This is a genomic window from Gilliamella sp. B3892, assembly GCF_026536305.1.
Taxonomy (GTDB): domain Bacteria; phylum Pseudomonadota; class Gammaproteobacteria; order Enterobacterales; family Orbaceae; genus Gilliamella.
This window is the reverse complement of the sequence record NZ_JAFNOK010000003.1, coordinates 1-57671: the sequence shown is the minus strand read 5'-3', so window position 1 is coordinate 57671 and position 57671 is coordinate 1. Positions and strand designations below refer to the sequence as shown.

49 protein-coding genes are annotated in these 57671 nt (G+C 35.9%); 25 read left to right on the top strand and 24 right to left on the bottom strand.

What is annotated here, in order from left to right:
• Positions 1-361: 361 nt before the first annotated feature.
• The 3 genes from J3U74_RS12525 to glmU form a co-directional block, all read right to left on the bottom strand.
• On the bottom strand, positions 362-607 hold the full coding sequence (locus tag J3U74_RS12525) for an AbiH family protein (protein WP_220219061.1): 246 nt from the start codon (positions 605-607) through the stop codon (positions 362-364).
• A 114-nt stretch (positions 608-721) separates the two neighbouring features.
• Positions 722-2554, bottom strand: coding sequence for a glutamine--fructose-6-phosphate transaminase (isomerizing) (glmS, locus tag J3U74_RS04495; RefSeq protein ID WP_267328583.1), 1833 nt, complete (start codon positions 2552-2554; stop codon positions 722-724).
• 3 nt (positions 2555-2557) lie between these two features.
• Complete coding sequence (gene glmU, locus J3U74_RS04490) at positions 2558-3943, bottom strand: bifunctional UDP-N-acetylglucosamine diphosphorylase/glucosamine-1-phosphate N-acetyltransferase GlmU (protein ID WP_267328582.1); 1386 nt, start codon at positions 3941-3943, stop codon at positions 2558-2560.
• Between the two features lie 138 nt (positions 3944-4081).
• On the opposite strand from glmU, the gene hemG reads away from it, so the two are divergent.
• The gene (gene hemG / locus J3U74_RS04485) at positions 4082-4633 is read left to right on the top strand and encodes a menaquinone-dependent protoporphyrinogen IX dehydrogenase (RefSeq protein ID WP_267328581.1); all 552 of its coding nucleotides are present in this window, start codon (positions 4082-4084) and stop codon (positions 4631-4633) included.
• 149 nt (positions 4634-4782) lie between these two features.
• Entirely contained in the window at positions 4783-6609 is a 1827-nt protein-coding gene (gene typA / locus J3U74_RS04480; protein ID WP_220219065.1) for a translational GTPase TypA, read from the top strand.
• 42 nt (positions 6610-6651) lie between these two features.
• On the opposite strand, the gene J3U74_RS04475 is transcribed toward typA, so the two are convergent.
• On the bottom strand, positions 6652-7059 hold the full coding sequence (locus tag J3U74_RS04475) for an RnfABCDGE type electron transport complex subunit B (protein WP_267328580.1): 408 nt from the start codon (positions 7057-7059) through the stop codon (positions 6652-6654).
• Positions 7060-7073: 14 nt separating this feature from the next.
• Positions 7074-8774 carry a formate--tetrahydrofolate ligase gene (locus J3U74_RS04470; protein WP_220219067.1) on the bottom strand — a complete coding sequence of 567 codons (1701 nt, stop codon included), beginning with the start codon at positions 8772-8774 and terminating at the stop codon, positions 7074-7076.
• Positions 8775-8925: 151 nt separating this feature from the next.
• Here J3U74_RS04470 and sohB point away from each other — a divergent pair, with 151 nt between their 5' ends.
• Together sohB and J3U74_RS04460 are read left to right on the top strand one after the other, a co-directional pair.
• The gene (gene sohB / locus J3U74_RS04465; RefSeq protein ID WP_267328579.1) at positions 8926-10029 is read left to right on the top strand and encodes a protease SohB; all 1104 of its coding nucleotides are present in this window, start codon (positions 8926-8928) and stop codon (positions 10027-10029) included.
• 45 nt (positions 10030-10074) lie between these two features.
• Positions 10075-10482 carry a hypothetical protein gene (locus J3U74_RS04460; protein ID WP_267328578.1) on the top strand — a complete coding sequence of 136 codons (408 nt, stop codon included), beginning with the start codon at positions 10075-10077 and terminating at the stop codon, positions 10480-10482.
• A gap of 40 nt (positions 10483-10522) precedes the next feature.
• On the opposite strand, the gene J3U74_RS04455 is transcribed toward J3U74_RS04460, so the two are convergent.
• From J3U74_RS04455 to J3U74_RS04385, 15 genes are read right to left on the bottom strand one after another with little or no spacing between them, the layout of a single operon-like run.
• Positions 10523-11749 (bottom strand): beta-ketoacyl-ACP synthase, encoded by a 1227-nt coding sequence (locus J3U74_RS04455; protein WP_267328577.1) that lies wholly within the window; start codon positions 11747-11749, stop codon positions 10523-10525.
• Positions 11746-12477 carry a 3-ketoacyl-ACP reductase FabG2 gene (locus J3U74_RS04450; RefSeq protein ID WP_267328576.1) on the bottom strand — a complete coding sequence of 244 codons (732 nt, stop codon included), beginning with the start codon at positions 12475-12477 and terminating at the stop codon, positions 11746-11748. The genes J3U74_RS04455 and J3U74_RS04450 overlap by 4 nt, the downstream gene beginning before the upstream one ends.
• A complete protein-coding gene (locus J3U74_RS04445; protein ID WP_267328575.1) occupies positions 12477-12953 on the bottom strand; it encodes a 3-hydroxy-fatty acyl-ACP dehydratase in 477 nt (158 codons plus the stop codon). Before J3U74_RS04445 ends, J3U74_RS04450 begins: the two co-directional genes overlap by 1 nt.
• Positions 12953-14137: a beta-ketoacyl-[acyl-carrier-protein] synthase family protein gene (locus J3U74_RS04440; protein WP_267328574.1), complete on the bottom strand. Its 1185-nt coding sequence runs from the start codon at positions 14135-14137 to the stop codon at positions 12953-12955. Before J3U74_RS04440 ends, J3U74_RS04445 begins: the two co-directional genes overlap by 1 nt.
• Complete coding sequence (locus tag J3U74_RS04435) at positions 14138-14710, bottom strand: DUF3261 domain-containing protein (RefSeq protein WP_267328573.1); 573 nt, start codon at positions 14708-14710, stop codon at positions 14138-14140. It abuts the gene before it with no gap.
• A 10-nt stretch (positions 14711-14720) separates the two neighbouring features.
• Positions 14721-16985, bottom strand: a complete 2265-nt coding sequence (locus tag J3U74_RS04430; protein WP_267328572.1) for an MMPL family transporter — start codon at positions 16983-16985, stop codon at positions 14721-14723.
• A 43-nt stretch (positions 16986-17028) separates the two neighbouring features.
• Positions 17029-17634, bottom strand: coding sequence for a LolA family protein (locus J3U74_RS04425; RefSeq protein WP_267328571.1), 606 nt, complete (start codon positions 17632-17634; stop codon positions 17029-17031).
• Complete coding sequence (locus J3U74_RS04420; protein WP_220219077.1) at positions 17631-18050, bottom strand: acyl-CoA thioesterase; 420 nt, start codon at positions 18048-18050, stop codon at positions 17631-17633. Before J3U74_RS04420 ends, J3U74_RS04425 begins: the two co-directional genes overlap by 4 nt.
• Positions 18043-19791: a glycosyltransferase family 2 protein gene (locus tag J3U74_RS04415; RefSeq protein WP_267328570.1), complete on the bottom strand. Its 1749-nt coding sequence runs from the start codon at positions 19789-19791 to the stop codon at positions 18043-18045. The genes J3U74_RS04420 and J3U74_RS04415 overlap by 8 nt, the downstream gene beginning before the upstream one ends.
• Complete coding sequence (locus J3U74_RS04410) at positions 19782-21518, bottom strand: hypothetical protein (protein WP_267328569.1); 1737 nt, start codon at positions 21516-21518, stop codon at positions 19782-19784. The genes J3U74_RS04415 and J3U74_RS04410 overlap by 10 nt, the downstream gene beginning before the upstream one ends.
• Positions 21488-22051 carry a hypothetical protein gene (locus J3U74_RS04405; protein ID WP_267328568.1) on the bottom strand — a complete coding sequence of 188 codons (564 nt, stop codon included), beginning with the start codon at positions 22049-22051 and terminating at the stop codon, positions 21488-21490. The genes J3U74_RS04410 and J3U74_RS04405 overlap by 31 nt, the downstream gene beginning before the upstream one ends.
• Positions 22052-22057: 6 nt before the next feature.
• Positions 22058-22306, bottom strand: coding sequence for an acyl carrier protein (locus J3U74_RS04400; protein WP_220219081.1), 249 nt, complete (start codon positions 22304-22306; stop codon positions 22058-22060).
• 16 nt (positions 22307-22322) lie between these two features.
• Positions 22323-22577, bottom strand: coding sequence for a phosphopantetheine-binding protein (locus J3U74_RS04395; RefSeq protein WP_220219082.1), 255 nt, complete (start codon positions 22575-22577; stop codon positions 22323-22325).
• 11 nt (positions 22578-22588) lie between these two features.
• Positions 22589-23386, bottom strand: coding sequence for a lysophospholipid acyltransferase family protein (locus tag J3U74_RS04390; RefSeq protein ID WP_267328567.1), 798 nt, complete (start codon positions 23384-23386; stop codon positions 22589-22591).
• Positions 23365-23979 (bottom strand): beta-ketoacyl synthase chain length factor, encoded by a 615-nt coding sequence (locus J3U74_RS04385; RefSeq protein ID WP_267328566.1) that lies wholly within the window; start codon positions 23977-23979, stop codon positions 23365-23367. The genes J3U74_RS04390 and J3U74_RS04385 overlap by 22 nt, the downstream gene beginning before the upstream one ends.
• Before the next feature lie 229 nt (positions 23980-24208).
• On the opposite strand from J3U74_RS04385, the gene J3U74_RS04380 reads away from it, so the two are divergent.
• The 4 genes from J3U74_RS04380 (at position 24209) to J3U74_RS04365 (ending at position 29379) form a co-directional block, all read left to right on the top strand.
• Positions 24209-25294: a methyltransferase gene (locus J3U74_RS04380; protein ID WP_267328565.1), complete on the top strand. Its 1086-nt coding sequence runs from the start codon at positions 24209-24211 to the stop codon at positions 25292-25294.
• Between the two features lie 30 nt (positions 25295-25324).
• Positions 25325-25723: a hypothetical protein gene (locus J3U74_RS04375; RefSeq protein WP_220219085.1), complete on the top strand. Its 399-nt coding sequence runs from the start codon at positions 25325-25327 to the stop codon at positions 25721-25723.
• A 328-nt stretch (positions 25724-26051) separates the two neighbouring features.
• Positions 26052-27752 carry an aspartate-alanine antiporter gene (gene aspT, locus J3U74_RS04370; RefSeq protein WP_267328564.1) on the top strand — a complete coding sequence of 567 codons (1701 nt, stop codon included), beginning with the start codon at positions 26052-26054 and terminating at the stop codon, positions 27750-27752.
• Between the two features lie 28 nt (positions 27753-27780).
• On the top strand, positions 27781-29379 hold the full coding sequence (locus J3U74_RS04365) for a bifunctional aspartate transaminase/aspartate 4-decarboxylase (protein ID WP_220219087.1): 1599 nt from the start codon (positions 27781-27783) through the stop codon (positions 29377-29379).
• Positions 29380-29556: 177 nt separating this feature from the next.
• Here J3U74_RS04365 and J3U74_RS04360 read toward each other — a convergent pair whose 3' ends face one another.
• The 4 genes from J3U74_RS04360 to J3U74_RS04345 form a co-directional block, all read right to left on the bottom strand.
• A complete protein-coding gene (locus J3U74_RS04360) occupies positions 29557-30249 on the bottom strand; it encodes an L-ribulose-5-phosphate 4-epimerase (RefSeq protein ID WP_267328563.1) in 693 nt (230 codons plus the stop codon).
• Between the two features lie 84 nt (positions 30250-30333).
• Positions 30334-31731, bottom strand: a complete 1398-nt coding sequence (locus tag J3U74_RS04355; RefSeq protein WP_267328685.1) for a sugar porter family MFS transporter — start codon at positions 31729-31731, stop codon at positions 30334-30336.
• A gap of 101 nt (positions 31732-31832) precedes the next feature.
• Positions 31833-33341 carry an L-arabinose isomerase gene (araA, locus tag J3U74_RS04350; RefSeq protein WP_267328562.1) on the bottom strand — a complete coding sequence of 503 codons (1509 nt, stop codon included), beginning with the start codon at positions 33339-33341 and terminating at the stop codon, positions 31833-31835.
• Between the two features lie 41 nt (positions 33342-33382).
• Positions 33383-35044 (bottom strand): ribulokinase, encoded by a 1662-nt coding sequence (locus tag J3U74_RS04345; RefSeq protein ID WP_267328561.1) that lies wholly within the window; start codon positions 35042-35044, stop codon positions 33383-33385.
• A 206-nt stretch (positions 35045-35250) separates the two neighbouring features.
• Between J3U74_RS04345 and araC the strand changes: the two genes are divergently transcribed.
• The 17 genes from araC to J3U74_RS04260 form a co-directional block, all read left to right on the top strand.
• Positions 35251-36174, top strand: a complete 924-nt coding sequence (gene araC / locus J3U74_RS04340; RefSeq protein ID WP_220219091.1) for an arabinose operon transcriptional regulator AraC — start codon at positions 35251-35253, stop codon at positions 36172-36174.
• A 754-nt stretch (positions 36175-36928) separates the two neighbouring features.
• Entirely contained in the window at positions 36929-37429 is a 501-nt protein-coding gene (gene tssB, locus J3U74_RS04335) for a type VI secretion system contractile sheath small subunit (RefSeq protein ID WP_220219092.1), read from the top strand.
• 72 nt (positions 37430-37501) lie between these two features.
• Positions 37502-39031 (top strand): type VI secretion system contractile sheath large subunit, encoded by a 1530-nt coding sequence (gene tssC, locus J3U74_RS04330; protein WP_220219093.1) that lies wholly within the window; start codon positions 37502-37504, stop codon positions 39029-39031.
• Positions 39032-39079: 48 nt separating this feature from the next.
• Positions 39080-40432 (top strand): type VI secretion system baseplate subunit TssK, encoded by a 1353-nt coding sequence (tssK, locus tag J3U74_RS04325; protein WP_267328560.1) that lies wholly within the window; start codon positions 39080-39082, stop codon positions 40430-40432.
• Positions 40433-40441: 9 nt separating this feature from the next.
• Entirely contained in the window at positions 40442-41107 is a 666-nt protein-coding gene (gene tssL / locus J3U74_RS04320) for a type VI secretion system protein TssL, short form (RefSeq protein ID WP_220219095.1), read from the top strand.
• Between the two features lie 158 nt (positions 41108-41265).
• Complete coding sequence (locus J3U74_RS04315) at positions 41266-42879, top strand: OmpA family protein (RefSeq protein ID WP_267328559.1); 1614 nt, start codon at positions 41266-41268, stop codon at positions 42877-42879.
• Positions 42880-42914: 35 nt separating this feature from the next.
• Positions 42915-43403 (top strand): Hcp family type VI secretion system effector, encoded by a 489-nt coding sequence (locus J3U74_RS04310; RefSeq protein ID WP_220219097.1) that lies wholly within the window; start codon positions 42915-42917, stop codon positions 43401-43403.
• Positions 43404-43483: 80 nt separating this feature from the next.
• Positions 43484-46315, top strand: a complete 2832-nt coding sequence (gene tssH, locus J3U74_RS04305) for a type VI secretion system ATPase TssH (RefSeq protein ID WP_267328558.1) — start codon at positions 43484-43486, stop codon at positions 46313-46315.
• Between the two features lie 420 nt (positions 46316-46735).
• Positions 46736-47002: a PAAR domain-containing protein gene (locus J3U74_RS04300; protein WP_220219099.1), complete on the top strand. Its 267-nt coding sequence runs from the start codon at positions 46736-46738 to the stop codon at positions 47000-47002.
• 4 nt (positions 47003-47006) lie between these two features.
• The gene (locus J3U74_RS04295; protein ID WP_267335419.1) at positions 47007-48128 is read left to right on the top strand and encodes a hypothetical protein; all 1122 of its coding nucleotides are present in this window, start codon (positions 47007-47009) and stop codon (positions 48126-48128) included.
• 21 nt (positions 48129-48149) lie between these two features.
• On the top strand, positions 48150-51488 hold the full coding sequence (locus J3U74_RS04290) for an ImcF-related family protein (protein ID WP_267328556.1): 3339 nt from the start codon (positions 48150-48152) through the stop codon (positions 51486-51488).
• Positions 51489-51521: 33 nt separating this feature from the next.
• Entirely contained in the window at positions 51522-53132 is a 1611-nt protein-coding gene (gene tssA / locus J3U74_RS04285; protein ID WP_267328555.1) for a type VI secretion system protein TssA, read from the top strand.
• 82 nt (positions 53133-53214) lie between these two features.
• Positions 53215-54978 carry a type VI secretion system baseplate subunit TssF gene (gene tssF / locus J3U74_RS04280; RefSeq protein ID WP_267328554.1) on the top strand — a complete coding sequence of 588 codons (1764 nt, stop codon included), beginning with the start codon at positions 53215-53217 and terminating at the stop codon, positions 54976-54978.
• Positions 54942-55988: a type VI secretion system baseplate subunit TssG gene (tssG, locus tag J3U74_RS04275; protein ID WP_267328553.1), complete on the top strand. Its 1047-nt coding sequence runs from the start codon at positions 54942-54944 to the stop codon at positions 55986-55988. Before tssF ends, tssG begins: the two co-directional genes overlap by 37 nt.
• 13 nt (positions 55989-56001) lie before the next feature.
• Entirely contained in the window at positions 56002-56517 is a 516-nt protein-coding gene (gene tssJ / locus J3U74_RS04270; RefSeq protein WP_220219105.1) for a type VI secretion system lipoprotein TssJ, read from the top strand.
• The gene (gene tssE / locus J3U74_RS04265) at positions 56518-56943 is read left to right on the top strand and encodes a type VI secretion system baseplate subunit TssE (RefSeq protein WP_220219106.1); all 426 of its coding nucleotides are present in this window, start codon (positions 56518-56520) and stop codon (positions 56941-56943) included. It begins immediately after the preceding gene.
• A gap of 121 nt (positions 56944-57064) precedes the next feature.
• Positions 57065-57671: contractile injection system protein, VgrG/Pvc8 family (locus J3U74_RS04260; protein ID WP_267337946.1), on the top strand; the 607-nt coding region annotated here is incomplete at its 3' end.

Genomic DNA, 57671 nt, shown 5'->3' with positions numbered 1-57671 from the left:
GAATTTTTGTACCTAGTTAATAATTTAACCTATAAAGGTTCGCAATATTTTTTATTAACAACTACATCTCTAAACTTCTGTTTATCAGTAAAACTCCGACTAATATTAGTACATAAATCCCTAAAATTATCTGTGCCATTATTTGATTTATAGAAAAATGGTTTAATACTTACATAATATTCATGTTCAAATATTGTTTCTAATAAAACACCGTCTGAGGTGGCACAAGAATGACCCCAAATATAAACTTGATACATATCTTGCTTTAGAAAAGTTAATAAATCTTTATCATTAGAATTCAATAAATAATGCAGTGATTTTGAATATTTCAAATATCGATTATCATTTTTATTTTCTAATTCTAATATGAATTATCTAATTCATCGCCATATCCAAATACAATCGGATTATCTAGATTGCCCAGTTTGCCATGTATTTGGAGATGTTTTGCTTTAATCTCAGGTGATAGGTATTGCTCAATGGTATTAGTGTAATTGAAATTTAAAAATAAAGTTTCAGTAACCTGATAAGATAATGGTAGTTTTGTGTTCGTAGCTAAACCTTTTAAACTTGGTTTTTGATTTAAAAATTCTAATTTGTTATTCAATTCTAGCTTTAGAATAGTTTTTCATCTTTATCTAATTGATTTAATGTGAGAACGTTGGTTTTGATGATGATATCAAAACCATACACTAAGTCCTCACATTTTATATAGCGAAATTTACTCCACTGTCACCGATTTTGCTAAATTTCTTGGCTGATCGACATCGGTACCTTTAATTAAAGCGACGTGATATGCCAGTAATTGGGTTGGTACGGTGTAGTAGATCGGTGCAGTAAGTTCTTCAATATGGGGTAGGTTGATAATGTGCATGGTGTCGTCGCTGACAAAACCGGCGTCTTGCTCTGCAAAAACGTAAAGTTGACCGCCACGTGCTCGCACCTCTTCAATGTTGGATTTTAATTTTTCCAGCATTTCATTGGTCGGTGCCATAACAATGACCGGCATATTGGCATCAATCAACGCTAAAGGACCATGTTTAAGTTCGCCAGCAGCATAAGCTTCGGCATGGATATAAGAGATCTCTTTAAGTTTTAAAGCTGCTTCCATGGCAATTGGGTACTCATCCCCACGACCTAAAAATAGTGCATGATTTTTATCAACAAACTTTTCAGCAAGTTTTTTAATTTCTGGCTCCGCCATTAATACTTGTTCGATGCGATTAGGTAAGGTTTGTAAGGCATGGACAATCGCTTGTTCAGTGATTTGTGCCATGTTATTTAAACGTCCCAATTTAGCCACCAATAACAGTAAGACTGTTAATTGAGTGGTAAAAGCTTTGGTTGATGCTACACCAATTTCAACCCCAGCTTTAGTGAGCAAAACTAAATCGGCTTCACGTACTAGCGTAGAGGCCGCGACGTTACAAATCGCTAAAGTGCATAGATAGTTATTTTCTTTGGCAAGTCTTAGTGCTGCTAGTGTATCGGCTGTTTCGCCCGACTGAGAGAGGGTGATAAATAAACTGTTTTTGCGCCGAGCCGGTTTGCGATAGCGAAATTCTGAGGCAATTTCGACATCACACGGAATACCGGCCAAAGCTTCAAACCAATAACGAGCAACCATTCCGGCGTTATAAGCAGTGCCACAGGCAACAATTTGCACATGCTCAATTTGATTAAGGATTGCTTGCGCTTCTTCGCCTAGCTCTGATAAATCCACTTCGCCATGTGCCATGCGTCCTTCCAAAGTATTTTTTATGGCATTGGGTTGTTCGTAGATCTCTTTTTGCATGTAATGGTTATAACCCGCTTTACTCCCCGCATCGTATTTTGCTTCTGACTCAATACAAGGGCGGGTAACTTCATTATGATTTTTATCTAAAATTGTGACCGTGCGGTGAGTAATAAGGGCAATATCGCCTTCTTCTAAATAGATAAATTGACGAGTAACCGGTAAAAGCGCAAGTTGATCAGAGGCGATAAAATTTTCACCCACTCCACAACCAATCACCAATGGACTACCTGAGCGAGCAGCCACAAGGATATCTGGATTGCGGGTATCCATAATTACCGTACCATAGGCGCCTCTTAGTTGCGGTATGGCTTTTTGTACGGCTTCTAATAACGGGCAATCTTCAGTGGTAATAATGTGATGAATTAGGTGAGCAATCACTTCGGTGTCTGTTTCAGAACGAAACTGATAGCCTTTAGCAATTAACTGTTCACGTAGTGGCTCAAAGTTTTCAATAATGCCATTATGTACAACAGCGATAAAATCAGATACATGTGGATGGGCATTGTGTTCGGCCGGTTCTCCGTGGGTTGCCCAACGCGTGTGGGCAATACCGGTTGCACCTTTAATAGGATGCTGTTCGACGGCATCTTTTAGTGCTTGCACTTTACCAACACGTCGAATGCGTTGTAACTCGCCTGCCGGGGAAATAATTGCAAGTCCTGCTGAATCATAACCACGATACTCAAGTCGTTTTAATCCTTCTAATAGAATTTCTGCAACATCACGTTTGGCAATGGCGCCAACAATTCCACACATTGTTTATTCCTCGTTCGATAACTTAGACGGTCTTTTCCAACCAGCAAGTTGTTTTTGTTTAACCCGGCTTACGACTAACTCGTTTTCGTTTACATCGCTCGTTACCGTCGTTCCGGCAGCTATGGTTGCGCCTTTGCCAATTTTCACCGGGGCAATCAATTGGCTGTCAGATCCAACGAAAACATCATCTTCAATAATCGTTTTAAATTTATTGGCGCCGTCATAATTACAGGTAATTGTACCTGCGCCAATATTGACATTATCACCAATTTCACTATCGCCCAGATAAGTTAAGTGGCCTGCTTTAGTGCCTTTACCTAAATGTGCTTTTTTCAGTTCGACAAAGTTTCCTACATGGGCTTGCTCGTCAAGGGTGGAACCGGGTCTTAATCTGGCGAAAGGTCCAACTGTACAATGCTGAGCGATGTTAGCGTTGTCAATGATGCTATAAGGGCTGATATCGCAATTATCATCTATGGTGCAATTTTTTAAAATTGAGCCGGCACCAATTGTCACGTTATTGCCTAACTTAACGTCTCCTTCAATGATGACATTGCAGTCGATAATGACATCTTTACCATGAGTAAGCGTGCCTCGTAAATCGAAGCGACTTGGATCTTTTAACGTGACGCCTGCTTGCAATAGGTTTTGGGCTTGCTTAAGCTGATAATGGCGCTCTAATGTTGCTAATTGTAATCGATTATTCACACCTTCCACTTCAAACTGATCGGTCGGATGAGATGTGAGAATTTCATAGCCATCTTGATGAGCAAAGCCAATAATATCGGTTAAATAGAACTCATTTTGTGCATTGTTATTGGTAAGTCTGGATAACCAATTTTTAAGTAGTTTTCCTGTTACTACCATAATGCCTGTGTTGACTTCATTAATTTTTTGCTGCTCCTTTGTGGCATCTTTTTGTTCGACAATAGCAACCACTTTACCGTTTTGTCGCTCAATGCGCCCATAGCCGGTAGGATCATCAAGTATTACCGTCAATAGTGCGATACCTTGTTTAGGCTTACTGGCAATTAAGTTTTGTAGTGTAGCTGCCGAAATTAACGGGGTATCGCCATAAAGAATCAACACATCTTCATCATCTTGTATATTGGGTATCGCTTGTAAAACCGCATGTCCGGTGCCGAGCTGCTCAGCTTGGTAAACCAGTTGTAAATCTTGCTTTTGTAAGGCATCTTCAAGCTGTGTTTTACCATGCCCATAGACAATATTAATATGATTGATATTAAGTTGTTGTACTGTGTCGATAACATGTTGTAACATCGGCTTAGCGCCGATTGTATGTAATACTTTAGGTAGGTTAGAATACATCCGTGTGCCTTTTCCTGCCGCCAAAATAATAGCACTAAGTTTTGGAGGTGAAATTGCCATAATCAGTTCCGGTCTGGTTGAAAATAGTTTAATACTATAATCAAAGTTTGGTATGAAATCATCCCGAATGAATTAATTTTTCTCATAAAAAAAGTTATCGTGCAATTAACTAAGTGTTTATTAAAAGGAAGCATCGTTATGAACAGCATTATAAAAGTTTTATTACTCTATACCACACACGAAAAACAAACACTTAAAATCATGCAACGAATTAAAGCACAACTCGAAGGGAAATGTGATTGTGATCTTATTGAGTTAAAATCAGATAGCAAAATTGACCTAAGCCAATATCAAGCAGTGTTGTTAGGCTGTTCGATTCGATATGGTTTTTACAGTAAAGTGATGAAGAAGTTTATTGACGAAAATTATCAACAATTAAACAAAATTAAATCAGGTTTTTTTGGGGTGAATGTGGTGGCTAGAAAGCCAAATAAAAATACGCCGGAAACCAATTTATATACTAAAAAGTTTTTAGCCAAAATTGCTTGGAAGCCAACTATTACAGCCGTTTTTGCCGGTGCGCTTTATTATCCTAAATATAATTGGTTTGATCGTAATATGATTCGCTTTATTATGTGGTTAGGTAAAGGGGATACCGATGTGACTAAGGAAATCATTGAATATACCAATTGGGATAAGGTTAATGAATTTGCTCAGCAGTTTTATATTAAAACATGTACTTTGTCTTAAAGATCTTAAACGCTAAATTTAAGATTTTCCTTTAGTTATTGTGTTATAAAGTTCTTTTCAAGAAATTTTGTGATATAGATCAACATTTTTAATAAAAAGGTGTACAATATTGCGCCTAAAGAATCTATCTCCTAATTGGGATTTTAATTGTGATTGAAAATTTAAGAAATATAGCCATTATTGCTCACGTTGACCATGGTAAAACGACTTTGGTTGATAAGTTATTAAAACAATCAGGCACGCTAGATAATTTGCGTGGCGATGACAATGAACGAATAATGGATTCTAATGCGCTTGAAAAAGAGCGTGGTATTACCATTTTAGCTAAAAATACAGCTATCGACTGGAATGGTTACCGTATCAATATTGTTGACACCCCGGGACATGCCGATTTCGGTGGCGAAGTTGAACGTGTTATGTCAATGGTTGACTCTGTTCTTTTGCTGGTTGATGCAATGGACGGACCAATGCCACAAACACGTTTTGTTACGCAAAAAGCGTTTGCTCATGGTTTAAAACCAATTGTCGTTATTAACAAAGTTGACCGACCAGGTGCTCGCCCGGATTGGGTTGTCGATCAAGTATTCGACTTATTTGTCAATCTAGGTGCAACTGATGAACAATTAGATTTTCCAATTGTTTATGCATCTGCTTTAATGGGTATTGCTGGTTTAGATCACGAGCATATGGCTGAAGATATGACGCCATTGTTTGAAGCGATTGTTAAATATGTTGAACCCCCTAAAGTTGATTTAGATGGTCCATTCCAAATGCAAATTTCACAACTTGATTATAACAATTATGTTGGTGTTATTGGTATTGGTCGTATTAAACGTGGTCGAGTTAAACCTAATCAGCAAGTTACTATCGTTGATAGTGAAGGTAACAAACGCACCGGAAAAGTGGGTCAAGTATTAGGTCATTTAGGCTTACAGCGTTATGAAGCGCAAGAAGCTGAAGCGGGTGATATTATTGCCTTGACCGGGCTTGGTGAATTAGGCATTTCTGACACAATTTGTGACAATAGTTGTGTTGAAGCATTACCGGCATTGAGCGTTGATGAACCAACGGTCACCATGTTCTTTAATGTAAACAGTTCACCTTTTGCCGGTAAAGAAGGTAAGTATGTTACTTCACGTCAAATTCTTGAACGTTTAAATAAAGAATTGGTACATAACGTAGCACTTCGTGTTGAAGAAACGCCTGATCCTGATGCGTTTAGAGTGTCTGGTCGTGGTGAATTGCATTTGTCGGTGTTAATCGAGAATATGCGTCGTGAAGGTTATGAACTTGGGGTTTCACGTCCTAAAGTTATTTATCGTGAGATTGATGGTAAAAAACAAGAGCCATTTGAACAAGTGACGCTTGATATTGAAGAGCAACATCAAGGCTCAGTAATGGAAGCGCTTGGCTTACGTAAAGGCGATTTAACCAATATGTTGCCTGACGGTAAAGGTCGTGTGCGTTTAGATTATGTGATTCCTAGCCGTGGTTTGATTGGCTTTAGAACAGAGTTTATGACAATGACGTCGGGTACAGGTTTACTTTACTCTACATTTAGTCATTATGATGATGTGCGCCCGGGTGAAATTGGTCAACGTAATAACGGTGTGATGATTTCTAATGGTACAGGTAAAGCGTTAGCTTATGCTTTATACAGTTTACAAGATCGTGGTAAATTATTCCTTGGTCATGGTGCTGAAGTTTATGAAGGTCAAATTATTGGTATTCATACCCGTTCAAACGACTTAACCGTTAACTGTTTAACCGGTAAAAAACTAACCAATATGCGAGCATCGGGTACTGATGAGGCAACCACGTTATCTCCACCGGTTAAAATGTCGTTAGAGCAAGCGTTAGAGTTTATTGATGATGATGAATTAGTTGAAGTTACGCCATTATCAATTCGCTTACGTAAACGTCATTTAACTGAAAATGATCGTAAACGTGCGTTCAGAAGTGGCAATAAAGACTAAGTGTCTGTCACATTAGTTTACAGCTGTTAAACAAAAACCTCGCTACTTATTAGCGAGGTTTTTTTTGGCTTTTACTCTGGCAATAGCATCTGCAATAGACTGTTTGCGATCCTTTTGCGTGCTGATAGGCGCGGGATTAACCGGTATTGAACGAGGAAATAAAATAGTCGGTGGTACCAGTTGATTATGGTTTAATCGTTGTTGTTTCTTCTGCGTTAATCTTAGCTCCTCATCTTCACTTAAAGCGACGCCTAGCGTTCTAAGGCTAATACAGTCTGTTGGACAAGTATTGATGCAATTACTGCACGAGGTGCAAAGTTGAGGCAAAATGGTGTGCAATACTTGTTTGCTACCGACAATAGCATCAGTTGGGCAAACACGAATACATTTGCTACAACCAATACAGTTTTCTTCATCAATAAAAGCTTTATATTGTTGTTGGTTTTGCATAATCACTTCTTGTTTTAACTTAAACCTACAATATTACCATCTTTGTCAATATCGATTTGTCGATATGCAGGATTAGTACCAAGCCCTGGCATGGTCATTACATTACCAGCATAAACACGAATAAAGCCAGCCCCAGCTGATATAGCTAAGTGGCTAATATCAACATCAAAGTTAGTTGGTACATTTTTAAGGTTAGCATCAGCACTTATCGACATAGGTGTTTTGGCAATACAAAGCGGTAGAGTATCGAGTTTTAGTGCTTCAATCTCTTTGATGTTTTCCAGCGCTCTTTCCGATAAATTGGCTTTATTGGCACCATATTTTTTGACCATGGTTTGTATTTTGTCGATTAGCGGCATATTATCCGGATAAGGTAATGTGATCGAACTTGGCATAGCACACGCTTGAATAACATGTTGCGCCAGTTTTTCAGCACCTTTACCACCTTGAGTAAATACTTCACTCACTTCACAGGCAAATGCACCATGTTCAACAGCATATTTTTGTAAGAAAGCCAGTTCTTCTTCGCTATCATGCGGGAAGCGGTTTATCGCTACAATCACTTGTAAACCGTAACTTTTAGCGTTGTTAATATGCCATGCTAAATTTGCTGCGCCAATCTCAAGTAGTTCTACATTCGATTCAGAGATCTCTTTAGGAATGGCTTGCCCCGGTTTGATGTTATATTTACCACTATTCGATTTTAAGCTACGCACAGTTGCAACTAACACAATACAATCAGCTTTAATTCCTGCTTGGCGATATTTGATATTAAAGAATTTTTCCATACCCATATCCGATCCAAAGCCAGCCTCGGTTACCACATAGTCTGCCAGTTTTAAAGCAATGCGATCGGCAATTACCGATGAGTTGCCGTGGGCAATATTGGCAAAGGGACCCGCATGGATAAGCACAGGAGTGTTTTCAACGGTTTGCATCATATTAGGATTAATCGCATTTTTTAACAGTACAGTCATGGCGCCGGCAACTTCAAGTTGTTCAGCTGTAATTGGTTCGCCTTGAGTATTGTAGGCTAAAATAATCTTGCCAATACGAGTACGCATATCTTGTAGATCTGATGACAAGGCTAATATCGCCATTAATTCAGAAGCGGCGGTAATTTCAAAACCATCACGGCGCTCTATACCATTTACACCACCGCCCACACCGACAATAATGTTTCGTAAAGCACGGTCGTTATGATCTATCACTCTTTTCCATACAATACGATTGACATCAATGTTTAATCGTTGCAATCCAGTTTGCTCGGTAAATTCATTACCAAGTCGCTCTTCATGATAAAGGCGAGAGTCTAAAGCCGCTGATGCTAAATCATGGGCGGCAGTTATGGCATGAATATCACCAGTTAAATGGAGATTTAGCGTTTCCATTGGTAATACTTCTGCTTGACCTCCACCAGCTGCGCCACCTTTAACGCCAAAAACTGGCCCTAAGCTTGGCTGGCGAATACAGGCGATGGCTTTTTTGCCGATATAATTTAAACCTTCACTAAGCCCGATAGTATTTACCGTTTTACCTTCACCAAGTGGAGTAGGGGTAATAGCTGTCACAAGCACTAATTTGCCATTTGGTTTATTTTCATTTGCTTTAATAATTGAAAGATCGATTTTTGCCACATGTTTGCCATAAGGCAGGACAAATTCGTCAGGTATATTGCACTGTTTTGCAATTTCGGTAATTGGGCGTAACGACATATTTGTTCTCATATTACTTTTAATTGGGGTATCAGTATAAATAATTTGAATTGCCGAATAAAGCGCCAATTTTATCTTTATTGATTTTAAGCACAATCCTCATTTATATTGTTATAATAATTTAAATTTTCAATCAAAGGATAATAGTTAGATGAATTGGTTTTCTCAGTATTCACTTTTTTTAGCTGAAACAGTAACAGTTGTAATCGCAATATTGGCGATTTTAGTTTTTATCATTAGTCAACGCCGAAAATCTTCAACAGCAGCAGGACGTCTTAGTGTTAAAGATATTAGTCATGAGTATGAGCAAGTCAAAGATGACATGTTAATGTTGAGTATGGATGAGCTGGAAGCTAAACAGTTTGCCAAAGATCTAAAAAAACAGAAAAAGCTTGAGAAAAAACAAGCTAAATTAGCCGCTAAAGAAAAAAATAAGCAGCAACAAAATAGCGAACAGAGCAATGAACAACCGGCTGAAGGTCAACTGTCAACTGAAAATAGTAATCAGGATAACGCTAAACCTAAACTCTTTGTCTTATCCTTCAATGGTAGTATGGATGCTCATGAAGTGGAAGAATTACGTCAAGAAATTACTGCGGTGCTTGCTGTAATAAAACCTGAAGATGATGTTGTGATAAAACTTGAAAGTCCTGGTGGTGTGGTTCATGGTTATGGACTTGCCGCATCGCAGTTGTTAAGATTCAGACAACGTGATATTCCTTTTACTGCGGTTGTTGATAAAGTTGCAGCAAGCGGTGGGTATATGATGGCATGTACTGCCTCAAAAATTGTTGCAGCACCGTTTGCAATTGTAGGCTCAATTGGTGTGGTCGCTCAGATTCCTAATTTTAATCGTTTACTTAAAAAGCATGATGTGGATATTGAGTTACAAACAGCTGGGGAATATAAACGTACTTTAACTATGTTTGGTGAAAACACCGACGAAGGTCGCCAAAAATTTAAACAAGAGCTTGAGCAAACGCATTTGTTATTTAAAGATTTTGTTAAAGAGTATCGACCAAATATTGATATCGAGCAAGTGGCAACGGGTGAACATTGGTTTGCAACTCAGGCAAAAGATAAAGGTTTAGTTGACGAAATCAGTACCAGTGATGATTTTATTTTATCTCATTTAGATTCACATAAAATTATTTCTGTTAGTTATCAACGTAAACAAAAACTTTCAGAGAAAATCTCAAAAAATGTCGTAAAAAGCGTTGAAAGATTGTTTTTCAGGCAAGGAAATGGGCTGTAATGCCCTTTTTACTCGCCAGAAACTGTGTGTTGGGTGATGATAAAAATGAAAAAACAAGCGCCTGTGCAGATAACCTTAATCCGCCAAGGAAGAACTGAAAAAGCTGAAATTTATTTTAAAACAACACAATCTGATAAATACAAGTTAAAAATCTTGTTTAGTAACAATGACAGTTTTGAAGTAACTGATAATGATTATTTCAGCTGTTTTTGTCAAATTAGGGATCATTTTCCCGATATTACCTTTCTTTGTAAAGGGGCTAAAGAAAACGTTTACCCATCGAGAATGGCGAGGGATATGGGTGGTGGTTTAGTCGCTTATCAATTAACCATTGGCAAACCTGCTAATCAGAAAGATCTTGTGCCCATTTTTGATTTTGAAGATGAAAATATTGTTTCCACAAAAGAACAAGAAGATTTTTTTAAGACTTGGTTGCACACACCTAGAAAATAACAACTGTAATTAAGTTATACAGTTGTTATTTCTAGAAAAATTAAAGACGTTTAATAATAATTGAAGTGTTGATGCCACCAAAAGCAAAATTATTGGTTTGCATATATTCAATATCCAAATTTCGACCTGAACCGACAATATAATCTAAGTCTCCACAGGCTGGATCGACATTTTCAAGATTAATGGTAGGGTTGAACCAACCACTGTGCATCATTTCGACAGATAACCAGGCTTCTATTGCTCCACAAGCCCCTAGGGTATGACCAAAATAGCTTTTTAATGATGATATTGGCGTTTGGTTACCATAGATGTTTGCTACTGCATTGCTTTCAGCTATATCGCCTCGGGCTGTTGCTGTTCCGTGCGCACTAATGTAACCAATTTGTTTAGCATCTAATTTGGCTTGTTTTAACGCTTCTTCCATACAAATTTGGATAGTTTCTTGGCGTGGTTGGGTAATATGACTAGCATCACAATTGGTTTTAAAACTGATAATTTCGCCATATATTTTAGCGCCTCGGGCTTTGGCATGTTCGTACTCTTCAAGTATTAATGCCCCCGCACCTTCACCAATAACAAGCCCGTCTCTATCTCGATCATAAGGACGAGGTGATAGCTTAGGTGTGTCGTTTAATTGACTGGTGGCAAATAGGGTATCAAATACTGCGGCCTCAGAAGGGCATAACTCTTCAGCACCGCCTGCTACCATAATGGTTTGCATGCCGTATTTAATGGCTTCATAAGCATAGCCAATCGCTTGACTGCCGGAGGTACAAGCACTGGAAGTGGTGATTAATCTTCCTTTTAATCCAAAAAATAAGCCTGTGTTAACCGCTGTGGTGTGAGGCATCATTTGTATATAGGTGGTCGCTGTTATGTTATTTGTATGCTTTTCGTTTAACATTGTGGCGAATTCGGCAACCGGTTGAGTACTGCCGGTTGATGAACCAAAAGCAATCCCTGTTTCACCATCGGTAAGAATAGGATCATCTAATAAGCCTGCCTTTTCTAATGCTATTTCTGTCGCTTTAGTCGACAGCAATGATACTCTACCCATAGAGCGAATTTTTTTACGCGTATAGTGTTCCGGTATTATGAAATTGTCGATAGGCGCACCCAATTTTGTGTGTAAGCCATCATAGATTTCCCATTCGGGCATATATCTAACCGCATTTTGTAACTGTTTTAGGCTGTTTTGTACATTTAACCAGTCATTACCAAATGCAGTAACGCCGCCCATACCTGTTATGACAACTCTTTTTGTCATATCATCCCTCCATTGATTGAAATGACTTGGCGAGTGATGTAACCCGCAATATCTGACATTAAATAGCTCGCCAGTCCGGCAACTTCTTCAACTTGTCCCATTCGTTTTAATGGAATCATTTTCATAGCTTCTTGTAGCGCAATCGGCTCCATATCTAATATGCCGGTATCAATTAATCCCGGTGCAATGCAATTAACGGTAATTTTTCGTTTAGCTAGCTCAAGTGCCAGCGCTTTACTTGCGCCAATGACGCCTGCTTTTGCGGCACTATAATTTACTTGTCCTCGGTTGCCTGCAATTCCCGATACAGATGAGATAACAATAATACGCCCACCACGGCGCAGTCCAATCATTGGCATAATACAAGGATGAAGTACATTGTAAAAACTATCGAGATCGGTATGAATGACACTTTGCCAATCATCTTGCGTTAATGCAGGAAAAGCACCGTCGCGTATTATCCCGGCATTATTCACGACGCCATAATAACCGCCATATAATTCGATATCTTCTTCTATTCTTTGTTTACATTGCATTTGATTGCTTACATCAAACTGAATCAAACGAGCCTGACCACCTAAATTTTCGATTATTGCCTTAGTATCAAGCGCACCTTGTTTATCGCTATGGTAATGAATCACGAGGTTAAATCCATCTTGCGCTAACTGACAAGCAATCGCTTTACCAATTCCTTTACTTGCGCCAGTAACAAGTACTGTTTTGTCCATTATTTTTCTCCTAATCGATTGTCACCAAATAAGTCTTCTAATTCGGACTCATCTGGCTCATATACATTAAGTTTTCCTTTGACAACACATTGTTGGTCAATAAAAATTTGACAATCAAAGTTAGCCAATTTTGAATCATTCAGAACTAAATTGGCGTGGATCATTAAGTGACTATCATAAGGAAATGCAGGTAAAGTTGTTTTTATCGCTCGTCCACCGATTAACATACCTAAAGAGGGTATTTTGTTGTTTAACAGACTGTGATAGCCATTCCAAACGCCAATGGTTTGCGCCATTATTTCAATCGCATAAAAATTGGGTAGTAATTTATTTTCATTCAAAAAAGGCGCTAAAATACCTGTTTCATGAGTTCGAACACTACAAATACACTTTTCTTCATTGATTAAATGAATGTTTTCCACCATTACCATTGGCGTTTGATGAGGTAAATAATAGCTTGCTGGGTGATAGTTCATCATATTTTTCCGATAATTAGTGATGCATTATTACCGCCAAATGCGAACGAATTCGACATTATAATCCGTTTTTCTAACATCATTTTTTTAGTAATTATATTAATTTTATCCAGACTTTCATCATAAGGTGATTGGGAAAAGTCTTGTTGAGGTAGATAGATATTCTGATCGAGTAACAGGCAACTAAGCGCCAGTTCAGTTATAGCCGCACTGCCTAATGTGTGTCCGGTAAGATGTTTAGTTGAACTGCAAGGCGGTAAGTTTTGTTTAAATAATCGATAGACAGCTTTGCTTTCAGCTAAATCATTTAATTTGGTTGCGGTGCCATGTAAATTGATATAACCAATATCATTGATCGTCAATTTAGCCGTATCTAACGCCATTTGCATGGCCTGTTGAGCACCTATCCCTTCGGGATGCGGTGAAGAGATATGGTAAGCATCTGATGATTCACCTGCGCCTAATAGCCTAATATCACTGGTCGGTTCTTTAGTTAATAAAAATAGAGCACCGGCTTCACCAATATTGATGCCATCTCGTTTTTCAGCAAATGGGGTACAGGGTTTTTCTGAAAGTGCTTCAAGGGCGTTGAATCCGTTGATTGGCATTCTGCTTAAGCTGTCGGCACCGCCCACAATTGCGGCATCAACAATACCAAGCTCAATTAATCTTTTGCCACTTATTATTGCTTTCGCACTTGAAGTACAAGCTGTTGATATTGTGTAACTTGGCCCGGTTAAGCCTAGTAACATGGTTAAAAAACAAGAAGGGTTGCCTAACTCTTGTTGAGCATAAGTGAAATCTTGATTATGGTTGCCTGTTTGCGTCAGTTGTTTTATATACTTATCGCCTTCATCAATACCTGATGTGCTTGTTCCTATCACAATGGCAATGCGATCAGCGTTATATTTTTTTATCGCTTTGTTTATTTCTGTCTGAATCTGTAAATAGGCAGCATAAAGTAGTTGATTATTTCGGGTTGAATATGGCGATAAATGTTTAGGAATAGCAGGAAGTGTCTGATTATTAACTTTTCCTAACCAAGTTTTTTTGCCGTTTAATAACCATCCTTCTTGTTGAATTAAACAATGCTTAGCACAATAATTTTGACTTAAATTATGTTTAATTTCGTCTTGAGAACTACCTAAACTATTAATTGCACCAAATGCTGCTACATAAACCATCTATTTTGCTTCCATGCTCTGTATTGAAATTTGATAACCAAATATATTATGTTTTATCTGTGTAGGTTTTCTAATCTGATTCGATGTTGTTTGATTATAACTAATATCAATAATGATGTTTTGTTGATCATCGATTAATTGTCTGTGATAGTTATTATCAATAAGTTTCCACCCTTGTGGTAAAACCGCTTGCCATTGCTTAAGAGGCAGAATGCTTAATAAGATATCAGATAGCACTTGTTCGGGCGGAGGGAGTTGCTTGATAAAAATATTTTGTTTGGTTTTAATACTTTTGCCTGTATAGCTCAATTCAAATAAGCGTATTCCAAGTGCCGAAAGCCCTATAACCTTGAGTTGATCATCTTTAGCGTCTAAAAGGATAATTAAAGAGTGCTCTTGGTCATTATATTTAAATTTTAATAGCTGTTGATCATGATAGTTATTTTCAAAATTAGGTTTGGGAATACTCACTTTTGTATCTTTAGTAAACCAAGCTTCGGATTTGGTTTTGCTAGCGCATCCGGTTGCTAAGAAACCAACGATAACCATAATTAAAACAATATATTTTTTCATCCTTAATTACCTAATCCTTTTTTAATACAAGGCGATTATTGATTGCTAACGGGGCAAATACAAATGCGCCAAAAATGCCACTAGTTAGTACTAAACCAAATCCCATAATAGCAGTTGTGTGACTAATTATCAGTAACCCGAATGATAAAAGTGTCGTTATTGCTGCCATTGTTACGGCTAATAGGGCACTTTGGGTTTGGCTTTTGTGATTACTTAAAAACAGACTATAATCGATACCAATACCAATCACAAGGATAAGTGCCAACATTGAAAAAAGATTCAACGTTTGATCAATCATGCCATGTACTGATAGCGCAATGCCAATGGATAAAAGTGTTGGAAGTGTGCTTTTCAAACCGGTTTTTATCCCATGCTTACGATTATAAACCATAAAACATATACAAATCGCAATAACTGATCCGATAATGAGCTTTGTCAGATAAACTCGATAATGTGTAAACATGGTTGTAAATTCTGAACGTCGATCTAACCAATAAATACCCTCGTCAATTTGAGACATTTGAGAAATTTCGGTTAAATTATTTATACCACTTATTGGAATTAAAGTTGCACTTTCACCGGTTTTTAATGATAGCCAAAGTAGTTTTTTCCCATGGCTGATTTCACTTTGTTCCCATAAATTAGGTGTAATAAATGTGTTTGTTTCTTGAAGACTTGGTGTTTTAATTGCAAAACCAATTTGGTTGAGTTTTGCGATAATTTCGGGGGTATATTGGTCTATTAATGCAATGTTTCGCTTCTGTTTGCCAATAGAAGGTAAATTGATACTTTGATATTGCGTAAACCAGCCATTTGATTTTGCCTGTTCTAATTTAGGTATAAAATTTTCAAGCCGTTGTAATGTCTGCTCTGCACTATCACCAAAGACAATAAACCATTTTTGGTCGCTTGTTTGCCCTGTAATATCGATTATCTGCTGTTCTTGTTGTTGTAGTTCTGCAGGTAATGCTTGCAATTTGCCAATATCGTCATCAATTTTTAAATTGGATAACCCGATACCGATAAATATCAGTGCTGATGATACTAATAGCCACTGTGTTTTTTTGTTTTGCCATATATCAAGCCAGCGAGTCAATATACGTTGGCCAACATGTTGGCGTACAGGTAATTTATTGACCAAAATAGGGTACCAGCAAATAACTGTCATAAATGCGCCAATTAAACCAAAAATAGCAAACATGGATAACTGTTTTAACCCCGGGAAAGGTGCAATTAACAGTACCAAATAGGCAATAAAACTTGTGCATAATGCAATGAATAATGTTGATATTAATTTTTTTAAGCTTGCATAAGGTGATTCTTGATCACCATGCAAAAGTCGTTCAGTTAAATAGTGTAATGAATAATCTATCGCTATTCCGATAATACTTGTACTCATGACTAAAGTCATAATGTGGATTTGACCAAATGAAGCCAATACCGCAACTAAACCGCAAACAATACCAATAAAAATTGAAAGTAATGAAAGAAAAATGGGTATGACGGAACGAAATATAGACATAATTAATAAAATAATGCCGATAACTGAAATGCTTCCAATAGTCGATATATCATTTTGGGCTTGTTCACTAGCATAATCGCTGTAAAAAAGAACGCCTCGTTTTAAAATGTTAGTTTCAGGCCAGTTAATTTGTAGTTGTTCAATAAGCGCATCTAACTGTTCGACAATTTGATGTGATTGGCTAATGTTAAATGAGGAATCTTTAAGATCAGCATAAATCATGTACCAGTCATTACCCAAACTATCTTGAACTGATAGCCATTTGTTTTTAATTGCCAGTTTTCCGGCACTATTGAGCTGATTAAGCTGTGAAGATCGCGTCAGTAAGAGTGGGTCATTATTTAATTCTGTGGCACTAACCCCGCTAAATGGTGAATAAATTTGGCTCTCAATCCATGCAAATTGATTGTGCATTTCAATTCGATTGGCGGTAGTTTCGTCTAACAATTGATATCGGTATTGATAGGCAAATTTGCCCCAATTTTGCTGAAATTGTTCATCAAAATACCCATTAACACTATGAATAAAAGGCTGCTTTTGTAAATGTTCATACCACCAATTTACTGGCTCTAAATTGGTTGCTTGATGAGGTTTGATTAACCAAACCAGCTGTTTATCCAATCTATCTTGAAAGCCATCAATAATTTCTACTGGAACATCGTTAGTTTGTTCGTTAGGCAGTAGTGATAGTACGCTTGTGTTGAGTTTGCTATGTTGTATCAGATAACCAGCAGTTAAGAGTATGCTTATCACAACAAAAAGCCATAAAATGGCTCTTATTTTAAGTAACTTTTTGTTATTTGAATAACGACTGTTCATGTTGTGTTAATTTAGTTGTCTTGTGGTTGAAAAATGTAATTTCCGTTTTATCATTTTGCATATCATCAAGCGCGATCTTTTCAAGATATACATTTCCGCTTAGCTGTATCTGCTTGAAAATTTTATTTAGTGGGGCTGATATTGGGATCAATGTTAAATTCCACTGCTTATCATGTTCTGTGAGTGTTAATTTAAAGTTATTTTTTAGCATTTGTGCGTCAGCAGTAAAAATCGCAGATAGTAAATGATTGAATTGAAACAGTTGAGGTTGATTTTCAGCTGTTATTATTTGTGGTGTTCCTCCGTCAATATTCTGTTCCATTCTAACTTGATTCATTTTTAAGGTCATTTTAAAAGGACTGAGTTGTTGCCACCATAATCCATCTTGTTGAGATATAATCATTTTACCTGTCGAATGTAGAGGATGACTTAATCCATTGATAAAACGATCTTGTTTGAAATCTGCTCGAACAACTTTATTTTGACTAAATTGTTGCTGCAAGTTTTCGAGTGTTATTGCCTGAGTTATGCCACTTGAAAATATCAAAAATAGGGTGATGACAATGACAAAATATTTTTTCATTTTAATAATCCAAATCGTTCTAAAAAAATATGAGGGGTAACAAAACTCATTTCTTGGGTTGTTGCTAATACCGCAACTTGAATTGTATAACCGCAAGTCGTTTTTCTTCCTTGACTGTCGGTTATGAGATAACTAATTTTTATTCGATGTTCATACTCTTCTAACTTAGCCATAATTTGGATTTTTTGCTCTGCAATTATCGGTGCAATGTACTTGACTCGTGTATCGACTATCGGCCATAGGTAACCGGAGTCAATCATATCTTTATAACCATAGTTGAATTTCTGAAACAAGGCTTCACGTGCTTTTTCAAAAAATTTTAGATAGTTTCCATGCCATACAACGCCCATGGCATCTGTATCGTGAAATGAAGTGGTATATTCGATGATTGCATTATGGCTAGCGTTGTTATTCATTTTTATCTACTTTTGTTGTTGCTTCGTTTAATTCAGGCTTATTAAAATCCCAAAAATCATAAAAGTTAAACCAGTCTAGTGGTGACACTAAACAATAGTGTTCCAACCTTTTTGCATATTTTTGGATGATTAAGTCGATTTCAGCTTGACGATTTTTTCGAGAGAATTTGAGATTATCTGAAAAAAGTTCAAAGTGTATTTGAAAACGCCCATTTGGTTTTAATCCCCAAAAAAGATAAACCGGCGCACTTAATGCAGATGAGAGGATGAAAGGGCCTTTAGGAAAAGGTGCTGGCGATCCTAAAAAATTCGCCCAACTGACCGCGTTTTCTTGCATCCTTTGATGCGGATTGGTCGAGGTTCTATCACCAACAATGGCAATCCATTCACCTGCATCTAGTTTTTGTTTAAGCATAATTGCAGTGTCGGCGCCTAAGGTATCGACTTGAATAAGATTAACCGTTGAAGCATTATTGGCTTCACTTAATACTTGCTTGAAACGGCTTGAATTTTTATTAAAGACTAATGCATTAATTTTTACATCATGAGAAAGCTGCGCAAGCGCTCGACACATTTCAATATCACCTAAATGTGAACCTATTAATACTATTCCTTTTTTTTCATCGATGAGGTTTAAGAACTCTTGGTTATTGGGAATGTATATATCGTTAATTTTTATATCGCCTTGCCAGCACGCAAGTTTATCTAGTAATGCCTCTCCAAATCTTAAAAAGTGATTAAAAGAGGTTAGTCTTTTCTTTTCAACAAAAGGTATTTTGTCATAATGATTTTTTATTCTTTGCAAATATTGTTGTGATGCCTGACGTTGTTTTTTACCGGTCAGCCAAAAATAACAAATAACCGGAAACATGATAGCCTTGGCTGCTCTTCTACCTAACAAACGGTAAAACTTTAAAATAAACCTAAGACCCCAAAGTCCTTTTCGTTCTTGAATTTGTGACCAGTGTTGTTGATCTTTCTTTTTTTTGAAATTTCTTTTTATTAGCGAAACCATTCGTGGAAACATGCCGAAAAATAGTTTAGTGTGCATCCATGATATTAGTAAATTATCTTTCACCGCTTTAAAATGCGAGACACCATCTTTGGGGTAAGTGACTTTTGTTGGTACAAAAACGCTATTGGTACCTTGCCAGTATAAGTTCACCATAATGTCTGTATCAAAATCCATGCGTTTCCCGATTTTGCAACGCCTTAATAATTTATTGGTAGCTTGTAGTGGGTAGATACGAAAGCCACACATGCTATCTTTTATACTCAATGATAGCGTTTCAATCCATACCCAGAAATGGGTAATGTATCTTGCGATAAGCCGATGTTTGGGTACGGAACTATCATATATCGGACAGCCTGAAATTAAGGAATATGGGTTTAATTGTGATTGTTCGATTAACTGTGTGATGCTATTGCTGTCGTGCTGTCCGTCAGCATCGATTTGAATGGCATAATTATAGCCTTGATTATAGGCATATTTAAGCCCATTGATTACAGCTGCACCTTTACCTTGATTGGTTGCGAGACGAATTAAGATCACCCAAGTATATTGGTCGGTAATGAGTTTTATCTTTTGAGCTTGTTCAATCGAACTACCGTCATCAATGACGATGCACTTGAGTTGGTATTGTTCAATACTTTTGAGGACTTTTGGTAATGCATGGCTGTGGTTATAACATGGAATTACAAAACAATAATTTGCCGATAGATTAATCGTGTTTATTGACATAATGTAAGTTTTCCGGAGCTAGCTATTTTTAGCGTGTTATCTGGCTTGATAAAAGAATAGGAGAAATCTATTCTTTGCTCTTTTTCATTCCACTTCAAATTTAATTTAAGTCGGTCTTGAGGAAGTATCGGGCATTGGAATTTGATCACATCTATCGATGATAATGATAAATTTGCATTAAAGTATTTTTGGGTATAGTAAATTACCCAATTAAGTTGTACGACCCCTGGCAATAATGGTTGGGAAGGGAAATGTCCTTTAAACCAAAATAGATCAGTAGGTATGACTAACTCAATATTAACATGATGAGTATCTTTATCGACGCTTAATTCATTTGCAAACACTTTATTCATTACTTTCTCATTAGTTTCAAATAATGATTTCAATTCCATGTAAGTGGTTTTACCTTGCATATTTTTTGGCAGGTTTTCCACAAATCGCCATTTCTTAGGTAATTCAATCAATGATAATTCATCTTTCAAAAAAAGTCGAAAATATTGTGTTAAATTGTAAGAATTGCGTTCTTTAGATAGATCGCTATGTGATGTAGATAGTTTAACTATAGCACCCAAAATAGTTCTGTTATTTTGAATTAAAGGAATGACAATTGCTTCTTCTACTTCAGGTAATTGATTAATTTTATTCTCAATATATGTCAGTGATACACGGTTTTCTGAGATTTTAATAATCTTATCAAATCGACCATTTAAGTGAAAATGCTGTGCATCAACTATCGTTATTTTATCATTCAACAGCTCTGGTTGTGTTAACAGCGGAGAAATAAGGCATGTCTTTTGATCGCCATTTTGTTGAAGTTGCATTTCAGAAAATAACTGCCAAGGCATATTGGGGTGAAGTTGTTTACGAGTCGCAATGATACCTGTTTCAGTCGATCCATATATCTCATCGGGCAAGACATTAAAATTTTGTTTACAAGATAAAGCTTCCTCATATTTCAGACTTCCACCCGCAGAAATTACTTTATCACAATTGATTGTCGGTAATTTGACATCTAACGTTTTGATAATAGCAGGGCTTGTTATATATAAAAATTTTTTATCATTATATTGATACAGTTGTTCTTGATAAATTATCGGCTCACAAACAAAGGGAATTTTCATCATTAGCGATAACATGATTTTGAAAGTTAAGCCATACATATGTTGATGAGAAACTGATGCGACAATAAGATCAGCGGATAATTTTCCCCAGTTAGATTCAAGCTGTTGGATCTCTATTTCGAACTGATTGACTGTTTTTTCAATTGGTTTTGGTAAACCGGTTGAACCTGATGTGAATATTGTTAATGTGCTATAGCTAAAATCTTTATTTATAAAATCAGCAATTTCAACGGAATTTGCGTTAACCAGTTGATTGATATTTATTAGACGTTTATGAGTATCATACTGATGAATAGCCTGATTATCAGTTAATAATGCATCATAATCATCTTTAATTTCTTGATGATAAGCGCTAATTAATTTGGGATGTTTACCTGAATAGAAAAGAGCAAATAAACCCACAACAAAATTAAAACTATCTTGCATGGTTAAAGCCCAATATTTTTCAGGACTTTTAGAAAGCTGCTGACTCAACAGTAAAACTTGTTTTTTTAAATCAAGTACAGACAGTGGTTGCTTTTTTCTAAAAGCGATAATTTCATGATCAGGCCGTAATAACTGTTTAGATAGCGAGACTATTGTTTGATTTGTTGACGTATCAGCCATTCTCCCACCATAAGTGTGCCAATTAAAATGTAACTAATTAAGCCATTGTACATTGTCCACCAGTAAAGATTGTTTATTAAACAGGTAATTAATGCAATGCTTCCATTAAGCATAAAAAAAAGGCACCAACAAATCGTGACTTTACGGGTATATTTTATTGCTTTAGGGGGTAAGTTAGCATCTTTAATTCTGGCAAATTTTTCAACAATTGTTTGCGGTTGTGATAAGGAATAACCGAAGGTAATCAAAAATACCACATTGACCATAACGGGGTAGTAAAAAAGTATTTGATGTTGAGAAAACAACCAGCTACTTAATAATAATGATAATCCAATAAACGCAGTAATTTTGGCAAGCCAACGCATACTTACTAAGATATTGGGAAGAGTTAATAACCGTAGAATAAATAACGCAGCTAAATAGAAAATGGCTAGTTTAATTTCCTGATAGCGTAAAGATAAGTAAATGATAAATGGGTAACAAACAAAAGAGAGATTTGTTAAACATTTAATAATTAACTTAACTTTACTCATAATTAATTATTTACTATTAATTAAGTTATCAACCGCATCAACAACGTCTTGAACAGTTCTGACTGATTTGAACGTTTCAGGATCAACTTTTTTACCGATCTTCTTTTGTAGATGAACGACTAAATCAACCGCATCTATACTATCTAAATCTAGCTCTTCAAAAAGTTTTGATTCGGGTGTAATATCTTCAGATGAAAGTTCAAAAAGTTGGACAAGTGCAGATTTAACTTGCTCAAAGATTTGTTGTTTATCCATGTTATTAAGCTCCTTTTTATTGTTGTGCTGAAATAAAATCTGCTAATGTTTGAACGGAATAAAACGCTTTTTTGGTCTCTTCACTTTCAGAAGATAAAACAATACCATAATTGCTTTTTATCGCAAGTCCTAGCTCTAAAGCATCAATAGAATCCAGACCTAATCCATCACCAAACAGCGGGGCTTTTGTATCTATGTCAGCCGGTGTGATATCCTCCAAATTAAGTACATCTATAATTATCTGCTTAATTTCATTTTGTAGCTTTTCCATAAGTTTCCTTTTTAAATTATCTCACTTTTTTTGTTAAAAATTGATGTTAAGCGCTGGGTTAATTTCCGTGCGGCTATCGTAGTACTAAATTCAGAAAATTCGTTAATCGCTATTTTTTCGCCAATTGTAATAGTGAAACAGGGTTTTTTATATGGTATTCGGTACCATTTTTGTTTTTTGAACAGTAAAGGAGGGTTACATTGGATGTGGATGACTCTCAAATCTGCATGACACCTTAATGCGATATTAGCCGCCCCTCTTTGTAATTTGATCGGTTCATTCGGTACACTTCTTGTTCCTTCAGGAAATATTAAAATTCGTCCGCCATTTGCCAGAATTTGCTGACATTGAGGCAATATTTTTTCAGACTCCTGATTTAAAATGTAACCTGCCGTTTTGATAATTCCACTGATAAAAATATTTTGTAACAATGCACCTTTTACTAAACAATCACAGCGAGGCATAACTGACGCTAACAGTACGACATCAAGTAAGGAGGGATGATTTGCAACGATTAAACAATTTTTATCTTGTTTAAGTTTTTCAAGACCGTAAAACTGATAATCGATAATACCTAGCGATTTGACAATCCATAAAAAAATCTTAAAGCTGAAACTAATACTTTTTTGCGCAATAGCGATTCTTTTAGCTTCGTTCCAAACAAATAATCTTAATAAAGTAAACCACAATAGCGATAGTATGAATAATCCATAAGATCCAAATAATATAAATCCAAATGTGGTAGCAATAAGACGCCAAAATATATTGATTTGACGGCGTTGTTTAATTACTTCTCGTTCATCGTCCATAACCAATCTTGAGTATTTCCTTTTACTATGAAGCGCTGTTGCTTATTTAAATAAGCACGTAAAAAAGCAAGCGATTGTGGGTATTTTTCAGCAGGAACAGTTGTTGTTTGCGTTATATTCTGGCAACTGATCTCATTACCTCTTGTTATTATATAGCCAACAGCGTAAGTTGGAACCGATGACTTTATATAACTGTGATATGTATCGGGAATGGTTCCGTCGAAGTCTATTAGTAATACTGTTTTATCTTCTTGCGTTAATACAGATATTGCTTCAATTAATCCTTGTTGAAAACTGTCATAATGAGCAGAAATAGAAGTGATTGGGATTGGTTTTTTGGCAATAATAGTTAACAAACCTGATGCGGTATTATGAACTGATAAAGCAAAATCAGTGGGCGAAATATCACTATTTTGATTGAGCATTGATAAAATTTTATATGTTTTATCTATCTCTCCATGTTGACTGGTAAATACCGCGAGATCGGGAACTTGAGATTGTTTAATTAATTCCATTCCAACTTCTACCGCTAGACGTGATTGAACACTCATCCTGCGAGCTTGCATCATGGGTAAATTGACTAGCTTTGGCAAAGGCAAATTCCAATCATGGTTGGAATTTTTAGACCAATTTTCCCAATCCGATTGATTAGATAGACCAGAAGAGAGAGCAAACCAGTTTTTTATGGAAAAAGAAAAATTCATCTTGATAATGTTTCAATTAACTCTTTACTTAATAATAAATTGTAATATTATTTATTTTTACCAATCCCTAATATGGGGCTGTTTATAAAATACAGTAAAACTTCAAAAAGGCAATAGATTGAAAGGACTCAACACAAAAAAATTTAATTATGATAAGGATATTTATACTGCCTTAGAAGCAATAACTGAAGCACAAAAAATAGCATTTGCACCATTAATGTTTCAAGCTGTTGCGTGTATGAAAAATGAAGGCATATTAGCTCAACTCGATAATGCCGGTAAAACTGGTATGAGTTTAGATGATTTAATGGATAAAGTTTCGTTGTCATCTTATTCTCTTCAGCTTTTATTAGATATTGGATTGAGTATGCATATTGTTTATCAAGATAATGATCATTTTATTTTAGGTAAGGTTGGTCATTATTTGCTACATGACACGATGACGAAGGTAAACTTCGATTTTGTGAAAGACGTGTGTTATCAAAGTATGTTTTATCTTCAAGACTCATTAGCAAATGGTAAACCTGAAGGATTAAAAGTATTTGGTGATTGGAATACTATTTACCCCGCATTACAAGAATTACCTGAACAAGCAAAAAAAAGCTGGTTCGCCTTTGACCACTTCTATTCTGATCATTCATTTCCAGTTGCTTATTCTCATATTAAAGATCTCAATCCTAAGCATATTTATGATGTTGGCGGAAATACCGGTAAATGGGCTATTTTTTGTGCCCAGCAATGTGCAGATCTTAAGATAACACTCTTAGATTTACCTCAACAAATAGCCGTTGCCCAAAATAATATTAAAGCAGCCGGTTTTGATGATCGAATTCATGGTTTTGCCGTTGACTTATTATTAGCCAAACAACTGCCGAATGAAGCTGATGTTTGGTGGATGAGCCAGTTTTTAGATTGTTTTAGTGTAGAACAAATTACCCATATTTTGTCGTTGATTCATGGTAGCATGAGAGAGGATGCAGTTTTATGTATTATGGATCTTTTTTGGGACAGGCAAGCTTTTGAAGCAGGGGCATTAAGTTTAAATGCTTCATCTTTATACTTTACGTGTTTAGCAAATGGTAATAGCCGTTTTTATCATTCGAAGGTTTTTTATCAGTGTTTAAATAGCGCCGGTTTTCACGTTGAAAAGGATATTGATGGCTTAGGATACGGTCATACTTTGTTGATATGTAAAAAACGTTAAATAATATAATTTAGATTAAAGGAGTTAACAATGAAAATTATTAAGTTAATTATAACCACGCTATTTATTACCACATTACTCGGTTGTGCTAGTAAATTTCAAGCACCCAAAAATGTCACTACGCCTGTACAAGGAGTCACAAAAGAGCAAGTTAAACAAGCGATTTTGAATACTTCAACTAATGGCCGTTCAGCTTTTGGTACTTGGAAATTTCAATCAGTAGATAATAACAATATTCGAGGTAGTTTGTTCAACCGTAAATTTGAGGTTGTTGTAAATATTCCTTATTCAGCTAATGGATATTCTATCGAATATGTTTCAGCTAGTGATAATTTAAAAGATAAACGTGGCAATGTTCATCGTAACTATAATCGTTGGATCAACAATTTAGATGCGAGAATTAGAGAAAATATTTTTAAAACAAAATAATTTTACGAAAGTTAAATTATTCAGCTTCTTTGTCAGTGCTGAATATTAAAAATCAAGCTGTTTATAAGCTCAGTTTTTTACTGAGCTTATAAATTAAGTTCCACATTTAGTTTAACTGTGTGCATACTTTAAAATCTTATTGATAATGTTAATTTCTTCAACTACCATATTCTAACAATAATATTAATCGTTAAAATTGAATATCTATTCTTTTCATTGCAGTTTAATATGTAATTGTATTCATATTCTTTTGTGAATATTGCTCCAATCTGACAAATATCTTTTCATATTCTTAAATCATAAATCTTAGCACTTGAGGACAATTATTATGTTTCAATGGCTTTCTGACTGGATTTTAGATGGACTTAGACACTCACCGGAAATTCTATTATTTCTCTCTCTGAGTTTAGGGTATTTAATCGGTGCTATTCGCATTGGTAAATTTCAATTGGGTGGCGTTGCAGGTTCATTACTCGTGGCAGTAGCACTAAGTGTTTTTGGCGTCACAGTTGACGCTGGCGTTAAAGCTGTGCTATTTGCGCTATTTATTTATGCTGTTGGCTTTGAAAGTGGTCCGCAGTTTTTCCGTTCACTGGGTGTAAAAACTTTACGTGAAATATTTTTAGCATTGTTTATTGCTGTTGCTGGCTTTGCAACGGTGGTTATATTGGCAAAATTATTCCATTTAGATAAAGGCCTTGCAGCTGGTTTAGCGGCTGGTGGATTAACCCAATCTGCAATTATGGGTACCGCTTCTGATGCTTTAAGTCAATTAGGTCTGAGTGCTGAAGAACTCAGTAAAATGCAAGGTAATGTCACAATAGGCTATGCTGTGACTTATATTTTTGGTTCGCTTGGTGCCATTATTGTTTGTGTCAATATCCTTCCTAAAATTATGGGCAGTGAAATTAACGATGATGCGATGAAGGCACAAGCTGAGCAACTTCATGGTTCACTTCTTTTAGGTAGCAACCAAAATTTAGCGCTATCAGATGTCACAGGTCGTTTATATCGCATTACCAATAAAATTAATCAAACTGTTGAGAGTGTTGAAAAGCTTGTCGATGGTATCAGTATCGAACGTATCAAACGGGGTAATAATATCCTCGAAGCTAGTCCTGATACTTTATTGAAAGCAAGGGATATTATATTGGTTGTTGGTCATCGTGATTCGATGATTAAAGCGAGTGATTTGCTTGGTACTGAAGTCAATTCCGCTTCTGGCATGGATGTGGTGATGAATACACAAGATGTTGAAATGCGTAATACACGTTATGTTGGTCAAAATTTAACGCAAGTTTTATCGTCTGAAGAAGTGATGAAGTTAAAACATGGCATCTATTTAACGGCTATTCATCGAGACGGACAGCAACTACCACTCAATAATGACATCAATTTAAAATTAGGTGATGTGATTACAATTTATGGTGCTGATAGCGATTTACGTCGTGTTGTGGATAAAATTGGGGCGCCAATCACTAAAAGCGAAAAGACAGACTGGATATTCCATGGTTTGGGCTTGGTTGTGGGGTTAATTATTGGATTAATCGTTATCCGTGTTAGTGATATTCCTATTACTTTAGGTGCTGGTGGTGGTGCATTGTTATCCGGTCTATTGTTTGGTTGGTATCGCTCGCTTCATCAAACTGTTGGTAATATTCCAACAGGGGCATTACAACTATTAAAAGATTTTGGTCTGGCTGGTTTTGTTGCGGTTGTTGGATTAAGTTCTGGTCTTCAAGCCATTGATACCATTCGAGAACAAGGTCTGTCTCTATTTTTAATTGGCGTGGTGGTAACTATTTTACCTATGTTGCTTGCTATCTATTTTGGTAAATATGTATTGGGTTATAAAAACTCAGCGGTATTTGCCGGTGCGTTAGCAGGTTCTCGTAGTGCCAACCCAGCTTTTGGGGAAGTGCTAAACAAAGCAGGTAACTCTACCCCGACTAACTCTTTTGCTATTACTTATGCTTTAGCTAATGTTTTCCTAACATTACTAGGACCATTAGTTGTGGCTTTTGTTTAATTGTAATATCAGATTAAAGGTACAAATTATGAAAAAAATTAAAACAGAGTATGCAAAGTACGCTAATTTAAGCCCTTTTGAATTGAAAGATAACTTAATTAAACTAGCTCAAAGCCACGCCGACCGAACTATGTTAAATGCTGGTCGTGGTAATCCTAACTTTCTTGCTACTTGGCCGCGTCAAGCTTTCTTCCAACTGGGTGTTTTTGCAATTCAAGAATCAGAAATGTCTTATTCTTATTTGAATGAAGGTGTAGGTGGATTTCCAATAAAAGCTGGATTAACAGGGCGCTTTGAGCATTTTGTTCGCCAAAATTATGAAACGCCTGGTGTCGCTTTTTTAGGTAAAGCATTTTCCTATATTCGTGATCAACTAGGACTTGATGAAAACGCTTTTTTACAAGAAATGGTTGAAGGTATTTTGGGATGTAACTATCCTGTACCCGACAGAATGTTGCGTTTTAGTGAAGAAATAGTGAAATCCTATGTTTTGCAACAAATGGGAGCGCAGTATCTTGATCGTGATGATCTTGATTTGTTTGCCGTTGAAGGTGGTACCGCCGCAATGGCTTATATATTTAATTCAATGAAAGAGAATGGTTTGATTCAAAAAGGGGATAAAATTGCAATAGGTGCACCAATTTTTACCCCTTATTTGGAAATCCCAGCTCTTAATGATTATCAATTAGTTGAAGTATTGATTAATGCCGATCCGGATGCAAATTGGCAATATCCAGAGTCTGAATTGCGTAAACTTGAAGACCCGTCAATAAAAGCTTTCTATTTAGTCAATCCATCGAATCCACCGTCAGTTAAAATCGATGATAAAAGTTTAAAAATCATTGCTGATATAGTGAAAAAACGCCCTGATTTAATCATCTTAACCGATGATGTTTATGGTACTTTTGCTGATGATTTTCAATCTTTATTCGCAATTTGCCCTAAAAATACTATTTTGGTGTATTCATTTTCAAAATACTTTGGTGCAACCGGCTGGCGTTTAGGGGTAATTGCTACCACTCGTGACAATGTCATTGATAAAACCATTAAAGCTTTACCTAGTAAAGCTAAACAGGTTTTAAATAAACGTTATAGCTCTATTGTCACTGATCCGCAAAATCTTAAATTTATTGATCGCTTAGTTGCCGATAGTCGTGCTGTTGCCTTGAATCATACCGCCGGGCTATCAACACCACAACAAGTACAAATGGTTCTGTTTGCTTTATGTGAAATGATGGATAATGATCAAAGTTATAAAGCGGCATTAAAATCGCTTATACGTCGACGTGCAGCATCGCTCTATCAGCATTTAGGTCTTAAACATAATACAGATGAAAATAGCGTTGATTATTATACATTGATTGATTTAGAGCATATTTGTCGTGAACTTTACGATGATAAATTTGCTAAGTGGATTTTGAAAAATAAAAATCCTTCAGAGATGTTGTTTAGAATTGCTGATGAAGCAGGTGTGGTTCTGTTACCTGGTAAAGGTTTTGCTGTTCAACACCCTTCAGCACGTGCTTCTTTAGCAAATTTAAATGAGTATCAATATGCTGCAATTGGCTTATCAATGCGTAAACTTGCTCAAGAGTATTATAATGAGTATAAAGGTAAGAAAAAATAACAGCATAATTATCTTTAATTAATACAAATAAAAAGCCCTGATTAGTGCAGGGCTTTTTTATATTTTTTAATTATTAAATATTTTGCTTTAAAAATTGAAAATAGTGGTAAACGTTTTAATTTAAGGTTATTTAAACTGCATTAATTTTCAGTATCAAATCAATGGAAATGACATTGTTTATCCTTGACCATAATAGGCATTTTTTCCATGCTTGCGGTAATAGTGTTTATTTAATAATTCTGTTTGTATTTTAATACCGATATTGAGATTTCGGGTAGCTAATGCCATTGTTGCGACTTCCTCAAGTACTACGGCGTTTTGTACTGCGTCATGTGCAGTAATGCCCCAAGCAAAAGGGCCGTGACCCATAACTAGCACACCTGGAATTGCCATTGGCTCTAATGAACGTTTGGCAAATTCTTCAATAATTACTTTGCCCGTATTGAGTTCATAATCTGTTGCGATTTCGGTTGGGCTTAACGCTCTTGTACAAGGAATATCACCATAAAAATAGTCAGCATGTGTTGTTCCTAATGCTGGAATATCTAAACCAGCTTGCGACCAGATAGTTGCGTAACGTGAATGCGTGTGAATGACTCCGCCTATCTGCTCAAAAGCTCTATAAAGTGCTAAATGTGTGTTGGTATCACTTGAAGGATTTAGCCGGCCTTCTATTTTGTTTCCGTTCAAATCGACGATAACAATATCATCTTCGTTCAGTTGTTCATAAGCAACGCCTGAAGGTTTAATGGCAATCACGCCTTTTTGCCTGTCAATTTCTGATACATTGCCCCATGTAAAGGTGACAAGTTGATAATGCGGCAGTAATAAGTTGGCAGCTAGTACCCGTTGTTTTAATGACGTAAACATATAAAATCCTATTAATAAAGAAGTCATTGAATATTAAGTAAGGACAATTTAATTTAAATTGTCCTTCAATGAGCCTTTATTTGTTTATTTATCAACACCAATATGGCGTAGTTTTTTTCCTGACATTAGGTTTTTTTCGATATGTTCTAACGAAATATTTTTAGTTTCAGGCACAAACAAGATAACAACAAAAATGAATAAGATATTCATGGCGGTGTACAGCCAAAATGTTTGTGCTACACCAATGTGATTTAATAAAGTGAGGAAAGTTGCGCCAATAATCATATTGGATATCCAGTTGGTTGTGGTGGAACAAGTTACACCAAAATCACGGCTTTTTAATGGCTGGATTTCTGAACAAAGGATCCATACCACAGGTGCAGCACTCATGGCATATCCTCCTATACACATAATAGCCATACCGACAGCAGCATAAGATGTGATTGAGGATGTGTTTCCGTTTTCAATTAATTGCAGGCAAATACCAAGTATTAGTGTTCCTATTGCAATAATACCAAATCCAACTTTTAAAATAGGTTTTCGTCCTAATTTATCGACGGTAAAAATTGCAATAAAGGTGGCTAATACAAAAGTGAGTCCAACAATTATGGTTGCAACCATTTGTTGCTCAGTTGTTTGAAAGCCAGCAAGACTAAAAATTTTCGGTGCATAATACATAATAATGTTCATGCCGGTAAATTGTTGCATTGCTTGCAGTGCCATACCAAGGTAAACCGTGCGGCGGACATTTTTATTTGCTTTGAAAAGAGTCCATCCTTCTTGTTTCTCTTTTAAACTGTCGGTAATATCATCAAATTCTTGTTGAATTTTGTTTGGATCGTTTCGAATTAATCGAAGAACTTGTTGGGTTTCCTTTAATCGACCTTTGGAAGCTAGCCAACGAGGGCTATTAGGAAGGAAAATGACTACCAAAAATAAAATAATTGCTGGTATAGCGATAATACCAAGCATCATTCGCCAGTTTCCGGTGAAACTGAAATAGGTATCAGATAAGAAAGCTAATAAAATACCAATTGTTACTAATAATTGATATGCAGCTATCATTTTTCCCCTGATTGTTTCTGGTGCCATTTCAGAAAGATATAATGGTGCCGTATAAGAAGCTATTCCAACAGCAAACCCTAAGATCACCCGCCAAACGAGCAGGACTTCGACATTCGGCGCTAAAGCCGAGCCAAAACAGCTGACAATAAAAAATAAAGCGCCCGCTAGCAAACTATATTTTCTTCCTAGATAAAAAGATAACCAACCATTTGATATGGCACCTAAGGCTGCGCCTAACATCATGGAACTAACTACCCATTCCTGAAGTTGTGTGGTAAGTTGGAATTGGATGGTGATAAACGGTAAAGCACCGGCAATTACGCCAATATCTAAACCGAATAATAATCCAGCCATGGCAGCTGAAAAACCGATTAAAAATGTCATTCTTTTTGCTGAACTGTTTGCCTTTTTATCCATTGGTATAGGTGTATTGATATCCATCTATTTACCCCTTATTTATATCTATTTTAAAAATTATCGGTTATAACTTCTTTAATTTTATGTACCAAATCAGAATGTTATGCATAAGTGTTACCATAGGCGATTTCATTCCAGCGCAATTCATTTCTGAAATTACACATTTCTGTGTTTTCATCAATCACAAGTAATTCAATATTGTGCAGTTGCGCATAGAGTCTAAAATAATCCATTGATAATGCTTGGGTATAAACTGAGTGGTGAGCTCCGCCGGCAAGAATCCACGCTTCGGCTGAAATATCTAATGAAGGTAGTGGTTTCCATACTGTACAAGCTACAGGCAAGTTAGGTAATGGGTACGGTTGTTTAATGGTTTGTAATGCATTAGTTATCAGTCTGAAACGATTACCAATATCGATCAAACTTGCATTGATAGCGTAGCCAGGTTTGGATGCAAAAATAAGGCGTGCTGGATCGGCTTTATTACCAATCCCTAACGGTTGAATATCCAATAATGGTTTAACTTCATCATCAGTGATAGACGGGCAAACTTCCAACATGTGTGAACCGATAACCAGTTCATTGCCTTTGGTGAAATCATAAGTATAATCTTCCATGAAAGCCGTTCCACCAGACAGGTCTTTTGCCATTACTTTCATTGTTCGAAGTAATGCGGCTGTTTTCCAGTCACCTTCTGCGGCAAATCCATAACCTTTTTCCATTAACCGTTGGACGGCAAGACCGGGCAATTGTGCTAAACCATATAAATCTTCAAATGTAGTGGTAAATGCTGAATAATTGCCTTGTTTAAGAAACGTTTTGATACCTAATTCAATTTTTGCTGCTTCAATTAAATTTTGTCTTTTTGGACCATTAACTTGAGCAACAGGGCTAATTTGGTAAAGTGTTTCATATTCCTCAATTAATTGGGCAATATCACTATTATTGATTGAATTAATTACCGAAACCAGATCGCCCACTGCATGTGTATTGACTGAGTAGCCAAATTTTATTTGTGCCGATACTTTATTGCCTTCGGTTACTGCAACTTCTCGCATATTGTCGCCAAATCGCACTACTTTCATTGTTTTTTCTTCATGTATGGCTACACAAACTCTCATCCATTTTGCAATTTTTTCATGTACCTCCTTGTCCTTCCAATAACCTGTGACAATGGAATGAGCTAAACGCATACGAGACCCAATAAAACCAAATTCACGCCCACCATGTGCAGTTTGATTAAGATTCATAAAATCCATATCCATTGAATCCCATGGTACTAGTTCATTAAACTGCGTATGAAGTTGTAGCAATGGTTTTTGTAACTGGGTTAATCCATTAATCCACATTTTTGCTGGAGAGAAGGTGTGTAACCATGTGATTAAACCGACACAATTTTGCGAATAATTAACTTCTTGGCATAAGCGATATATTTCATCCGGTTTAGTGGCTAGCGGTTTAAGAACTATTCTTACTGGTAGATTGGCTTCTTTATTGAAATACTCTGAGACTAATTGGATATTTTTTTTGATTTGCTCAAGTGATTCCGGGCCATATAAATGTTGACTTCCAGCGACAAACCAAATTTCTGCTTCTTCATAAACAAACATATTTCACTCCTTTAAATTTAATTGATAGGTTGGGTGCAAATCTAAACGTGATAATTAGGTTCGCAAGAGGTAGACCAAGTTAGATACTTGCTATACAGCTGCTGATATTTGGCGGCTCTTTCGGCATTTGGAATAAACATTTTTTCGATCTTACTGGACATTATTTTTTGAGCGGTTGGAATGTCGGGATAAATATTGGCTGAAACGGCTGCAAAAATTGCTGCACCTAATGCACAGCATTGTTCTGATTTGACAACTTTTAATTGACGATTCATAACATCAGCACAAACTTGCATAATAACAGGGGATTTTTTGGCTATACCACCTAATGTAACAATATTATTTACAGGGACTTGTTGTTCAATAAAACATTCCATAATTGCTTTAGCACCAAATGCAGTTGATAAAATCAAACCACCAAAAAGTGTTAAAGCATCGGTTGCAATCGTTAAATTGGAGATAACTCCTTTGAGCCGTTGATTAGCAAATGGAGTTCTGCGTCCATTAAACCAATCAAGGATTATTGGGATATTGTCTAAATTAGGGTTTTGAGACCATTGCGTGGCTAGCTGGTTCAATAATGTTTGTTTTAATTGATCAACTTCATATTGTATTTCGGGTAATTGTTTGGTTAATTGGTTAAGCGGCCAACCTAGTAATGTTTGATACCAAGCATACATATCACCAAAAGCTGATTGGCCAGCCTCTAATCCAATATAATTAGGCATTACGCTACCATCAACTTGACCACAAATACCTTTGATTGAACGATCTTTAATGACTTCTTTTTCTGCCAGTAATATATCGCATGTTGAAGTGCCAATTACTTTTACTAAAGTATAAGGCTCAGCACCTGCACCAACCGCACCCATATGGCAGTCAAAAGCGCCTCCGGCAATAACAACTGATGTCGGCAATCCTAGTTTGTCTGCCCAGTGTGATGTGATGACTCCCACTTGCTTATCGGCAGTATAGGTCTCTTTAAACAATGGATAAGGCAGTACATTGACAAGTGAAGGGTCAAGCTTTTCAAAAAATTCATACGGCGGTAAGCCATTCCATTGTTCACTCCAAAAACATTTATGGCCGGCTGCGCATCGCCCGCGTTTAATTTTATTGGGCGCTGTCGTTCCGGATAATAAAGCTGGGATCCAATCACATAATTCAATCCATGATGCAGTTGAATTTTTCACGGCATTATCATGGCGGAAAATATGCATGATTTTCGCCCAAAACCATTCAGAAGAATATACACCACCACAATATTCTAAATACTGAGAATAGTCGGACGTTGCGCATAGCTGATTAATTTCTTCTGCCTCGTTCACTGAGGTATGATCTTTCCATAATACAAACATGGCATTAGGATTATTGGTAAACTCTGGTTTCAGGGCTAGTACATCACCATTATCATTAATTGGGGCGGGAGTTGATCCTGTCGAGTCAACACCAATAGCAACTACATTGTTAGCATAAGTGTCAAGTTGTTTGACTACAGATTGAATTGATAGGGTCATTGATTCAATATAATCAAGTGGGTGATGCCTGAATTGATTCTTTTTCGGATCACAAAATTCACCTTTTGCCCAACGTGAGTAATACACAACTTCTGTTGCTAATTCTTGACCATTTTGACAATCAACCGCTAAAGCCCTGACTGAATCGCTGCCAAAATCTAATCCAATTGCTATTTTTTTATTCATCCGATACCACCTCAAAAACAAATTAAATGGAACTTTTACGGAAGAATAATTAATTTAAGTTTTATCCAGTAGGTTATTTATTGCTATAAATATAGACGATTCTGTCTAGGTATTTTGTTTTGTGATAGAGATCTCACTATTGCTACTATTCAAAAAGAATTTTTATGTAAAAATAAAAAAATCTTAGAAAAATAGGGCGGTAAAAGATGAATACTTTTCAACAAAATGATCCTCTGCTTCCAGGCTATTCATTTAATGTTCATCTTGTATCGGGGTTAACACCTATAGAAAAAGCAGGGAAATTTGATTTTTTTATTGATCGCCCAAAGGGATTAAATGGTTATATAATCAATCTAACTTACGCAGGTCAGGGAACTATTTATCGTAATCAGGAATTTTTTAATTGTCATCCCGGTGATTTTGTCCTATTTCCACCAAAAGAGCCTCACCTGTATGGACGTAAAGACGATGAAAATAATTGGTTTCACTTCTGGATCTATTTTAGACCAAGATCAACATGGAAATATTTGTTAACTTGGGAAAATCGATTAGAAAATACAGGTTTTTATCGCCCTAGCATTAAAGTTAAAGAAGAGCTGGAGCAATTATTTATTAAAATTGTCGAAGTGGGACAATCCACGATTATTTATTCTGAAAATTTAGCTATGAGTATGCTTGAGCAATTTTTAATAAGGCGTGCTCAAGAAAGTTCAGATACGTTTGCACTAAGTATTGATAATCGTGTATTGCAAGTGTGTAACTATCTGATTGATACTCTGGATCAGAATAAATTTTTGTTAGATAACGTTGCTGATAAAGTTTGTTTGTCAACATCGAGAATTGCACATATTTTTAAAGATCAGATGGGCATGTCGATTGGTGAATGGCGACAAGAACAAAGAATAAGTCGTGCAAAGATTTTATTACAAACAACACAAATGAATATTGCTGAAATAGGGCTCTGTTGTGGTTTTGAAGATCAACTCTATTTTTCTCGTATTTTCAAAAAAAGAATTGGCCTTAGCCCACAAAAATATCGCTATAGTACACAAGAGCAAAATAAAAGGAAGATTGAAAATATCAATTCCCTTTATTTATTTGATAAAAAAAGTCATTTTATAGAGAGCTGATATTTTTTGGAACGTTTTGATGATTTTTCATTGTATAATCAGCTTAAAACAACAAATAAATCAACAAATAAAACAATTTAAATCAACTGTAATTTAATTATTATCATTTGTCTTTTAACCAACTATCGGTTTCATATTTATTTGAGTTGCCAACGTTTTATTATCGTTGATATCTGGATAACGTGTTATCAATTGTATTAAACGATACTTTTTTAAGCGCTAAAATTTACAGAGTAACCTGTTTTTATGATGAAATTTTGCATTTTTAATTGTAAATTTTATTTAAATTCTTTAACAATCGGCGAAAATTTGTGCGCTTGTATGGTTTCTGTTTGTAGATATAAATGCATTTTTTGTGTTCTTAATTTTTTTGATAAAAAAAATACATGACATAGGTTACCATTATTGTATATTTTTTAGCAGTTGATAAATGGTGCTTTCCAAAAAAATTTTATCGTTAATTTACCCTAATATTTCTTATTGATTTATATACAAAATTATATAATTAATAATTTTTTAATCCTTTAAATTAATTTAATTTTTACTTAAGATTTTTTTATTCATTTTTAATTTAATTAGAAAAATGAGGTAATGTGCTTATAGTTTCTATTAAGTTCTCATAGTTTCTAAAAGAGCATTAATTAGTTATCCGGCTTAAGTTTGTAATTTAAACTTTAATCGTGTAATTTATTTTCTACTTAAGGTTGTTTATTGATCATCCTTAAAAAAAGGAAATGGAAATTCAGGAGAAGTTATGTCAAACAGTTTTCAAAACGAAGTCCCTGCTGCTCGTGTTAATATTAGTTTAGATTTACATACTGGCGGTGCGAAAAAGAAAGTCGAATTACCCCTCAAAATTTTATCTATTGGCGATTATGGTCGTGGCAAGGATAAACGCCCTCTTTCAGAAAAAGAAAAGGTATCTATTAACAAAAATAATTTCAATGCAGTTCTTAAAGATTTTAATCCGCAAGCCAAAATTAGTGTTCGTAACACACTTGCAGATGATGGCAGTGAATTTAATGTTGATTTATCTTTTGAAGATATGAAAGATTTTTCCCCCGAACAAGTTGCTAAAAAAATACCACAACTCCGTTCTTTACTTGCAATGCGTAACCTTTTAAGAGATTTAAAATCAAACTTATTAGATAACGCTACTTTCCGTTATGAGCTTGAAAAAATAGTGAAAAACGAACAATTAACTGATGAGCTTCGAGCTGAGTTAGAGTCAATTGTATCTGAAAGTGAAAAGTAGAAATTCAATAAATTAAAACTTTATTTTTTGGACAAAATATAAAGTTTTGGTAGCAATTAAGAGAATAGAGTTATGAACATTAAAAAGCAAGACAGCACAACTAAAACGGTTGTACATGAGAATGGCAGTGTTTACCAATCTTTGTTTGATAAAATCAATTTAAATCCAATTGAAAAAGCTGGTGAAATTGATAAGTTTGAAGATAACGAAGTACTATTTGAATCTTCGCAAGATGAACGTGTTACAATGGCGATCAATATTTTACTTAAATTGATCCAAAGTTCATCGCAAAAAATTGAGAAGCTAGATAAACATTTATTAGATTATCATATTAGTCAAATAGACCAAAAATTAAGCCGTCAACTTGATGAGATTATGCATCACGAAACATTCCAGGAGATCGAAGGTACTTGGCGTGGGCTTAAATTCTTAGTTGATCGTACTGATTTTCGTCGTAATGTAAAAATTGAATTATTAGACGTCTCAAAAGAAGAACTACGACAAGATTTTGAAGATGCACCGGAAATAATTCAAACTGGTTTCTATCGACATACCTATATCCAAGAATATGATACCCCGGGTGGTGAGCCAATTGGTGTAACGATTTCAAATTATGAATTTGATCGTAACCCACAAGATATCGCCTTGTTACGTAATGTTTCCAAAGTAGCGGCCGCTGCGCACATGCCATTTATTAGCTCTGTTGGTCCTAAATTCTTTGGTAAAGAAACCATGGAAGAGGTCGCAGCAATCAAGGATATTGCTAATTATTTTGACCGTGCTGAATATACTAAATGGAATAGTTTCCGTGAAACTGATGATTCTCGTTATATCGGATTAACTTTGCCAAGAGTTCTTGCGCGTTTACCATATGGTCCAGATACCATTCCTGTCCGTAGTTTTAATTATATTGAAAATGTTAAAGGTTTAGATCATAACCGTTATTTATGGGCTAATGCATCTTATGCTTTTGCAGCTAATATGGCGAAAAGTTTCATTCGTAATGGTTGGTGTGTTCAAATCAGAGGACCTCAAGCTGGCGGATTGGTTGAAGACTTACCTATTCACCTTTATGATTTAGGTACCGGTAATCAAGTTAAAATTCCAACCGAAGTGCTTATTCCGGAAACACGTGAGTTTGAATTTGCTAATTTAGGATTTATTCCATTATCATTCTATAAAAATAGAGATTATGCATGTTTCTTCTCGGCAAACTCAACGCAAAAACCGGCTCTTTATGACACAAAAGAAGCAACTGCTAACAGTCGTATTAACGCTCGTTTGCCTTATATCTTCTTGTTATCACGTATTGCGCATTATCTGAAAGTTATTCAGCGTGAAAATATTGGTGCAACAAAAGATCGTCGTTTGCTTGAACTTGAATTGAATAAATGGGTAAGCAATTTAGTGACTGAAATGACAGATCCTAGTGATGAAGTACAAGCTTCTCATCCATTAAAAGAAGCTAACGTTATTGTAGAAGATATTGAAGATAATCCAGGATTCTTCCGCGTTAAAACCTTCTTAATTCCTCATTTCCAAATTGAAGGAATGGATATTAATTTATCAATGGTATCTCAGATGCCAAAAGCTAAAGCATAAGTGTTTTAGCCTGATTTCATTAATATCTAATAAGGAGTGTTAGACCTGATGAAACTATTTCGTCCATTATGGAACGAAGGCGTCTTTTTGACGCCTCAACAATTCCAGCAGCAAACGTTGTGGCAACAATTCTCTTTACAAAAATTAGCTACTTTAGCCGTAGCTAACCCTTGGGGGATTGAAAGTCTTACAATTGATACTTATGCGCTTACTGTAGATAGGTTGCAAGCTGAATCAATCAATATTCGTTTTCCTGATGGTGTTGTTATCAATACGGATGTTGCTGATAAATTACCTGAGGCCAGAATATTAAATATCGATGTTCCGCCGGAGCTTGATGAAGTAACCGTTTTTATCGGTATTCCACTTTTGCAAGCCAATGGTGGGAACTGTTTACAAGAAAACCAGCGTCTTGAAAGACCACTTCGTTTTCGGCAAGAATGGGTTGAAGTTCCAGATTTGCTTGGCCAAAATGTCCAAAGTATTGCTGTCGAGCACTATGCGTTAACATTCTTATTTGATTTTGAAAATCAGAGTGATTATTTAACTTGTCCTGTTGCTCGTTTAAAACGTGATCTTAATGGGCGATTTGTGCTTGATTTAGAATACCTTCCACCATCGCTAAATTTATTTACGCAAAGTGGTACTCTTGTCAAAGAGTTAGAACTTTTATGTATTCAAATGCAAGCAAAACGTCACCATTTAATGGGAATGCGACATGAACGTAATCAGCAAATTGCAGAATTTGCTACAGCAGATGTGTCTTTGTTTTGGCTTTTAAATGCGTTAAATACTTATGAACCTCAGATTAGATTTTTTCGGGATAATCCCTCAGTTCATCCTGAAAAGCTATACCAAACACTAACTGCGTTTACTGGTGCATTGTTAACATTTTCATTACTCAATGATGTTGATGGTATTCCTGCATACCAACATAACAATCTTAATGAAGTTTTCCCTCCTTTGTTTGGGCTAGTACGTAACTTGCTTGAAGAGAGCTTGCCGTCTCGAGTCGTTAAAATTGAATTAGTTCATGATAAAGATACCTTGTGGACAGGACAATTAAATGATTCTCGGCTTGTTGAGGAAGCTGATTTTTATTTGTCAGTTCGCTCGAGTATGCCTGGGCATCAATTACAATCAAGATTTCCAATCTTGTGTAAAGCAGGTGCGCCAGATGATGTCAGACAAATTATTCATTCTGCATTATCAGGAATACCAATTAAAGCATTAAGTCATGTGCCTGCTGCAATACCAGTACGTTTAGACAATCAATATTTTGCATTAGATCTTTCACATGAAGCAGCAAAAAATATGTTGACTGCCCGTTGTTGTGAATTTTATGTGCCAAGAGCAATGCCTGATATTTCATTAGAGCTGTTTGCAGTTTTACGATCATAGGGACGAATTATGAGTATAGAATCTAACCCAATTAATATTGATCAGCTACTACGTGATTCGATCTTGGTTGTAGTTCAGTTAAAAGCTAAAGCTGATATCCCCTCAGGTCATAAATTGTATGAGCTTTGTAAACAGCAAGTTTTAAACGTTCAAGAGCAGTTACATAATGCGCAATACTCTCAAGATGTCATTGATGACATTTGTTATGCTTTATGTGCCTTATTGGATGAAACTGTGCTACTTTGCCATCGTGATAACCCCAAAAATCAAGATTATGATGAGTGGTTAGGATCGCCGTTGCAAGTCATTTATTTTAATACTCATAATGCAGGTTATGATCTGTTTGAAAAAATACGTTCCAGACTTAAGGCTGATAAAAAAGCAGAGTTAGTGTTGGCTTGTTTTGATAGAGTTTTAGGGCTAGGTTTTCAAGGTTGTTATCTGGATAAACCGCAAATGGAACGAGAACATCTAATTTTAGCTTTACGTGAATCATTACGTGAATACGAACCAGATCAATCTTATCCAATTATAGAACAGCCGAAAACGTATCGTTATCAAGGTCGTAAAGCCATTTTGTTAGCATGTACCGCATTGTCAGTTATGGCTGTTATTGGACTTTACTTTGTGTTGGATAATCAACTCGATAAATTAGTTAAGCAACTTGTTGGTTAGAAAGGTTTATTATGAGCGATTACCCAAAGTATATTCAAATAATATATGCATTAGTCTTAAGCCTATTGTTATTATTCGTTTTTTTGCCAATTACAATAGGTTGGAAGATATTAGGTTCAATTATAGTTTTCGCTATTGCAGGTGGATGTTTTTGGCAGATGCTTCGTTATCGGCGTGTGTTAGCGGCCTCTACGGCAAATATTCAATTTTTAACGGAAAAACTTGATTTATTACCTGCAAGACAACGTTATCGTTTACCCATTTTATTAGTGACTGGTAGTGCAGCAAAAGATTTTTTTCCTGAAGATTTAACATTAGCTCAATCAAATGTCTTAGTCTCTTCAGAAGCAGTTTGGATATATGTCGATGAGTACTCACATTTACCAATAGTCTATGATTCATTGATTGCTAAATGGCCTGACATGTTAGGTCGTGTCGGGGTATTTTTGGCATTAAATCCTGAAATAGAAGATAAACAAGGTTTATTTGTTGCAAAATTGCAAGCATTTCGGCAGTCTTGGGTTGATACTTGTCGTATAGCAAAATATCAATTACCTGTTTATTTATCGGTACATATTGGGCTAAATGACCTGATTTATGATGAGTATAATCCTTTACCGGTTTACTGGTTTCAGTCAGTTAATCAAAAGTTATATTTACTCGATCGTTATTTATCACCAATCAATAATTGGGTTAATGATATCAAGATCCCAAGTGATGAAAGGGAAAGGCGCTTACGACTTCGTCCATTTCTCAATGAAACTCAATCATGGTTTGAAACTAATGTTTTAACGACGTTAATTAGTGAGAAACAACCGATTGCTAAATGTGTGCCATCAGGAGTGGTGATTTACCCAACGAATAAAACGCTTATAAATGAAAATATAATGCAAAAACTATGGGAAAGTGCGACTACCTTATCACTTCCTAATACTCACACTATTCAAGGCGGTATTACTCCACCAGATAGTTTGATTAAGTTTATGCCAATAGCGTATCCATTTTCTCATATGTGTTCAATGGTTTGTGGTTTAATCATGATTACTTCACTGTTTATCATGGGCTGTTTAGGCGCTTCATTTTGTAATAATGTTAAGTTTATTAGTCAAATCCAGAATGATATTCATCACTATCGTTTAATTCCAATGAATAACTATGAAGAAAAACGACAAGCATTGGATGTATTAAAAAACGATAAGTCATTATTAAATGAATATTTTACGCAAGGAGAACCTATCCGTTTAGGAATGGGGTTATACCGTGGTTCACAACTTGTGGAGCCTTTAAATGTATCAATGAGTGACTATGTGGCAAAACCACCAGAACCTGAGAAAGTAATAGTCGAAAAAACGGAAGTTATCTTCAAAGAGCCACCTCCGTCCATTCGTCTTGATAGTTTAGCTTTGTTTGAAAGTGGACAAGCAAATTTAAAAACGGGATCTGAAAAAGTATTAATTAATGCTTTAGTTGATATCAAAAAACAGATGAATACCAATCCGGAAACAGGCTGGCTAATTATCATTGCAGGTCATACCGATTCGGTCGGTGATGAGTTAAAAAACGAACAATTATCATTTAATCGTGCAATGTCGGTACGTGATTGGATTTTAAAAGCCAGTGACTTACCGGAGACCTGTTTTGCCATTCAAGGGCATGGAGCCAAAAAACCTTTAGTGAGTAACGACACGCTAGAGGGTCGTGCTAAAAATCGAAGGGTAGAAATTAATTTAGTTCCTCAATCGTCAAATTGTATTTGGTCGAGAGAAAACTAAATATGTAAAGCAAAAACAACAAAAGGAGACAAACAATGGCTGTTCCAGCTTATATGTTTTTAAAGGATGATGGCGGTGCTGAAATCAAAGGTTCTGTAACCGTTGTTGGGCGCGAGGGTAGTGTTGAAGTGGTTGAGTTTGACCACCGAGTATACATCCCTACAGATGGTAATACAGGTAAATTAACAGGTACACGTGTACATAAAGCACTTGAATTTGTTAAAGAAGTTGATGCTTCATCGCCTTACCTTTACAAAGCCGTTACTACCGGTCAAAACTTACAATCAGTTGAGATCAAGTGGTACAAAATTAACGATGCGGGTCAAGAAGTTGAGTATTTCAATACTTTAATGGATGGCGTTAAAGTTGTTTCTGTTAAACCAGAAATGCACAACATCAAAGATCCAACAAAAGAGCAATACAATCACCTTGAGCGTATTGAACTTCGTTATGAAAAAATTACCTGGACTTATAAAGATGGCAACATCATTCACTCAGACAGCTGGGTAGAAAGCCGAGGTTAATTTAATTAACACAGCCCTTATTAGCCATTAATAGGGGCTGTCATAATAATACTAATAATGTAATTAGAAAAGGACTGCAAATGATTACTGACCCCTCTATCTTATTGAGACGACTAAATTCTTATTGTGCAAAATCTTTAGAAGCGGCTGCTGGATTATGCCAAACAAGAGCTCATACAGAAGTTACACTTGAACATTGGTTATTGAAATTATTAGAGCAGGGTTCAGGCGATATAACAATCATAGCTAGACATTATCAACTTGATATGGATAAAGTCTGGTCTGGATTACTTAAATATCTGGATTTCTTACCACATACAATCGATTCCAAACCTAGTTTATCATCATCATTAATAGCGGTAATTCAATCAGCATGGCTGAAGGCATCATTAGAAGATCAAGAAGAGATGATCCGTTCTGTCCATATTTTACAAGCTTTAGTTGAAATGCCACACTGTCTTAAAGCTCAAGATGCATGGCAATTATTGAGTTTACCAGCTGTTTCATTAAAAAAAATTCGTTCGAAATTAGATACGGTATCTGATGAAAACCCACTATATCAATACAACTATTATTCAGATTCAACCTCAACATCTGCTGAAACTTTAGATATTAATACACAAGTTAATAAAGAAACAGCAATGAACAGAAATGAAAAATCTGGATCATTCGAAAATACAACAAATAGTGACAAACCGAATACACAGGCAAATCATCATAAAGCTGCCCTTGAGCGCTTTACAGAAAATGTAACTGAAAAAGCCAAAGCCGGAAAAATTGACCCAGTTTTTGGTCGTGATAGTGAAATCAGACAAATGGTAGACATATTATCACGTCGCCGTAAAAATAATCCAATTTTAGTTGGTGAACCAGGTGTGGGTAAAACAGCTCTTGTGGAAGGATTAGCACTTCGTATAGCTGAAGGAAACATCCCCAAAAATCTTGAAAATGTAAGCATACTAACGCTTGATTTAGGTTTACTACAGGCTGGTGCAGGCGTTAAAGGTGAATTTGAACAGAGATTAAAAAATGTGATTGATGCAGTACAACAATCACCAACTCCGGTACTCCTTTTTATCGATGAAGCACATACTATTATTGGCGCAGGTAATTCAGCCGGGGGAGCAGATGCTGCTAATTTATTAAAGCCAGCATTAGCAAGGGGTGAATTACGCACTATCGCAGCCACAACTTGGTCTGAATACAAACAATATTTTGAAAAAGATGCTGCATTAGAACGCCGATTTCAAATGGTTAAAGTGGATGAACCGGATGATGAAAAAGCATCCCTTATGTTACGTGGCTTGAAATCAAGATACGCTAAGCATCATGGCGTGCATATTTTAGATGAAGCAGTGAAAACGGCCGTTTCGCTATCTCGTCGATATATTAGTGGCCGCCAATTGCCGGATAAAGCAGTCGATTTACTCGACACTGCATCTGCTCGTGTTCGCATGGGGCTTGATACTATCCCTGAATCGATCACTGAACTCGAAGCAAAAATTGCCTCTTTTAACATAGAAAAACAAGCAATCGAAGCAGATTTTGCGCTAGGTGAAAAAATATCAGATGAACGTTTAAATGAAATAGCGTTGCAGTTAACCCAATTGACAGATCTTTTGAATAACAAACAGCAGCAATTTGAAAAAGAGAAAAAAATAGTTGAAAAATTAATAGCATTGAGACAAAAACTTACCAATAAATCTGATAAAAAAGTACTTAGTCAATTAAGTGATATGCAAAAAGAATTGTCAGATCTACAAGGTAACATGCCTTTACTATCACTTGACGTTGACAGTCGGGTGGTCTCTGCTGTTATTTCTGACTGGACTGGTGTACCTTTAGAAAGTTTATTAAAAGATGAACAAAGCCACTTGCTTTCTCTCGAGGAAGATTTAGGAAAACGAGTTGTAGGCCAAGATAATGCACTTTTTGAAATCGCTAAACGAATTCGTGCAGCAAAAACAGGACTAACTTCAGAAGATGCTCCTATGGGCGTATTTTTATTAGTTGGTCCTTCAGGTGTTGGTAAAACAGAAACGGCATTAGCACTTGCTGATACTTTATTTGGTGGAGATCAATCAATTGTAACGATTAATATGTCGGAATATCAGGAGTCACATACTGTATCACAACTTAAGGGGTCACCACCAGGATATGTAGGATATGGACAGGGAGGTGTGTTAACCGAAGCTGTTCGCAAAAGACCTTATAGTGTTGTATTACTGGATGAAGTTGAAAAAGCACATCGTGATGTTCTTAATTTATTTTATCAAGTATTCGACCGTGGGTTTATGCGTGATGGTGAAGGACGTGAAATTGATTTCCGTAATACTTTGATATTAATGACCTCTAATTTGGGTAGTGATGAACTAATGGCGCTTTTTGATGAAATGCCAGATGCAGATACAGCTACTCAGCAAGAACTATTACGCCCAATTATACGAGAACATTTCCAACCTGCGTTATTAGCTCGTTTTCAAACTGTGATTTATACGCCACTAGGTCAACAAGCTTTACGTAAAATTGTTGAAATGAAACTCAATAAAGTTGCTAGCCGATTACAAAAACATTACAAGATAGTGTTTGAAGTTGGTGAAAAATTATATGACACATTAGTGTCGGCTTGTCTTTTACCTGACACTGGTGCTAGAAATATTGATAGCATATTAAATCAGCAAATTTTACCTGTGGTTTCAAATTTACTTTTACAAAGAAGTAATAGCACAGATAGTGAAGTACCAAAACTAATACTCGATTTTAACGAGTCAGAAGGTATTGTGCTTGAGTGGGGGAATGAACAAAGTAAGGCTGAGATTAAAAAAAATAAGTCTCAAAAAGCGACAAAGGTGAAGGCTCAATCAACAGAAAAAACAAATAAAAAAAGTAAACCAGTTAAAAAGGATAAATAAAATATAAAGATAAATACCTTTTAAGGAATAAAAGGGGGACATAACATGGAAAATGAGTTAACTGATCTCATGATATTTGTTAGTAAAGACTAATTAGCTAACAGTTTAGGTTAGCTAAAGTTGCTCAACTTTTCTGGCGGATGATGAGGTTAGTTTTCTCATAGTTATTTGTCCATGTTAATGGTGATTAACAACAAAGCTAAACTAAGAATATAACTAGGCTATTTGACTGTTTTATTCGAAGTGAACTTGTTATAAATCATTTTAGATAAATTGCTTTATTTATGTTTGATCTTCAGATTTAACATACTTTAGCAAGGTAATGATTAAAAAAGATTATCAGTTTTAATACTATTTTAATGAATCTAAAATCTTTAATTCAAAAAGTGGAAAATAACCTAGAATCATAAAGGAATATAAATGGGTAGAAACGTCGTACGATTGGGTGATCCAACAACACATGGAGGTAGGGTGATTTCGGTATCGTCAAAAACGAATATAGAAGGTAAGTTAGTAGCGCTATTAGGGGATTTAGTCAGTTGCCCTTTACCCGGTCATGGTGTAAACCCAATTATTGAAGCTTCCACTTATACATTCTCAGACGGTAAACCTGTTGTTATGGATCAATGTGCCTGTGCTTGTGGCTGCAAGGTTATTGCAACAACCACTACATCGGAGATTGATTAAAATTATGTCTTGGCCTAAACCAAATACTCTAAATATTATAAAACCACCGGTAAAGTTAAACCGTGGAAGGTGGTTTCTTTTCTTTATTGTATTATTTATTATTACTTGTTTAATTCTTGCTGCAATTTGGCCAAGTAAAAATTTTCACTCTCAGTGGATGTATTGGGCGGTGGCAACATTTATACCAACTTTAATCGGTGGTTCCGCTTTTGGCATACGATTATATCTTTATGGATTATCTCAAGAAGAATATGAAATATGGCAACAGGAACAGCAAAAGGTCGATCAAAACTGGCAAAAATGGGCAATGCAGTCATTAGTTGTTCTCGATAGTTATTACTCCATACCAACACATATAACTAGTATGGAAATCTATAGTAATGCATCGAATATAGACTCTCAAGTTAATAAGTCACTAGAGTTTGAAGGGGATGTAAAAGCCGAAAGGTACATTGAGGATCTTTTTTTCGCGATAAAAGATACACTAATTCAATTACCTTCTACAGAACACCTGGACATTAAAGTTTTGTCTTCACCAGATAGTTTTAGCTATATAGATCAAACTATTAGTCATGCCTATAAAAATGCCCAAATATCGTTAGGTTATAATCTATCTCATCAGATTTTGCAAAATACAAATATAGAAAATTTAATTGAAAATATTGATTCATCTCAGCCAGGAGTCCAATTAATTATCATTAATAACGCTAAATCAAATGGTTCAGCGTTTGTTGCTGCTTTTTTGTTGACCAATAAAACTTATTATCAAGAGCTAAACATTAGTTTTGCGAAAAGTGAAATTTTAAGACCGATGATATCGAATGATTTGACCACTGATTTAAAACAGATGGTTGATATGCAATGTGCATTAGAAGAGATCAATCAGCTTTGGTTCACAAACATCGACAGTAAGGAAAAAATTAATATTATAAAACAGTTAGCTGATTATCAGATCGTTCCTGAACATCTATATATGCTTGAGATTTTTGTTGGAAATCAAACCGAACTTTCTTATTGGCTTGCATTGGCATTAGCCTGTGAAATGATAACGATAACTAATCAAAATAACTTAATTGCTTCGCAAAGTATGAATCAAAAGTTACTTTCAGTAGTCAAGGGAATGTAAAAAAGGGAAATGGAGTTGTAAATGAGTCACAAATGGAAACGTGCTGGATTATTTTTCATTATTTTATTAAGTGCTGTATCTATAGCCTTAGGTCTTTTTTTCTGGGGTGATGAATTAGGTTTTACTACATTTGGACGTAAATTGGAAATGTGGGTCTATTGTATGCTGTTTATATTAGGCTTACTTTTAATTCCCGCAATCATTACCAATAGCCTTCGTATTGCAGCAAAAGATAAAATCAAGCGTGAAGCGCTTAATCCTAATGAAACAGCAAAACCAATAAAAGTAACCCCTTTCCCTGAATTTGCAGAAATTCAAAAAAAATGCCGCTATATTTCGGGGCTTTTCTGGCGTTATAAAATTAGAAAATGTTTAGTCATAGGTGCATCATCGGATGTGGAGTCAGCATTTCCTCGTCTACAACAAAATCAATGGCAGTTAAACGATAAAACTTTAATGATTTATGGTGGAAACATAGAAGATCCACTCAATACACCTTGGTTACTGGCGTTAAAAAAGCAATTATCAAGAATTATTCCGTTTTTTCTTAAACCTTTAAATGCAATAATTTGGGTTGTACCTAATAACTATCTTAATGAAACTCCTTGGCAACAATTAACCATTGAAAAAGCGATAACACAATTTAAATCACGTGATAAGTTGTTAAAATGGTCAGCGCCAGTTTATCTTGTTGCTACAGAAAATAGTGAGTGGTCACAAAAGGATCGCATTGAGCAAAGTGTCGGTTTACTTTTGCCAACATTAAAAAAAGATACAATGGCATCCGTTGTATCGTCTCTTAATGAGCTTTCGATATTGTGTAGTAAGCGTGGCGTTCAACAAATTAAAGTAAACAGTAACTATTCTTTTCTTTTAAATCTTAGCCAAAAACTTGTTAAAGGTGATATCAATAAGATTGAAAATTACCTATTAACATTAACCTCTCTGCCTTTTTCACCACAGGTGAGAGGGTTGTTTTTTATACCTAATCAAACCTCATTAATGGAAGATAGCCCATTTTATGATAATTATCTATTAATGACACCGACATGGCAGTCGATTAGTGATGACGCTAATCAACAGCAAGGGCGACGCATGGGAATTCAATGGGGAATGGTTTCAGCTTGCGCCTTTTTGGGGCTTTTAGTTATTAGCGGTATAGGTATTGTCACTTCTTACTTTAATAATGCCTCGCTTATTGATAGTACAATTGAATTGGCAAAACAAGCTGATAATTCTGTTAAGCAAGATTATCTGTCCAAATTGCAAACACAATTTCAATTACAGCAGCGTGTAGCGCAATTGCTTCACCGTCAGCAACATGGCTCGCCATTATCACACCGTTTTGGGTTAAACCATAATGATGAATTGTTACAAAAATTATGGCTTACTTATAAAGTGACTAATTCACGTAATATTGCAACGCCGTTTCATGATCTTTTGACCAACTATTTAGTTTCATTAACAACGCTACCGCCTGAAAGCCCGGAACGAAAAAAATTAGTTGATTCAGCTTACGACTATTTGAAAGCTTATTTAATGCTAAGTCATCCTGATAAAAGTGATGGACACTATTTAAGTGATTTTGCCGCTCAAAATTGGCGAGCACCAAAAGAGATAAAAGATGGTGACTGGCAACAAATAATGCCAGAATTAGTTCGTTTTTGGGGACAAATGCTGAATTTGCACCCGGAGTGGAGCCTTTTTGAAGATAAACAACTTGTCAAAAGTACACAAAAAATACTGATAAATAAAATTGGCGTAAAAAATGCCGTTAACACGTTGTATCAAGAGATAATTCAGCGAGCAAGCCAACAATATTCTAATCAAAGTTTAGATCAATTGCTTGAAGGAATTGATAGCCATTTGTTGTTTTCTAATGAGACCGAAATTCCAGGTGTCTATACTCGTAAAGCTTGGGAAGGGTTAATAAAAGAAGAAATTGAAGATGCTGCAAAAATGCGACAAGAACAAATAGATTGGGTATTAGGTGATGATAATCAAAGCAACTTAACTGCTTCGATTGCGCCTGAAATTTTAAAAAAACAGCTGACAGATCAATATTTCAGTGAATATAGTGCTGCATGGCTTGATTTTTTAAACACAATTAAATGGCAACAAGCAGATAATGTTTCAGATGTAATTGCACAATTAACCTTACTCGCCGATAATCGCCAGTCTCCCTTAATTGCATTAATCAATGTTATTAAATATCAGTCAGAAGTTGAATATAAAGGCAATGGCATATCCGATAATTTAATGCGTACAGCACAACAAATTATGGGTAAAAAGAATCAATCAGTTTTACCAATGCCAGAAGAAAATGAGTCATCAGGGCCTTTAACTGCCACTTTTGCACCCGTATTGAGTTTGCTTAAGAATGATAACAACAATGGATTATCACTACAAACTTATCTATCTCGTGTTACTCAAGTGCGCTTAAAATTACAAAATGTAACTAACAGTCAAGATCCTCAAGCTATGATGCAAGGTCTGGCAAAAAGTGTTTTCAAAGGTTCTTCCGTTGATCTAACTGAAACACGAGATTATGGCAATTTAATTGCCGCTAATTTGGGCGATGAATGGTCTGGATTTGGTCATAGCTTATTTAAACAACCCCTAGAACAATCTTGGCAAGTAGTTTTAACTCCTGCCGCTGATAGTTTTAATAGTGTTTGGCAAAATTATGTTGTTAATCAATGGGAAAAATCTTTCGCCGGTCGTTACCCGTTCAAAAATAGTGATAATGAAGCTTCTTTATCAGAAGTTGCTCGTTTTTTAAGGAGTGATACAGGTATTATCGATAACTTTATTGTCAATGAGCTTAATGGTGTATTAGAAAAGAAAGGGGGAAGATGGGTAGTTAATGCGGTTAATGCTCAAGGGCTTAATTTTTCACCAGCATTTCTAGAAACATTAGAATTATTTAATGATATTTCCTCGGAACTAATAACTTCAGGTGATGTCGCATTATCTTTCGATTTAATGCCGCGTAGCGGTAATCAGATTGTTCGTACAGAATTAATTATTAATAAGCAAAGATCAGAATATTTTAATCAAGCCCCGACATGGCAACGGTTTAATTGGCCGGGCGATGGTTATTCTCCTTATTCACAACTTAGCTGGAGCACAGATGAAACTGGCTTGAAGCTTTTTAATTATTACCATGGTGACTGGGCATGGATACGCCTGTTAGAAAAAGCGTCAGTTAAACAACTTGATTCCAGCCGTTTTGAAGTGGTTTGGAAAACATCAGATGGCAAAAGGTTACGCTATATTTTAAGGACACAGTTAGGTAGTGGTCCATTGACTTTATTAAAATTACGTAACTTTAACTTACCAGATAGGGTATTTGAGTAAGTATTTATAAGAGATAGATAATGGAATACGATTATGTTTAGTCAGCTACTAAGCCGTTTATTTGGTACACAAGACCCAGATGAATCAATAAAAAAAGAGTTAAATCAAAAGTGGGCTGATTGGTTAGAGCCAATTAGTTTGGAAAAACCAACTGGTGAAGATTTAACTTATCATGATACTTTTCAGGAGATAAAAGAGGAGATTGCTAAACTTTCTGGTATTGATTATCAAATGGTTGCTATTGAAAGCGAAAATATACTAAAACAAAATAGTAAAGATATTCGAGTTGCAACTTATTATTGTTTAGCTCGCCTAAATTTAGATGGTGTTGACGGCTACACCGATGGGGTTGAATTACTGGCTGGATTACTCGATAAATTTGGAACAATAATTTACCCTTCACGGCATAATATTCGAAAAAATGCTATTGAGTGGTTAGCAAACGCTAGATTTATAGAGTTATTAGCTAATTTAAGACCACTACCTGAAGCTAATCTAACACGAATCATTTTTGCTTTAAATTTGATTGAAACGACATGCCAATCACTATTTGTAAGTGAAACATCTGAACAATCTATCGAAGCACCAGACCTATCCGCACTGGTCAGCTTTTTTAGTAATAACTTGAAGCATGAAGCCAAAAATTCTCAAGTTGAAGTTGCTACCGCAAGTGAGCCTCAAGTCATACCGGCATCGGAATCAACACCTAAAATAGTCGATGTTAAAATTGGATCGCAACGAGAATTACTCGATCAAGCACGTAAAATGGCGGTTTTCTTACGTGAGAAACCCGAAGGTTATCTTGCGGCAGCTCGCTTTTTACGAATTTTGCGCTGGGATACAGTTTTGGAGTTACCACCTACTGATCATCGAGGAAGAACACGTTTACCTGCACCAAGAGCTGAGCTAAAACAAAATATCAGCCGGTTAATTATTCAGCAACAATGGTTAGATCTTTTCGAACGTGTAGAGGCTGCTTTTATGGAGGGGGCTAATCATTTTTGGTTAGATCTTCAACGTGCAACCGTGCTTTCTTTCCAAAAAATGGGCGGACAATATCAAGCATGGGCTGATATATTTTTAACAGATATTGGCTTAATGCTTGAACGGTTAAATGGAATTGAGAGACTGAGCTACGAAAATGGTATGCCTTTTGCCGATGATGAAACACTTAGTTGGATAGCCAGTAATGCCCGTATTCACCATTTAGATGAAGGTGACAGTATCGCCCCTATTTCTATATCTGGTGAGAACAACTGGAGTGAAATAGAAACGCAAGCGTTAGAATTGGCTCATAGTGAGAGTTTAGAGCAAGCCTTTCAATGGTTACAAAATATGCCGTCAATCAGAACAGCAAAGCAGCGGTATCTAGTTCAATATACACAAGCAAGAGTTGCTGAACAATTTGGCAAACATGATGTTGCCTTAAATTTATTGACAGGCTTAAATGGCCAACAGCAAGGTATCTCATTTTTGGAGTGGGAACCTGAATTACTATTTGATGTTAAACGTTGTCTGTTAAGGTTATTGAAGCAGAAAAATAAATCTAAAGATAACACAAAAATAGAGCTGTTGGAGAAAATAGACTTATTACAACATGAATTAATGCAGCTTGACCCTGCTCGAGCATTGAGTTTTATTTAACGATAAATTCAACTAACGGTCTGAATAAAAACAGGCGAAATAAATTCAATAAAATATAACGTTACAATAAAAGAGATAAACAATGGATGATTTAATTTTAGGCTACTATGAATCGGAAATGCGATATTTGCGAGAGGCCGGAAAGGAATTTGCAAAAATACATCCTGATAGAGCGAATTTATTAAATTTAGATAATGTCGGGGACAGAGACCCTTATGTGGAGCGATTATTTGAAGGATTTGCTTTTTTAACAGGACGATTACGTCAAAAGATTGATGATGATTTACCTGAGTTAACTGAAAGCCTAGTGACTTTACTTTGGCCTCACTATTTACGTTTAATTCCGTCATTATCAATCGTTGAATTAACGCCTAATTTTTCGACATTATCACGTCAAGAGTTAATCCCAAAAGGTTTACAAATGCAGACTGAACCTGTTGGGCAGGTTGGCACTAAATGTCCATTTAGAACAACTCAGGCGGTAACATTACAGCCAATTAAAATCAGTCAAGTTAACCTTGGTATTAATCATGATGGTCGAAGCATGATAACCATTCGTTTAAGTTTTAGTGAACTTGCCGATTTGGAGCAGTTAGATCTATCTTGTTTACGTTTGTATTTAAATGCGGATGCGCCAATAGCCTCAAATTTGCATCTGGCATTAACGCAACAAATTGCATCAATGTCTATTCGTTATTCGAATAATCCCGAAAACAAACTCGAGTTAAATGGCAAGATCACTCCGGTTGGTTTTAGTGATGAAGACCGCTTATGGTTAAAAGCGGATAATGCGTTTTCCGGTTATCAATTATTACTAGAATATTTTGCTTTCCGTGAAAAATTCATGTTTGTGGATTTACATGGTTTAGATAGTTGTCAGTTATCAGACTCTTGTTCTTATATAGATATTGAAATAGTTCTTAATCAGACCTGGCCAAGCGATATGCCGTTGCAAAATGATAATATTTGTTTGCATTGCGTACCTGTTATCAACTTGTTTGATATGGAAGCTGATCCGATTGTTGTAAATCAATTAGAGAGTGAATATTTGCTTCGTCCATTACTTCGTCAAGATGGTCATATTGAGGTCTACTCAGTTGAACATGTAGAATCAATTACGCGTGATGGGCGATATCGTTATGTGCCATTCACTAGCTTCAAACATCGTGGTGGTATGTTAAGATATGATGCTCCGGAAAGATACTATCATACCCGTGTTAGAAAAGGTGCATCCGGTTTACATGATACATGGTTAATTTTAGGCGGAAAGATTTGGGATAAAAATGAGTTGCTTGAAACTGAAACCTTATCTTTGCGTGTCACTGGTACCAATGGGATGTTACCACGTAAATCTTTACGTAATGCACGAATTAATGATCTTAAAGATTCAAATAGTAATATCGCTAAAGTGCGCAATCTTTGCTCTCCAACCATGCCTTGTTATCCGCCAACGGAAGATCGTTTTTATTGGCGAGTATTATCTCATCTTGCACCAAATTATCTTTCACTCATGAATGCAGAAGTTTTGCGTGGAACGCTTGCTTTATATGATTGGACAGATAACGAACTTAATCGCCGCCGTTTAGAGGGGATTGTAGAAGTAACGCATAGGATGATAAAACGCACAGTAAAAGGTATGTTGCAACGAGGGATAGAAATAGAAGTGACAATCAATAGTTATCAATTTACCGGTGAAGGTGATGTGCGACTTTTTGGTGAATTATTACATCAATTTTTCGCATTATATGCTGATGTAAATCTTTTCACTCAATTGGTTATGATTATTTTACCAACAGGAAATAAAATTGTATGGAATCAGAGCAAAGCATCGAAAATAGCCCTTTAATGCAAATGCTTGAAAAAAATCTGCCAAAAATTAACTTTTATCGTTTTTGTCAGTTACTCGAGCAATTATATGATAAAGAGCCATCTTTAGGTCGATTCGAATCACCTGTATCTGACCCATTAAGATTTGCACCTTCAGTCGATATGTCTTTTCCCGCGAGCGAATTGAAGTGTATTGAAAAGTCACCTTATTTAAATCGACCAACAACAGTAAGGACACGGTTTTTGGGTTTATATGGTGTCGATGCTGTATTGCCACTGGGGTTGCTTGATAATATCATTCGCCGAGAAGAAAATTATCAGGCTATGACTGACTTTTTGGATATTTTTAACCATAGGGTGATTACTCAGTTTTACCGAATCTGGTTAAAATACCATTATCCAGCAAGCTATTTAAGTGGTGGGCGAGATCCGATATCACAATGTTTATTCGGACTAATTGGTTTGGGTATTAAAGGAACGAGTAAACAGATTGGTACGCCGTTATCTCGTTTCTTTGCGTTGCTTGGGACTATGTCTCAAAAAACACGTACTGCACAAGGAGTCGCTGGCTTAATTCGATTATTGGTTGAAGATGCTAAAGTAGATGTTATTGAGTTTTATCCTATATGGCAATCGATCGATCAACCTGCAAAATTAGGTGGGCAAGGTCAGCAAAAAATTGGATTAGATGGTGGTGCTATCCTTGGATCTCGCTTTAAAGAGTGTAATCAGTGTATACATATCATTATCACCCCTCAACACGAAAATCAAATTACGGATCTTCTGCCGGATGGTCAAACCTTTCATGATATTTTGGCTTTATTACGTGTTTATTTAGGTTATCAGGTTGATGCCAAAATCACATTACGTATAAAAAGAAAATTTTTACCGAAAAGCCAATTGACCCCCAACAATAGTCGATTGGGATTAACTGCATCATTTACTAAAACCAATACCAATAAAGACGCCATTGAAGATGTATTGGTAAATATAGGATTTTATTCTGGTATTGATTATCAGGCATATTAAAAAAGGAATTGAAATGAGAATAATAAAATCGATAACTACTTGCTTATTAATGATTTGGTTAACAGGGTGTGGTATTGCTCAGAGTGTGACAGAAACCGTAACAGGGATAAGCGATTCCGTTTTCAAGTGGAACATTAGAACGTTACATTTAGATATTACAGCCAGAGCTGAATTAAATTTAGATGATGAAAGCCGCTCATCTCCGGTGGTAATTCGCATATATCAGTTAAAAGAAGAAGATTCTTTTATCTCAGCTTCTTATCAAGATCTGGTTGATCAAGATAGCGAGATATTAAAAGATTCTCTCATTGAAAGTAAAGAAGTTGTCTTAAAACCAAATACTTCAATTTCGATAGACACACCTTTTGATAAGAAGGCCGAAAAGGTTGGAATCGTTGCACTTTATAAAGAACCCAATTTGAAAGATGACAGTTGGCGATTAGTCTTATCTCGAGATGATTTACATATCACCGATCCACGTGAAATTATTGCAAATAAATATTCAATTGAACTAGTGGAAGAAAAGTAAATGAGTGCTTCACTATATGACATATTATACGGTTATTTTGAATCCGGAATTGATATTGATGATGTATCAGAAAATGAACAAACCATAATCAGTGTTATGGATAATATTGAGCGAATTTTAAATAGCCGGGCCGGTGCGATAAAACATCTGCCAGATTATGGGCTTCCCGATATGTCAACAATCTTTCAGGCTTTGCCTTCTTCTGCTTATGTATTAATGCGAGCAATAGAGAAAACGCTTCTGATTTATGAGCCAAGATTAGAATCAGTTAGTATTAATATTGATGAAAAAATTAATGATTCTATGGTATTAAGTTATGAATTAGTTTGTTATTTCAAAGAAGGTGGATTGGTTAAATATGGAACCTATTTTATGCCAGATGGTAAAGCTCGTTTAAAATATACCAAAAAAGCAACAAGGTATTAATTAGTTTTTTAATGTTTAATGATTAAAAAACTCTAAAATATAAAGCGTATAAAAGTTAGCGGTTAATAACTAAAAAATTAAAAACTGCCAAGAAATGGTCAGGGATATTAAGGGATGTAATATGAAAAAGGAATTAGCCAAATTCATTGGCCCATTGGGTCAAGAGTTACTCCATGGACTGACAGGCTTAGCTGTCAGCCATAATCGTTATACCTTAACGGTTGACGGGTTAAATGCACCTGTTTCAGTATTAAAGGTTAATGGTGAAGAGCAGTTAAACCAGCCGTGGCAATACACTATAGAGTTTACCTGTACTGATAAACAACTATCGATTGAAACCCTGCTGAATCAAAAAGCTTCGTTCTGCTTTAATCCGTTTACCGGCAATTTGCTTAATACAGCGATACGCTCCTTAACGGACTTACCCACAGCAGGACAAGCCCGCACTCTTTATGGGGTAATTACTGCATTTAGTCTGCTGTCGGTCAGCCGGGATGAAGCGCATTATCGGGTGGTGTTATCGCCAAGATTAGCCCGACTGTCACTGAGCCGCAACAGCGCTATCTTTCAAAACCAAAGTGTTATTAGTGTGGTTGAAACAGTGTTACGCAGCCATGAATTTACCGGCGTTGATTACCGTTTGGAATTAAAAGAGACCTATCCGGAAAGAGAATTTATCACCCAATGGCAGGAGAGTGATTTAGCCTTTATTCAGCGACTGTTAGCCG

What these genes read in the sequence shown, in the direction of transcription:
- glmS (WP_267328583.1), bottom strand. Translation starts at nt 2,554, where the DNA reads ATGTGTGGAATTGTTGGCGCCATTGCCAAACGTGATGTTGCAGAAATT.
- glmU (WP_267328582.1), bottom strand. Translation starts at nt 3,943, where the DNA reads ATGGCAATTTCACCTCCAAAACTTAGTGCTATTATTTTGGCGGCAGGA.
- hemG (WP_267328581.1), top strand. Translation starts at nt 4,082, where the DNA reads ATGAACAGCATTATAAAAGTTTTATTACTCTATACCACACACGAAAAA.
- J3U74_RS04475 (WP_267328580.1), bottom strand. Translation starts at nt 7,059, where the DNA reads ATGCAAAACCAACAACAATATAAAGCTTTTATTGATGAAGAAAACTGT.
- J3U74_RS04470 (WP_220219067.1), bottom strand. Translation starts at nt 8,774, where the DNA reads ATGTCGTTACGCCCAATTACCGAAATTGCAAAACAGTGCAATATACCT.
- sohB (WP_267328579.1), top strand. Translation starts at nt 8,926, where the DNA reads ATGAATTGGTTTTCTCAGTATTCACTTTTTTTAGCTGAAACAGTAACA.
- J3U74_RS04460 (WP_267328578.1), top strand. Translation starts at nt 10,075, where the DNA reads ATGAAAAAACAAGCGCCTGTGCAGATAACCTTAATCCGCCAAGGAAGA.
- J3U74_RS04455 (WP_267328577.1), bottom strand. Translation starts at nt 11,749, where the DNA reads ATGACAAAAAGAGTTGTCATAACAGGTATGGGCGGCGTTACTGCATTT.
- J3U74_RS04450 (WP_267328576.1), bottom strand. Translation starts at nt 12,477, where the DNA reads ATGGACAAAACAGTACTTGTTACTGGCGCAAGTAAAGGAATTGGTAAA.
- J3U74_RS04445 (WP_267328575.1), bottom strand. Translation starts at nt 12,953, where the DNA reads ATGAACTATCACCCAGCAAGCTATTATTTACCTCATCAAACGCCAATG.
- J3U74_RS04440 (WP_267328574.1), bottom strand. Translation starts at nt 14,137, where the DNA reads ATGGTTTATGTAGCAGCATTTGGTGCAATTAATAGTTTAGGTAGTTCT.
- J3U74_RS04435 (WP_267328573.1), bottom strand. Translation starts at nt 14,710, where the DNA reads ATGAAAAAATATATTGTTTTAATTATGGTTATCGTTGGTTTCTTAGCA.
- J3U74_RS04425 (WP_267328571.1), bottom strand. Translation starts at nt 17,634, where the DNA reads ATGAAAAAATATTTTGTCATTGTCATCACCCTATTTTTGATATTTTCA.
- J3U74_RS04420 (WP_220219077.1), bottom strand. Translation starts at nt 18,050, where the DNA reads ATGAATAACAACGCTAGCCATAATGCAATCATCGAATATACCACTTCA.
- J3U74_RS04415 (WP_267328570.1), bottom strand. Translation starts at nt 19,791, where the DNA reads ATGTCAATAAACACGATTAATCTATCGGCAAATTATTGTTTTGTAATT.
- J3U74_RS04410 (WP_267328569.1), bottom strand. Translation starts at nt 21,518, where the DNA reads ATGGCTGATACGTCAACAAATCAAACAATAGTCTCGCTATCTAAACAG.
- J3U74_RS04405 (WP_267328568.1), bottom strand. Translation starts at nt 22,051, where the DNA reads ATGAGTAAAGTTAAGTTAATTATTAAATGTTTAACAAATCTCTCTTTT.
- J3U74_RS04400 (WP_220219081.1), bottom strand. Translation starts at nt 22,306, where the DNA reads ATGGATAAACAACAAATCTTTGAGCAAGTTAAATCTGCACTTGTCCAA.
- J3U74_RS04395 (WP_220219082.1), bottom strand. Translation starts at nt 22,577, where the DNA reads ATGGAAAAGCTACAAAATGAAATTAAGCAGATAATTATAGATGTACTT.
- J3U74_RS04390 (WP_267328567.1), bottom strand. Translation starts at nt 23,386, where the DNA reads ATGGACGATGAACGAGAAGTAATTAAACAACGCCGTCAAATCAATATA.
- J3U74_RS04375 (WP_220219085.1), top strand. Translation starts at nt 25,325, where the DNA reads ATGAAAATTATTAAGTTAATTATAACCACGCTATTTATTACCACATTA.
- aspT (WP_267328564.1), top strand. Translation starts at nt 26,052, where the DNA reads ATGTTTCAATGGCTTTCTGACTGGATTTTAGATGGACTTAGACACTCA.
- J3U74_RS04365 (WP_220219087.1), top strand. Translation starts at nt 27,781, where the DNA reads ATGAAAAAAATTAAAACAGAGTATGCAAAGTACGCTAATTTAAGCCCT.
- J3U74_RS04360 (WP_267328563.1), bottom strand. Translation starts at nt 30,249, where the DNA reads ATGTTTACGTCATTAAAACAACGGGTACTAGCTGCCAACTTATTACTG.
- J3U74_RS04355 (WP_267328685.1), bottom strand. Translation starts at nt 31,731, where the DNA reads ATGGATAAAAAGGCAAACAGTTCAGCAAAAAGAATGACATTTTTAATC.
- araA (WP_267328562.1), bottom strand. Translation starts at nt 33,341, where the DNA reads ATGTTTGTTTATGAAGAAGCAGAAATTTGGTTTGTCGCTGGAAGTCAA.
- J3U74_RS04345 (WP_267328561.1), bottom strand. Translation starts at nt 35,044, where the DNA reads ATGAATAAAAAAATAGCAATTGGATTAGATTTTGGCAGCGATTCAGTC.
- araC (WP_220219091.1), top strand. Translation starts at nt 35,251, where the DNA reads ATGAATACTTTTCAACAAAATGATCCTCTGCTTCCAGGCTATTCATTT.
- tssB (WP_220219092.1), top strand. Translation starts at nt 36,929, where the DNA reads ATGTCAAACAGTTTTCAAAACGAAGTCCCTGCTGCTCGTGTTAATATT.
- tssC (WP_220219093.1), top strand. Translation starts at nt 37,502, where the DNA reads ATGAACATTAAAAAGCAAGACAGCACAACTAAAACGGTTGTACATGAG.
- tssK (WP_267328560.1), top strand. Translation starts at nt 39,080, where the DNA reads ATGAAACTATTTCGTCCATTATGGAACGAAGGCGTCTTTTTGACGCCT.
- tssL (WP_220219095.1), top strand. Translation starts at nt 40,442, where the DNA reads ATGAGTATAGAATCTAACCCAATTAATATTGATCAGCTACTACGTGAT.
- J3U74_RS04315 (WP_267328559.1), top strand. Translation starts at nt 41,266, where the DNA reads ATGCTTCGTTATCGGCGTGTGTTAGCGGCCTCTACGGCAAATATTCAA.
- J3U74_RS04310 (WP_220219097.1), top strand. Translation starts at nt 42,915, where the DNA reads ATGGCTGTTCCAGCTTATATGTTTTTAAAGGATGATGGCGGTGCTGAA.
- tssH (WP_267328558.1), top strand. Translation starts at nt 43,484, where the DNA reads ATGATTACTGACCCCTCTATCTTATTGAGACGACTAAATTCTTATTGT.
- J3U74_RS04300 (WP_220219099.1), top strand. Translation starts at nt 46,736, where the DNA reads ATGGGTAGAAACGTCGTACGATTGGGTGATCCAACAACACATGGAGGT.
- J3U74_RS04295 (WP_267335419.1), top strand. Translation starts at nt 47,007, where the DNA reads ATGTCTTGGCCTAAACCAAATACTCTAAATATTATAAAACCACCGGTA.
- J3U74_RS04290 (WP_267328556.1), top strand. Translation starts at nt 48,150, where the DNA reads ATGAGTCACAAATGGAAACGTGCTGGATTATTTTTCATTATTTTATTA.
- tssA (WP_267328555.1), top strand. Translation starts at nt 51,522, where the DNA reads ATGTTTAGTCAGCTACTAAGCCGTTTATTTGGTACACAAGACCCAGAT.
- tssF (WP_267328554.1), top strand. Translation starts at nt 53,215, where the DNA reads ATGGATGATTTAATTTTAGGCTACTATGAATCGGAAATGCGATATTTG.
- tssG (WP_267328553.1), top strand. Translation starts at nt 54,942, where the DNA reads ATGGAATCAGAGCAAAGCATCGAAAATAGCCCTTTAATGCAAATGCTT.
- tssJ (WP_220219105.1), top strand. Translation starts at nt 56,002, where the DNA reads ATGAGAATAATAAAATCGATAACTACTTGCTTATTAATGATTTGGTTA.
- tssE (WP_220219106.1), top strand. Translation starts at nt 56,518, where the DNA reads ATGAGTGCTTCACTATATGACATATTATACGGTTATTTTGAATCCGGA.